Source organism: Flavobacterium sp. AG291 (genome assembly GCF_003350375.1).
Lineage (GTDB): Bacteria > Bacteroidota > Bacteroidia > Flavobacteriales > Flavobacteriaceae > Flavobacterium > Flavobacterium suzhouense.
On record NZ_QQAR01000001.1, the window covers coordinates 57,672 to 115,342 of the forward strand.

49 protein-coding genes and 4 tRNA genes (2 of these 53 cut by a window edge) are annotated in these 57,671 nt (G+C 39.9%); 37 read left to right on the forward strand and 16 right to left on the reverse strand.

The genetic code is table 11. The features are described 5' to 3' along the window. The 9 genes from DEU42_RS00290 to DEU42_RS00330 form a co-directional block, all read left to right on the forward strand. Window positions 1–809: the 3' portion of a TolC family protein gene (locus tag DEU42_RS00290; RefSeq protein ID WP_114756283.1), read on the forward strand. The gene continues 541 nt to the left of window position 1, outside the view; the window shows 809 of its 1,350 coding nt (coding positions 542–1,350); its start codon lies off the left edge, out of view; it ends in the stop codon at window positions 807–809. An 11-nt stretch (window positions 810–820) separates the two neighbouring features. Next, a complete protein-coding gene (locus DEU42_RS00295; RefSeq protein ID WP_114756284.1) occupies window positions 821–1,861 on the forward strand; it encodes an HlyD family secretion protein in 1,041 nt (346 codons plus the stop codon). Next, window positions 1,861–3,450, forward strand: coding sequence for an MFS transporter (locus DEU42_RS00300; RefSeq protein ID WP_114756285.1), 1,590 nt, complete (start codon window positions 1,861–1,863; stop codon window positions 3,448–3,450). The genes DEU42_RS00295 and DEU42_RS00300 overlap by 1 nt, the downstream gene beginning before the upstream one ends. A 130-nt stretch (window positions 3,451–3,580) precedes the next feature. Then, window positions 3,581–8,080, forward strand: coding sequence for a DNA polymerase III subunit alpha (gene dnaE / locus DEU42_RS00305; RefSeq protein WP_114756286.1), 4,500 nt, complete (start codon window positions 3,581–3,583; stop codon window positions 8,078–8,080). A 116-nt stretch (window positions 8,081–8,196) separates the two neighbouring features. Beyond that, on the forward strand, window positions 8,197–8,514 hold the full coding sequence (gene trxA, locus DEU42_RS00310) for a thioredoxin (protein ID WP_114756287.1): 318 nt from the start codon (window positions 8,197–8,199) through the stop codon (window positions 8,512–8,514). 234 nt (window positions 8,515–8,748) lie between these two features. Next, window positions 8,749–9,393: a TetR/AcrR family transcriptional regulator gene (locus DEU42_RS00315; protein WP_233506591.1), complete on the forward strand. Its 645-nt coding sequence runs from the start codon at window positions 8,749–8,751 to the stop codon at window positions 9,391–9,393. A gap of 117 nt (window positions 9,394–9,510) precedes the next feature. Further along, the gene (locus DEU42_RS00320) at window positions 9,511–10,068 is read left to right on the forward strand and encodes an RNA polymerase sigma factor (RefSeq protein ID WP_114756288.1); all 558 of its coding nucleotides are present in this window, start codon (window positions 9,511–9,513) and stop codon (window positions 10,066–10,068) included. After that, a complete protein-coding gene (locus DEU42_RS00325; protein WP_114756289.1) occupies window positions 10,058–10,744 on the forward strand; it encodes a hypothetical protein in 687 nt (228 codons plus the stop codon). Before DEU42_RS00320 ends, DEU42_RS00325 begins: the two co-directional genes overlap by 11 nt. Before the next feature lie 19 nt (window positions 10,745–10,763). Next, window positions 10,764–11,906 (forward strand): hypothetical protein, encoded by a 1,143-nt coding sequence (locus DEU42_RS00330; RefSeq protein WP_147278027.1) that lies wholly within the window; start codon window positions 10,764–10,766, stop codon window positions 11,904–11,906. Window positions 11,907–11,930: 24 nt separating this feature from the next. Here the strand turns inward: DEU42_RS00330 and DEU42_RS00335 are convergent, their stop codons facing one another. Next, window positions 11,931–12,287 (reverse strand): winged helix-turn-helix transcriptional regulator, encoded by a 357-nt coding sequence (locus tag DEU42_RS00335; protein ID WP_114756291.1) that lies wholly within the window; start codon window positions 12,285–12,287, stop codon window positions 11,931–11,933. 129 nt (window positions 12,288–12,416) lie between these two features. On the opposite strand from DEU42_RS00335, the gene DEU42_RS00340 reads away from it, so the two are divergent. The 4 genes from DEU42_RS00340 to DEU42_RS00355 all read left to right on the forward strand — a co-directional run bounded on the left by DEU42_RS00340 (window position 12,417) and on the right by DEU42_RS00355 (window position 15,380). Then, a complete protein-coding gene (locus DEU42_RS00340; RefSeq protein ID WP_114756292.1) occupies window positions 12,417–13,478 on the forward strand; it encodes an NADH:flavin oxidoreductase in 1,062 nt (353 codons plus the stop codon). 65 nt (window positions 13,479–13,543) lie between these two features. Then, window positions 13,544–14,470 (forward strand): DUF58 domain-containing protein, encoded by a 927-nt coding sequence (locus DEU42_RS00345; protein ID WP_114756293.1) that lies wholly within the window; start codon window positions 13,544–13,546, stop codon window positions 14,468–14,470. Window positions 14,471–14,591: 121 nt separating this feature from the next. Next, window positions 14,592–14,668, forward strand: a tRNA-Asp gene (locus DEU42_RS00350). A gap of 235 nt (window positions 14,669–14,903) precedes the next feature. Beyond that, window positions 14,904–15,380 (forward strand): hypothetical protein, encoded by a 477-nt coding sequence (locus DEU42_RS00355; protein ID WP_114756294.1) that lies wholly within the window; start codon window positions 14,904–14,906, stop codon window positions 15,378–15,380. On the opposite strand, the gene DEU42_RS00360 is transcribed toward DEU42_RS00355, so the two are convergent. Next, on the reverse strand, window positions 15,358–16,305 hold the full coding sequence (locus DEU42_RS00360; RefSeq protein WP_255418229.1) for a lysylphosphatidylglycerol synthase domain-containing protein: 948 nt from the start codon (window positions 16,303–16,305) through the stop codon (window positions 15,358–15,360). The two genes, DEU42_RS00355 and DEU42_RS00360, sit on opposite strands and share 23 nt — an antisense overlap. A 23-nt stretch (window positions 16,306–16,328) precedes the next feature. On the opposite strand from DEU42_RS00360, the gene ruvC reads away from it, so the two are divergent. From ruvC to hemW, 3 genes are all read left to right on the forward strand, one after another. Continuing rightward, window positions 16,329–16,883, forward strand: a complete 555-nt coding sequence (gene ruvC, locus DEU42_RS00365; protein WP_114756598.1) for a crossover junction endodeoxyribonuclease RuvC — start codon at window positions 16,329–16,331, stop codon at window positions 16,881–16,883. A gap of 41 nt (window positions 16,884–16,924) precedes the next feature. Then, entirely contained in the window at window positions 16,925–17,809 is an 885-nt protein-coding gene (locus DEU42_RS00370; RefSeq protein ID WP_114756296.1) for a DUF6252 family protein, read from the forward strand. Window positions 17,810–17,885: 76 nt separating this feature from the next. Continuing rightward, window positions 17,886–19,013 (forward strand): radical SAM family heme chaperone HemW, encoded by a 1,128-nt coding sequence (gene hemW, locus DEU42_RS00375; protein WP_114756297.1) that lies wholly within the window; start codon window positions 17,886–17,888, stop codon window positions 19,011–19,013. Here the strand turns inward: hemW and DEU42_RS00380 are convergent. Then, complete coding sequence (locus tag DEU42_RS00380) at window positions 19,010–19,909, reverse strand: hypothetical protein (protein WP_147278028.1); 900 nt, start codon at window positions 19,907–19,909, stop codon at window positions 19,010–19,012. The genes hemW and DEU42_RS00380 overlap by 4 nt on opposite strands. A gap of 78 nt (window positions 19,910–19,987) precedes the next feature. Here DEU42_RS00380 and DEU42_RS00385 point away from each other — a divergent pair, with 78 nt between their 5' ends. The 5 genes from DEU42_RS00385 (at window position 19,988) to DEU42_RS00405 (ending at window position 22,768) form a co-directional block, all read left to right on the forward strand. Next, the gene (locus DEU42_RS00385; protein WP_114756299.1) at window positions 19,988–20,740 is read left to right on the forward strand and encodes a cyclase family protein; all 753 of its coding nucleotides are present in this window, start codon (window positions 19,988–19,990) and stop codon (window positions 20,738–20,740) included. After that, window positions 20,737–21,087 carry a DUF4260 domain-containing protein gene (locus DEU42_RS00390; protein WP_114756300.1) on the forward strand — a complete coding sequence of 117 codons (351 nt, stop codon included), beginning with the start codon at window positions 20,737–20,739 and terminating at the stop codon, window positions 21,085–21,087. Before DEU42_RS00385 ends, DEU42_RS00390 begins: the two co-directional genes overlap by 4 nt. Window positions 21,088–21,159: 72 nt before the next feature. Next, a complete protein-coding gene (locus tag DEU42_RS00395) occupies window positions 21,160–21,528 on the forward strand; it encodes an MmcQ/YjbR family DNA-binding protein (protein WP_114756301.1) in 369 nt (122 codons plus the stop codon). A 61-nt stretch (window positions 21,529–21,589) separates the two neighbouring features. Further along, a complete protein-coding gene (locus tag DEU42_RS00400) occupies window positions 21,590–22,324 on the forward strand; it encodes a PH domain-containing protein (RefSeq protein WP_114756302.1) in 735 nt (244 codons plus the stop codon). A gap of 15 nt (window positions 22,325–22,339) precedes the next feature. Continuing rightward, a complete protein-coding gene (locus tag DEU42_RS00405; protein ID WP_114756303.1) occupies window positions 22,340–22,768 on the forward strand; it encodes a 3-hydroxyacyl-ACP dehydratase FabZ family protein in 429 nt (142 codons plus the stop codon). Window positions 22,769–22,811: 43 nt separating this feature from the next. Here DEU42_RS00405 and DEU42_RS00410 read toward each other — a convergent pair whose 3' ends face one another. The 5 genes from DEU42_RS00410 to DEU42_RS00430 form a co-directional block, all read right to left on the reverse strand. Then, window positions 22,812–23,912: a DUF4407 domain-containing protein gene (locus DEU42_RS00410; RefSeq protein WP_114756304.1), complete on the reverse strand. Its 1,101-nt coding sequence runs from the start codon at window positions 23,910–23,912 to the stop codon at window positions 22,812–22,814. 125 nt (window positions 23,913–24,037) lie between these two features. Beyond that, the gene (locus DEU42_RS00415; protein ID WP_114756305.1) at window positions 24,038–24,982 is read right to left on the reverse strand and encodes a M56 family metallopeptidase; all 945 of its coding nucleotides are present in this window, start codon (window positions 24,980–24,982) and stop codon (window positions 24,038–24,040) included. 184 nt (window positions 24,983–25,166) lie between these two features. Then, window positions 25,167–27,098, reverse strand: coding sequence for a M56 family metallopeptidase (locus tag DEU42_RS00420; RefSeq protein WP_114756306.1), 1,932 nt, complete (start codon window positions 27,096–27,098; stop codon window positions 25,167–25,169). Between the two features lie 34 nt (window positions 27,099–27,132). Further along, window positions 27,133–27,504, reverse strand: a complete 372-nt coding sequence (locus DEU42_RS00425) for a BlaI/MecI/CopY family transcriptional regulator (RefSeq protein ID WP_114756307.1) — start codon at window positions 27,502–27,504, stop codon at window positions 27,133–27,135. Window positions 27,505–27,730: 226 nt separating this feature from the next. After that, on the reverse strand, window positions 27,731–29,119 hold the full coding sequence (locus tag DEU42_RS00430; protein ID WP_114756308.1) for a dipeptidase: 1,389 nt from the start codon (window positions 29,117–29,119) through the stop codon (window positions 27,731–27,733). A 144-nt stretch (window positions 29,120–29,263) separates the two neighbouring features. Between DEU42_RS00430 and DEU42_RS00435 the strand changes: the two genes are divergently transcribed. The 3 genes from DEU42_RS00435 (at window position 29,264) to DEU42_RS00445 (ending at window position 30,331) form a co-directional block, all read left to right on the forward strand. Continuing rightward, window positions 29,264–29,345: transfer RNA gene (locus DEU42_RS00435), tRNA-Leu, on the forward strand. A gap of 157 nt (window positions 29,346–29,502) precedes the next feature. Then, window positions 29,503–29,584: transfer RNA gene (locus tag DEU42_RS00440), tRNA-Leu, on the forward strand. Between the two features lie 147 nt (window positions 29,585–29,731). Beyond that, the gene (locus tag DEU42_RS00445) at window positions 29,732–30,331 is read left to right on the forward strand and encodes a hypothetical protein (protein WP_114756309.1); all 600 of its coding nucleotides are present in this window, start codon (window positions 29,732–29,734) and stop codon (window positions 30,329–30,331) included. Between the two features lie 53 nt (window positions 30,332–30,384). On the opposite strand, the gene DEU42_RS00450 is transcribed toward DEU42_RS00445, so the two are convergent. Both DEU42_RS00450 and DEU42_RS00455 read right to left on the reverse strand, forming a co-directional pair. Next, complete coding sequence (locus tag DEU42_RS00450) at window positions 30,385–31,191, reverse strand: ferritin-like domain-containing protein (protein ID WP_114756310.1); 807 nt, start codon at window positions 31,189–31,191, stop codon at window positions 30,385–30,387. A 21-nt stretch (window positions 31,192–31,212) separates the two neighbouring features. Then, window positions 31,213–31,953: a ferritin-like domain-containing protein gene (locus DEU42_RS00455; RefSeq protein ID WP_199509027.1), complete on the reverse strand. Its 741-nt coding sequence runs from the start codon at window positions 31,951–31,953 to the stop codon at window positions 31,213–31,215. Between the two features lie 286 nt (window positions 31,954–32,239). On the opposite strand from DEU42_RS00455, the gene DEU42_RS00460 reads away from it, so the two are divergent. Continuing rightward, entirely contained in the window at window positions 32,240–33,265 is a 1,026-nt protein-coding gene (locus tag DEU42_RS00460; protein WP_114756312.1) for a LacI family DNA-binding transcriptional regulator, read from the forward strand. Window positions 33,266–33,298: 33 nt separating this feature from the next. Here DEU42_RS00460 and DEU42_RS00465 read toward each other — a convergent pair whose 3' ends face one another. Continuing rightward, window positions 33,299–34,621 (reverse strand): serine hydrolase domain-containing protein, encoded by a 1,323-nt coding sequence (locus tag DEU42_RS00465; protein ID WP_114756313.1) that lies wholly within the window; start codon window positions 34,619–34,621, stop codon window positions 33,299–33,301. 28 nt (window positions 34,622–34,649) lie between these two features. Beyond that, complete coding sequence (gene polA, locus DEU42_RS00470) at window positions 34,650–37,484, reverse strand: DNA polymerase I (protein ID WP_114756314.1); 2,835 nt, start codon at window positions 37,482–37,484, stop codon at window positions 34,650–34,652. Window positions 37,485–37,641: 157 nt separating this feature from the next. Here polA and DEU42_RS00475 point away from each other — a divergent pair, with 157 nt between their 5' ends. Together DEU42_RS00475 and DEU42_RS00480 are read left to right on the forward strand one after the other, a co-directional pair. Beyond that, window positions 37,642–38,859: a metallophosphoesterase gene (locus tag DEU42_RS00475; protein ID WP_114756315.1), complete on the forward strand. Its 1,218-nt coding sequence runs from the start codon at window positions 37,642–37,644 to the stop codon at window positions 38,857–38,859. 84 nt (window positions 38,860–38,943) lie between these two features. Then, window positions 38,944–39,240: a thioredoxin family protein gene (locus DEU42_RS00480; protein ID WP_114756316.1), complete on the forward strand. Its 297-nt coding sequence runs from the start codon at window positions 38,944–38,946 to the stop codon at window positions 39,238–39,240. Here DEU42_RS00480 and DEU42_RS00485 read toward each other — a convergent pair. Both DEU42_RS00485 and DEU42_RS00490 read right to left on the reverse strand, forming a co-directional pair. Then, the gene (locus tag DEU42_RS00485) at window positions 39,237–39,875 is read right to left on the reverse strand and encodes a polysaccharide deacetylase family protein (protein WP_114756317.1); all 639 of its coding nucleotides are present in this window, start codon (window positions 39,873–39,875) and stop codon (window positions 39,237–39,239) included. The two genes, DEU42_RS00480 and DEU42_RS00485, sit on opposite strands and share 4 nt — an antisense overlap. A 75-nt stretch (window positions 39,876–39,950) precedes the next feature. Beyond that, window positions 39,951–43,232, reverse strand: coding sequence for a DUF2723 domain-containing protein (locus DEU42_RS00490; protein WP_114756318.1), 3,282 nt, complete (start codon window positions 43,230–43,232; stop codon window positions 39,951–39,953). 345 nt (window positions 43,233–43,577) lie between these two features. Here DEU42_RS00490 and DEU42_RS00495 point away from each other — a divergent pair. Further along, window positions 43,578–43,648: transfer RNA gene (locus DEU42_RS00495), tRNA-Gln, on the forward strand. Window positions 43,649–43,765: 117 nt separating this feature from the next. On the opposite strand, the gene DEU42_RS00500 is transcribed toward DEU42_RS00495, so the two are convergent. Then, window positions 43,766–44,611, reverse strand: coding sequence for a universal stress protein (locus DEU42_RS00500; RefSeq protein ID WP_114756319.1), 846 nt, complete (start codon window positions 44,609–44,611; stop codon window positions 43,766–43,768). 175 nt (window positions 44,612–44,786) lie between these two features. Here DEU42_RS00500 and rimP point away from each other — a divergent pair, with 175 nt between their 5' ends. Genes rimP through infB form a run of 3 tightly spaced genes read left to right on the forward strand, consistent with a single transcriptional unit; the run spans window position 44,787 to window position 49,497 of the window. After that, window positions 44,787–45,251, forward strand: a complete 465-nt coding sequence (rimP, locus tag DEU42_RS00505; RefSeq protein ID WP_114756320.1) for a ribosome assembly cofactor RimP — start codon at window positions 44,787–44,789, stop codon at window positions 45,249–45,251. 18 nt (window positions 45,252–45,269) lie between these two features. After that, a complete protein-coding gene (gene nusA, locus DEU42_RS00510) occupies window positions 45,270–46,511 on the forward strand; it encodes a transcription termination factor NusA (RefSeq protein WP_114756321.1) in 1,242 nt (413 codons plus the stop codon). A gap of 55 nt (window positions 46,512–46,566) precedes the next feature. After that, window positions 46,567–49,497: a translation initiation factor IF-2 gene (gene infB, locus DEU42_RS00515; protein ID WP_114756322.1), complete on the forward strand. Its 2,931-nt coding sequence runs from the start codon at window positions 46,567–46,569 to the stop codon at window positions 49,495–49,497. Between the two features lie 111 nt (window positions 49,498–49,608). On the opposite strand, the gene DEU42_RS00520 is transcribed toward infB, so the two are convergent. After that, the gene (locus DEU42_RS00520) at window positions 49,609–49,998 is read right to left on the reverse strand and encodes an SPOR domain-containing protein (RefSeq protein WP_114756323.1); all 390 of its coding nucleotides are present in this window, start codon (window positions 49,996–49,998) and stop codon (window positions 49,609–49,611) included. 212 nt (window positions 49,999–50,210) lie between these two features. Between DEU42_RS00520 and DEU42_RS00525 the strand changes: the two genes are divergently transcribed. The 6 genes in view from DEU42_RS00525 to DEU42_RS00550 are tightly spaced (at most 37 nt apart) and all read left to right on the forward strand, a layout consistent with a single transcriptional unit that may run on beyond the window. After that, entirely contained in the window at window positions 50,211–51,551 is a 1,341-nt protein-coding gene (locus DEU42_RS00525; RefSeq protein ID WP_114756324.1) for a cytochrome c3 family protein, read from the forward strand. A 33-nt stretch (window positions 51,552–51,584) separates the two neighbouring features. After that, window positions 51,585–54,632, forward strand: coding sequence for a TAT-variant-translocated molybdopterin oxidoreductase (locus DEU42_RS00530; protein ID WP_114756325.1), 3,048 nt, complete (start codon window positions 51,585–51,587; stop codon window positions 54,630–54,632). 37 nt (window positions 54,633–54,669) lie between these two features. Beyond that, a complete protein-coding gene (nrfD, locus tag DEU42_RS00535; protein ID WP_114756326.1) occupies window positions 54,670–56,094 on the forward strand; it encodes an NrfD/PsrC family molybdoenzyme membrane anchor subunit in 1,425 nt (474 codons plus the stop codon). 4 nt (window positions 56,095–56,098) lie between these two features. Then, on the forward strand, window positions 56,099–56,623 hold the full coding sequence (locus DEU42_RS00540) for a DUF3341 domain-containing protein (protein WP_114756327.1): 525 nt from the start codon (window positions 56,099–56,101) through the stop codon (window positions 56,621–56,623). Window positions 56,624–56,631: 8 nt separating this feature from the next. After that, window positions 56,632–57,177 (forward strand): c-type cytochrome, encoded by a 546-nt coding sequence (locus tag DEU42_RS00545; RefSeq protein ID WP_114756328.1) that lies wholly within the window; start codon window positions 56,632–56,634, stop codon window positions 57,175–57,177. 26 nt (window positions 57,178–57,203) lie between these two features. Beyond that, on the forward strand, window positions 57,204–57,671 hold the start of the coding sequence (locus tag DEU42_RS00550; RefSeq protein WP_114756329.1) for a quinol:cytochrome C oxidoreductase. It continues 1,056 nt past the right edge of the window; 468 of the gene's 1,524 nt are visible here — the first part of the coding sequence; its start codon is at window positions 57,204–57,206; its stop codon lies off the right edge, out of view.

Here is a 57,671-nt window from a genome sequence, read left to right on the forward strand (position 1 = left end):
AAGAAGTTCAGTCACTATACAGAAACGGTGTTGTCACTAAAAATGAAATACTAAGGGCAGAACTTCAGATTGCCGAGCGCGAACAGGCTTTACTTGCTAATAAAAAGGAAACTGATATTATGTTGCACGAAATCAGGCTGATGCTTCAGCTTCCTGAAGAGGTGCATGTAGAAGTAGATACTACCCGCCTTTTAAGCAGGCTGATGTATAAAGAAAGAGATTATCAGGGTATTGCTGCTACAGGTAATGAAGAGCTTCTGCTTTCAAGGCAGGGCGAACAACTGCAGCATCTTAATGTAAGGGTCGCCCGGTCGGGATATTATCCGCAAATAAGATTATTTGGTAGTTACGCCTATAAATATCCTAACTATATGTTTTTTCCACCCGATCCTTATCCTTACACCTTTGGTCAGGTGGGTATAGATGCTGTGTTTAGTATTTCAGGACTTTATAAGAACAGGACAAAAGTTGCTACTGCTAAAAAAAGAGAAGAGGCAGCGAGGTCTGAAGTTCAGGTAAAAGAGAATGAAATAGAGGAAAAAGTATTTCGCAATTATACCCAGTACAATGAGTTGCTTGACAGGTTTTCTGTTGCAGATAAAGCCGAGGAACTTGCTGCTGAAAATTACAGGCTTGTAAGGTTGCAATACCTGAACCAACTTTCCCTTGTAACCGAAATGATAGATGCTGATAATGCGCTGCTTGAAGCACGCTATAATAAAGTGGCGCTTCGTATTGATGCTGCCATGAAATATTATGAGTTGCTGCATGCTTCGGGAATTTCTTTAACGCTTAATAACAACAATTAATAATCTGAAAAATGAGTAAAAAGGTTAAAGGTTATTTTCATAATCTTGTTACTGTTGCGGCATCGCTTTTGGTTGTAGCAGCCCTTTTAGTGGTGGCTTGGTTCTTTGTTTTTCATGAAAGCCATGAAGAAACCAATGATGCCCAGGTAGAACAATATGTGACTCCTGTAATGGCCAGAATTACCGGATATGTGCAGGAGGTTCGCTATGAAGAAAATCAGTTTGTACGCAAGGGCGATACACTTATTGTGATTGACAGAAGGGAGTATGGTGCATATCACGATCAGGCGCTGGCCGATGAATTCACAGCGCAAAATACTGTTGGGAGTACCAAAAATGCTGCTGTAACGACAGAAAGCATGAAGGAGGTTGAGGAAGCTAAGCTGCCCGGAGCGAAAGCCGATTTATTAAAAGCCCGACTTGAGTTTGAGAGATACTCGGCTTTGTATAAAGAGGAGGCTGCTACATTGCAGCAGCTCGAGCGTGTAAAGGCTGATTATGATGAGGCGAAGTCACATTATGATGAGTTGAAAAAAGCTGTGCAGTCTGCGAAACTGGCTGAAAAAGAAGCCTATTCAAAACTTCCGGTAATGCAGGCGCAGCTACAGGCCCGAAAGGCGGCAACTGAAAAATCTTCACTTTTCCTGTCATATACAGTAATTACAGCTCCTTATGATGGTTATGTGGGTAAAAGGGTAATCCAGCCGGGGCAGATGGTTAAGGAAGGGCAAACGCTGGTTTCGGTAGTTAGCAAAGAAAAATGGGTGATAGCTAATTTTAAGGAGACACAGATTGAATACCTGAAAGTAGGACAGGAGGTTGAACTTGACGTGGATGCTTTTCATGATAAAGTGTTTAAAGGAGTGATTCAGTCGTTGTCGCCGGCAAGTGGTGCCCGCTTTTCGCTATTGCCTCCGGATAATGCTACCGGTAACTTTGTGAAAATAGAACAGCGTATTCCGGTTAAGATAAAGCTTGTGGATTCTGAAAATGAATTGTCGCTACTAAGAGCGGGTATGAGTGTAATGGTTACTGCTGAACATCAGAACTGATGATAAAAGATAATGCCAGGATATTCAAATCCTGGGTGCCGGGCTGGCTTATAGTGTTTGTATTGGTGTTTTGTATGCTGCATTCCATGGTGTTGTTAGGGGTGTATACTTCAAACATAACCTATTCGGCAAGTTTTCTGGATATAGAACCAGAGGATCTTCAGTTTTCGCTGTGCGTAACTTACGGGACTTTTCTTGCCACATTATTGGTGGAAAGCAGGCTGTTTAAATATTTTCCGACCAAAAGCTATTTTCTGGTTATTTACAGTCTTGCTTCGTTGGTATTTGTATTTTCGGGTTATACTGAGAATTACATTCTTTTTCTTGTGCTCAGGATGGTTGAAGGTGTGCTTATGGCGTTGCCGTGGCTACCTATGAGGCAATTGCTTTTTACACGATTTACATCGCGGAATGCTACTATAGTTGTTTTTTCGCTCAATTATGCAGCATTATTATTGGCTTCTCCATTTATTATGAACATAGCGGTATGGCTGCTTGATAATTATGACTGGAAATATATGGTGTATGGATCGGCAGTGTTTCAGTTATTATGCGTAGGGTTGATACTTGTGACTTTTACCAACAACCGCTTTCATAGAAAGTTACCACTGTATCAGATAGACTGGGTCAGTTTTGTTTTGGTGCTGATTGCGATTTTGAGTGGAACTTTTGTGTTTATCTATGGAGAAAAGAAATACTGGTTCGATTCCGGACAGGTAGATGCGGCTTTGGTGTTTTGCTTATTGAGTACAGCGTTGTTTGTTATGAGGCAACTGTGGGCAAAAAGACCTGTGTTTGACTTTAAGGTCTTTAGCTATGCAAACCTCAGAATAGGTTTTCTGCTTTTTATATTCTTCTATATTTCCCGTGCCACATTGAATATCTGTCACAGTACTATGCTTACTGTGTGGAACTGGGAGCCTGCCAGGGTTGCAGGTGTTCAGTATTTTAATGTATTAGGCAATGGTATAGGGATGGTTTTGGCGGGACTGTTTTTAATGAAAAAGGTACCTCACCGTTATATTTTTTCAATGGGATTTGCGCTAATGGCAGTCTATCATATATGGTTCACTTTTTTATTTGTGCCGGATGTTGCTCTTTCGGATATTGTGGTTCCGTATGTAATGCAGGGAATTAGTGTCGGGGTGCTGTTTGTGCCTATGGTACTTTTTACGGTTTCGTCGGTGCCGGCAGAGTTGGCTCCTTATTCCGGTACTACTGGTGTTGCCGGACGTTTTTGGGGTAGTACGATTGGCTTTTGTATTATGCAGAATGCACAGGTGTATTTAATGCGCTTTCATGTTTTTCAGCTAAATCGTAATGTATTGCCGGAGACAGCACAGGCTCAGGAGCGGATTAGCCAGCTAACAGCAAATTTTGCTGCCAAAGGATATGCTCAGGATGATGCCTATAGACTTGCTATAAAAAGCATTACAGCTGCTGTTAGCAAACAATCGCTTCTGTTGGCTAATATGGAAATATTTACGGTTATAGGCTATGCGTTAATCGCTGTTTCTGTTTTATTGCTATGCAACAGGCATTTGCGCATGACTGTAGATATCTTTAAAAATAAGGTGTGGGGCAGTTAATAACCGTTTGTTGAAAACATAATGCGGTGTAGCTTGTTCAGTGTTTGTAGTTGAGCGTTAAAAATCATAATTTTGGAAATCGGCGTTAATATGCTGTGTGATTTTCTAACCTTCAAATCCTAAACCGGTTATGTACCTGATTTTTGACACCGAAACCACCGGATTACCCAAACGATGGGATGCTCCCATTAGCGATACCGACAACTGGCCGCGCTGTATTCAGATAGCATGGCAGCTGCATGATGAAATGGGACAGCTTATAGAGCATCAGGATTATATGGTAAGGCCCGATGGCTTTAATATTCCCTATGATGCAGAGCGTATCCACGGTATTTCTACCGAATTGGCTACCGAGCAGGGGATAAGCCTTGCTGAAGTATTGGAAAAATTCAATATAGCGCTTTCCAAATCGAAATTCATAGTTGGTCAGAATGTTGGCTTTGACGTGAATATTATGGGCTCGGAATTTTACCGAATGGGTGTAGAGAATAGTATGGCATCGATGAAAGTACTCGATACCTGTACCGAAGTTACTGCTGAACTGCTAAGGCTTCCCGGAGGTCGTGGTGGTAAATTTAAGTTGCCTACACTAACCGAGTTACACGAATATCTCTTTGGTGAGCCGTTTGCGGAAGCACACAACGCCACTGCCGACGTTGAAGCAACTACCCGTTGTTTCCTTGAGCTTGTAAAACGCCAGATATTCACTAAAGAAGAGCTTGATGTTCCTGCTTCTTATTTTGGTGAATTTACCGCTAAGAATCCTCAGCCGATACAACTTATCGGTTTAAAACATATCAACCTTAAAAAAGCTTCTGATGAGGTACGCCAGCGCCTTGAGAAACTAAGGTCTGCAGAAAATGTTGAGGTTCATACATCAGGTGAAACCCATGATATTGCAGATGTCGATTTTGTTCACCTGCACAACCATACGCAGTTTTCGGTACTACAGTCTACCATAGCGGTTCCCGATCTGGTTAAGGCTGCTGCCAAATATAAAATGCCTGCCGTTGCCATGACCGATCACGGTAATATGATGGGGGCATTTCACTTTGTGAGTAATGTGCTGAATCACAATAAAGCTGCTGAAGCTAAAAACAAGGCTGCGGTGGAAAATGGCGAAGAACCAACCGAGGTGTTAATGAAACCCATTGTTGGGGTTGAGTTCTTTGTTTGTGAAGACCATAAAGATAAAACCCGTAAAGACAACGGTTATCAGGTTGTTTTGATGGCTAAAAATAAGAAAGGCTACCATAACCTGGCAAAAATGTCGTCTATTGCCTTTACTGCAGGATTTTACTATGTGCCAAGGATCGATAAAAAAGTTATTGAGCAGTATAAAGAAGATATCATTGTACTCTCGGGTAACTTGTATGGTGAGATTCCTAACAAGGTACTAAACATTGGTGAAAATCAGGCTGAAGAAGCATTGCTGTGGTGGAAAGAAATGTTTGGCGACGACTTCTATATGGAGCTGATGCGCCACGGACAGGAAGATGAGAACCGCGTGAATCAGTCGCTGATAAGCCTAGCCAGAAAACACAACGTTAAGCTGGTTGCTACCAATAATACTTACTATGTAAATAAAGAAGACTCGCATGCGCACGATATTTTGTTGTGTGTAAAAGACGGGGAAAAACAGGCAACGCCTATTGGCCGTGGCCGTGGATTCCGTTATGGTCTTCCTAATAGCGAATACTATTTCAAGTCGGGCGATGAGATGAAGCAGCTCTTTAAAGACCTGCCGGAAGCCATTGCCAATATTCAGGAAATAGTTGATAAAATTGAAATTTACTCCCTGTACAGGGATGTACTCCTTCCAAAGTTTGATATTCCGGAAGAATTCCTTGTTGCGGAGGATAATGAAGATGGAGGAAAGCGAGGTGAGAATAAATATTTACGACATCTTACATATAAGGGGGCAGAAAAAAGATATGCCGAAATAACAGACGATATCCGTGAACGTCTGGATTTCGAGCTTAAGACGATTGAGAATAGTGGATATCCGGGTTATTTCCTTATTGTACAGGATTTCATTGCCGAAGCCCGAAATATGGGAGTATCGGTAGGGCCGGGAAGGGGATCGGCAGCGGGTAGTGCGGTAGCCTATTGTTTAGGGATTACCAATATTGACCCAATTAAATATGACCTCCTTTTTGAGCGTTTCCTGAATCCTGACCGTGTATCCATGCCCGATATTGATATCGACTTTGATGATGAGGGTCGTGGCCGGGTAATGGATTATGTAATCAATAAATATGGAGCCAGTCAGGTAGCACAGATTATTACTTATGGTACCATGGCGGCAAAATCGTCTATCCGGGATACTGCAAGGGTACTTGACCTTCCGCTATTTGAAGCTGATAAGATAGCCAAGCTTATCCCGAACCTTAAGCTTGCAAAAATATTCTCTCTTGACGCCAATGCGCTTAAAGGTGCGCTGCGTGCCGAGGAATATGAAAAAGTTGTGGAGCTTATTGCCATGGCTGATGGTGGCGACCTTACCGGTGAGACCATACAGCAGGCAAAAGTGCTTGAGGGATCGCTGCGTAATACCGGTATTCATGCCTGTGGGGTGATTATTACGCCTGATGATATTACCAATTTCGTTCCGGTTTCAGTAGCGAAAGACTCCGACCTGTATGTTACCCAGTTTGATAACTCGGTGGTAGAAAGTGCCGGACTGCTAAAGATGGACTTCCTGGGGCTGAAGACCCTTACGCTGATTAAGGATACCGTTAAACTGGTAAAATACAAGCACGGCATTGAGCTTGATCCTGAATCGTTTCCTATAGATGATGTAAAGACTTATGAACTGTTTCAACGCGGTGAGACCGTAGGGGTGTTCCAGTACGAGTCGCCCGGGATGCAGAAATACATGAAGGATCTGAAACCTACTGTATTTGCCGACCTTATTGCCATGAATGCCTTGTACCGTCCGGGACCTCTGGAGTATATTCCGAGTTTCGTTAGAAGGAAAAACGGAGAGGAAGAAATAAAATATGACCTTGATGCCTGTGAAGAGTACCTGAAAGAAACTTATGGTATTACGGTATACCAGGAGCAGGTGATGCTACTGTCGCAAAAGCTGGCCGGCTTTACTAAAGGTGAGGCCGACGTACTGCGTAAAGCGATGGGTAAAAAGCAAAAGGACGTACTGGATAAAATGAAACCTAAGTTCGTTGCGCAGGCTGCCGAAAAAGGGCACGATGCCACCGTACTTGAAAAAATATGGAAAGACTGGGAGGCATTTGCGAGTTATGCCTTCAATAAGTCGCACTCTACCTGTTATGCCTGGGTAGCCTATCAAACAGCCTACCTTAAAGCGCACTATCCGGCAGAATATATGGCGGCAGTACTTTCTAACAACATGAACGATATTAAACAGGTTACCTTCTTTATGGAAGAATGTAAGCGAATGGGCTTACAGGTACTAGGGCCTGATGTAAATGAATCATATTATAAATTTACCGTAAATGATAGTGGAGCTGTACGTTTTGGTATGGGGGCTATTAAAGGTGTTGGAGCTGGTGCGGTAGATACTATTGTAGAGAACCGAAAAGGCGGAGCCTATAAATCGATATTTGATTTGGCTAAACGTATTGATCTTCGAGCAGCCAATAAAAAAGCTTTTGAGAATCTTGCGCTTGCAGGAGGTTTTGATTGTTTCAACACCACACACAGGGCACAGTATTTTCATATGGATGCCAGTGAGAATATCTCATTTCTGGAAAAGGCAATGCGTTACGGTTCGAAATTCCAGGAGAATGAAAACTCGTCGCAGGTGAGTCTTTTTGGGGAGGCTAGTGAGGTGCAGATACCTGAACCTGTAGTGCCACCATGCGAAGAATGGAGCACTATGGAAAAGCTTGCTAAAGAAAAGGAAGTTGTGGGTATTTATATCTCAGGACATCCGCTGGATGACTATAAGTTTGAGATGAAATATTTCTGTAATTCCAAACTGGAAGCATTAAAGAATCTGGAGCAGCATGTTACCAAGAACCTGAGTTTTGGAGGAATTATTTCTAACGTACAGCACAGGGTTGCCAAAAACGGTAAAGGCTGGGCATCGTTTGTTCTGGAGGGCTATGATGAGAGTTACGAATTCAGGATATATGGAGAGGAATACTTAAAATTCAGGCATTTCCTGATAGGGAATAACTTTACCTTTATGAAAGTGCTTGTTAAAGAGGGCTGGACCAATGCTGAAGGTAAAAAAGGTGAGCCAAGACTTCAGTTTATAGCTATTCAATACCTGCAGGATGTATTGACAACATTTGCAAAGAAGCTTGTTATCATGTTTAATATTGCTGAATTGCAGGAACAACTGATTGCTACACTTAATGAGCTGTTTAGAGTTAACTCCGGTGATAACTCAGTTACTTTTGAAGTGATGGAACTGAAAAAAGTGCTTAAAAAAGTAGAGATAAACAATGCAGCACCAGTTAAGGAAGTGCAGGAAGAAGGCGATGAGCTGGATGCAGAGGTGTCAGAGCCTGTAATGGCTGATGTTGAGGATATTCAGGTAGTAACTAAACTGAGTATGCCAAGCAGAAAACTTAAAGTTAAGATTAGTAATGAGTTATTGCACGAATTAGAAAAGCTTCAAGTAAATTTTAAACTGAATTAAATTTGCTAATAAGCTGAATCTATGCATAGATAGGTAAAACTAATATATGTTTAACAGAATTATTGATATTAATATGTAAATTTGTTACCTAAATTTAATCTAAAAGAAAAAATATAATGGCACAAGCAATAACAGATGCTACTTTTGATGAAGTAGTACTTAAATCAGATAAACCGGTATTAGTAGATTTTTGGGCAGCATGGTGTGGACCATGTCGTATGGTAGGCCCTATCATCGATGAGATCAGCTCAGAATACGAAGGTAAAGCTGTAGTTGGTAAAGTTGATGTAGATGCTAATCAGGAATTTGCAGCTAAATACGGAGTAAGAAACATCCCTACAGTACTAGTTTTCCAAAACGGAGAAGTAGTAGGTCGTCAGGTAGGTGTTGCTCCTAAAAAGACATATACTGATGCTATCGACGCTTTAATATAAGCAGCAGATAAAACTCATAAAAAAAGCCCACAGTAATGTGGGCTTTTTCATTGGAGGTTGGTTTTGTGCTAAAAAAATAACTAACCCTCTTTAATTTATGAACCAGGAATTATAAATAAACATCAGGATTAATGTTTTTTAATTTCTGTTCTTTTTGGATTGATGATGTGCAAATATAAAATAAGTCACTTAATAGTGACTTATTTTATATTATTTTTATTCAAAATTTTTTACGTGGAAGATAAAGCCGGAAATACTCCTGTCAGGGATAAGGAAAAAAGCAAACAAAAGTTTCTGAATGCTGTAGGGAAGCTTTTGAGGACAAAAGGGTTTTCTGCCCTCAAGGTAAATGATATTGCTGCTGTGGCAGGACTTGATAAAAAACTGATCTATAAGTATTTTGGAGGCAGGGATCAGCTGGTAGACCAGTATCTGGTTTCTATTGACTTTTGGAGTAACGTAAAACAGGATGATGCGCAGCCTGCAATTACTGATGGAGGTAGGGAGTTCACGAAACAAATGGTACTGCAGCAATATGATTATGTGGCTTCTAACAAAGAATTTCAAAAGATTCTCTTATGGGGATTATCTGAAAAGAGAAAATCTTTGCAAAATCTGGCCGATGAACGTGAAGTAGTTGGTGAAGTATTGCTTAAAAATATAACAGATCCTTTTTTTAAAGATAAAGCAGAGAATTTCAGGGCATCGATGGCTATTATTATTTCGGGTGCTTATTATTTAAATATGTATTCCGGAGCCAGTAACAGTACCTTTTGCGGTATTGATCCTGCTAAGGAACAGGGAGAAAAGGCGATTAAAAAAGCCATAGTCAATCTGGTAGACATGCTTTATGAAGATGGAAAAAAACAAAATGGATAACAGCCGGCTTTATAGCCGGTTTTTTGTTTTTGTATATTTTTATAAAAAAAAAGAAACCTTCAGGCAACTTCTTAAAAATATTTTCCGTCTTACAGATATAAACCAACCTAAACCAATTTGAAAATTATCCGATTATATGCTTCTGATGAGGCAGTCGTTAAAAAGATACTCCAGGGAGATGCCCGGGCAGAAAAGCAGCTATATGATCGATATGCTGCAAAAATGCTGGGTGTTTGCAGGATGTACATTAAAGACCTTCACTATGCCGAAGATGTAATGATAAGAGGATTTATGCGTGCGCTTGATAACTTAGGGAAATTTAGGTTTGAGGGTAGTTTTGAGGGCTGGCTCAGAAAGATAATGGTAAGGGAGTCGATTGACTTTTTGAGGGAACGCACCCAGATTTACTTTGAAGATATTGAAACTGCGGAAGTTCCACCTTTGGCAACAGTTGAAGTAGATCTGGATGTGGAGCTTTTACAGTTATTGATTGACAAACTGCCCGAAGGTTATCGTACAGTGCTGGTTATGTTTGCTGTTGAAGGCTATAACCATAAGGAGATAGCAAAAATGCTAGGGATTAGCGAGAGTACATCAAAGTCACAATTGTTTAAGGCAAGAAAGCAATTGCAGGAACAATTGAGCTTATTAAAGAGATTAGAAAATGAAAGATAAGAACCTGGAACAACAACTGGCAGAGAAGCTTGGTAACCGAAGTATAGCACCTTCGGATCAGGCATGGGAGCGCATTGCCCGAAACAGACAGCAGGGAAAGCAAAAGCAAAAAAATAATAAAAGGCTGTTTATGTATTATGCAGCAGCAGTTTTAGTGTTTCTTTTTGCGGGTTATTGGTTTGTGGCTAATACTCCGGATACAGCACCACAACAACAGGTAGTGGATGCAAATAAAACTGAACAGGCAACGGTTAAAGATAGTCCGGTGGTAGCAGTTTCAGAATCAGTTACTGAGCCTCAACAAAGTTTGCCCAAAGAAACATATAATGAAAATAGTAAACAGGGAGTGATTATTCCGGTTTATAAACAGGAGGCAGCAGTAGTTCAGGAAGCTGATAGACAATCGCAAGTGATTGAAAAAACGCCGCAGTTAAATTCAATTGTGCTTACTGAAGCTAGAGCTGTTACTAAAGACAAGCATTATGATGCAGAGGTGGATTATCTGCTAAAAAATGCCATTAAAGAGGTAGCTGCTGATAAACAATTTTCTAAAAAAACTGATAATACTGCTCTGCTTAAAGAAGTAGAGTCTGAAATGGACGAATATTACCGCGATAAGGCGATGAGTATTTTTGCACTTAAGAACAAAAAAATACGCTTCGCTGTAAAAGAATAATAACAATCAACTCTTAATTATGAAACGCATCTTATTATGCATCGCCTTTGTGGCGACAGGAATTTCTTTGCCTAAAGCCAACGCTCAGACTGAGAACGACACTCTTAAGCAGCAAACTGCAGAAAAGAAATCATGGTGGAATGAAACCGATCAGGATTATTATGAAGAGCTTAAAAAGCGCAAGTTAGAAGCTTTTGAAGCCGAAAAACAGAATATTGTTGAAACCGAAAAGTTTGAGCTTAAAAAATTGCTGGAAAAAATAGACAAAAGACTTGAGAATGGTGAGATAACAGCTGAAAAAGCAAAGGCCCTTAAGGAGGAGGCAGCTAAAAAATCGGCACAGAATATCGATAATAAAACAGCTATAGTAGAGAGTCAGATAGAGTTGACTAAAAGAGATGTGTTCTACAATTATCAGCCTAATACAACCGGTTATGTTGAGGCAGGTGTTGGAAATGCAACTGATGACAGAGGGAGTTTTTTGTTAGGTATACGATATAAAGCAGCTGATAAAAAACCTAAATATGATAAGCGTACCTATACGGATATGGTTTTTGCTGTTGGTTTTGGTGGGACTGTAGGTGATGGTGTTGGTATAGGTGATGTCTATAAATTTGGGAAGAGTGGTTTTGCCGAGATAGGCTTTACTTTTCGAACACGGCTGTTAAAGGACTCTAATTACTGGCGACTTGCCTATGGACTTTCCTATCAGGAAAATACGCTTAGTCCTAAGGATAACAAGTATTTCGTTAACGATAATGGCTATACGAGCCTTGTGGTTTCTCCAAATCAGATTAAACGAAACATGATGGTGTTTGAGAATTTGGTTGTTCCGGTTTTATTAGAGTTTGGTCCATCGAAGAAGAAAGAATACAAAGATCATTTCAGGTATGATACTTCTACCAGTTTTAAAGTGGGAATAGGTGGTTTTGCTGGGATGAATCTAGGTACCATGCAATGGATGAAATATGTTGAAAATGGAGAGAATGTAAAAGTAAAATTGCGTCGTGACTACAATACCGAAAAATTTGTGTATGGTTTAAAAGGTTATGTAGGGTTTGGCAGCCTAAGCCTTTTTGCTCACTATGAGCTCAACTCTGTGTTCAGTAAATCGGAGTATAAGGATCATGCCTTGTTTTTCGGTTTCAGGGTCGACCTTTAATTATATATGTCAGAAGCCGCAGTTTTATTCTGTGGCTTCTCTTTCTTTTGTGTCAGCCTTGCTTTCATAATGTTTGTTATCCCATCGGGCAAGGTCTATTATAATAGGGATAAGACTCTGTCCTTTTTCTGTCAGGGTATATTCTACTCTTGGTGGAAGCTCTTTAAATTCTTCTCTGATAAGTATGTCGTCAGCCTCAAGGTCTTTTAATACTGATGTTAGTACTTTTTTTGATATTGTGCCTATAGTTGCATGAATTTGTCCGAAACGGGCTGTACGGTTTCGCAAAGCGTAAATAATAATGGGTTTCCATTTGTTGCCTAATATTGCCATGGAGCGGTGCATTGGGCAATGACTATATCTGAATATGTCTTTTTTCATTTTCTGGTTACTTAGTGGTTACCACTATATACTTTTAATGGTTACAAAAGTAAACTATTATTGTTTACTTTGTATAAAATGCTGAAATCACGACATAAGTCGTTAGTGTTAACTTTAAAAATATCTAAAATGAATCTGGAATCGTTATTCACCTCCTTTCAATACAAAAAACTAAATCTAAAGAACAGGTTTGTAATGGCACCTATGACTCGGGCGCAGTCTCCCGATGGCGTGCCTACACAACAGGTGGCAGATTATTATTCAAGAAGGGCTGCTGCAGGTGTTGGCCTGATCCTGACTGAAGGTACAGTAATAGGGCGTCCTTCTTCCAAGAACCTGAAAGACATCCCTGATTTTTATGGGACAGAAGCTCTAAATTCGTGGAGCAACGTGGTTAAGGGAGTACATGCTGAAGGAGGTGCTATTGCTCCGCAAATATGGCATGTGGGTAATACACCTTACGGGTGGGAAGCTCCGGCTCCCTTTGAGAGTCCCGACAGCATGACGGTAAAAGATATCGAAGATACCATTACAGCTTTTGCAAATGCAGCTAAGGCGGCAAAAGAGCTCGGTTTTGATGCGTTGGAGATACATGGCGCACATGGTTACCTGATAGATCAGTTCTTTTGGGAAGGAATGAACCACCGTACAGACGAGTATGGTGGAAAGACTATTAAAGAAAGAGCCCGTTTTGGTGTTGAGGTTGTAAAGGCCATCCGTAAAGCTGTAGGTGATGACTTTACAGTTATCATGAGATTGTCGCAATGGAAACAACAGGACTATGCAGTAAAATTGGCTAATGATCCTAAGGAACTTGAGGATTGGGTATTACCATTGGCGGAAGCCGGAGTGGATATCTTTCACGGATCGCAGCGCAGGTATTGGGAAAATGAATTTGAAGGCAGTGACCTGAATTTTGCCGGATGGCTTAAAAAAGTAACTGGTCAGCCAACTATTACAGTAGGTTCGGTTGGACTAAGCGGCGATTTTATGGAGTTCTTTGGCGAAGGCAAAGGAGCGGACACTACCGATTTTAGCGAGTTACTTCGCAGGTATGAGCGAGGTGATTTCGATTTGGTAGCTGTTGGACGTTCACTGCTTCAGGATCCGGAATGGGTACAAAAACTTAAAGAAGGGCGTTTGGATGAGTTGAAATCCTTTAACCCTGCCAGCGCTGGTACATTGTACTAATCAGGCTATAGCAAATACTAAAACCGCACAATGCTTTGTGCGGTTTTTTGTTTACATTTGGAATTATGAAGTTAGAAGGCCAATTAGAAAAAATATCGAGTTTTTCACATCTGGAGCTGTTAGCTAACCAGATTGTGGAGGGTTTTATTTCAGGAATGCACAAGAGTCCGTTTCACGGGTTTTCCTCAGAGTTTGCAGAGCACAAAGTATATAACCCCGGTGAAAGTACCAGGCATATTGACTGGAAGCTGTTTGCCCGTACCGACAGGTTATATACTAAGCGCTATGAAGAGGAAACAAATCTGAGGTGTCATATCATCATAGACAATTCCTCATCGATGCATTATCCTAAGTTAAAAGCAGGGCAACAGTTCTATGAAAATAAGATAGGCTTTTCCGTATTGGCGTCTGCCGTGCTTATGGAGTTATTAAAACATCAGCGTGATGCAGTAGGACTGAGTGTTTATTCGGACTCCTATGAGTATTATGCTCCGGAAAAGGGAAGCGGAAGGCATCACAGGATGCTTTTAAATAAGCTTGAGGGAATACTGGAATCTCCCGGAAGGAGCAAAGCGACAGATACGACAACTTTTTTGCACCAGATAGCACAAAAGATGCATCGTCGTTCGATGATCATTTTATTTACCGATATGTTTCAGCCTGGAAATGACGAAGCGCTGTTTAATGCGCTGCAACATTTAAAGCACAATAAACATAAAGTGGTGCTTTTTCATGTAATCGACAAAAAAACGGAGTTCAATTTTGACTTTGATAATGCTCCAAGGAAATTTATTGACCTTGAATCTGGGGAAGAAGTGAACCTTTTTGCAGAAAATGTAAAGGAAGAATACGAAAAATTGGCCGATGCCTACTTTAAAAAGGTAGCCGAAACCTGCATGATGTATAAAATTAAGTACGTTCCGGTTTCGGTGGATGAAAAATTTGAAAAAATTTTAACCACGTACCTTGTTGAGAAACAAAAGTTTGGATAATTCTCAAAAAAATAATCGAAAAATTATTGCAAAAACACTTGCAGATATCAAAAACAGCCGTATATTTGCACTCGTAATAATGAAACAAACAACACGAGTTGCGAGGGACATTTGAAACGCTGGTTTGGTAGTTCAGTTGGTTAGAATACATGCCTGTCACGCATGGGGTCGCGGGTTCGAGTCCCGTCCAGACCGCCAGTTAAAAAGGAAAAAAAGCCTCGCAGATTTGCGGGGCTTTTTTCGCCTAAAGTATTTAAGATAGTTGTGTTGTTTACGTCACGCTCCGCGTGACACGGTTTAGTAGTTAGACCGAATGAGAAGCTTTCCATTAAATTGGAGGGCTTTTTTGATTTTTGGATACTTCGTTTTTCTGATTCGTCTCCTTAAGAAATTTTCCTTATTTTTGGCTTAACCAATATCTCTTATCTGCCGGATGAAAAAAATTGCAGCCTTGTCTTTTCTTATTTTGCTTTGTTCCTGTCGCTTCTTTGACGGTCAGGTGCCTAATGAGGAAGAACTGCTGCAAAAACGTCTTAAAGAGATTAACTGGAAGGAGGTAAGTAGTTATCCTACCATAGCCGAATGTGATGCCATAACGGATAAGGAAATGCGAAAAGATTGTTTTTTTGCGCAGATGACACTACTGATTCAAAAAAAGCTGGATATCGATACGCTTGCTCTTATGTACCCTGAAGTTGATACAATACAGGTAAAGGTGACAGTGTTTTCTAACGCTACATTAAGGTTTGAGCCACAGCTTCCACCTAATCCAAATTATAACATGGCGCAGATTGACAGTCTTATCAAAAAAAGGCTGGTTAATTTTCCTCCGGTAGTGCCGGCACAAAAAGAAGGGGTTCCGGTTACAACCCAGTTTGTGCTTCCTGTTATTCTGAGTGTTCAGAAATAGGTTTAAATGTAAATACATAATAACTTCCTGCAATAACTGGCAGAACTGTATTTAACAGCCATATCAATGTTGCGGAAAATACCACAATCCATTCATTTACGCCTAAAGCTCCAAAAAAGAAGATGGATACACTACCCTTTACCGCAAAGTCAAGAAACTGCAGGTTAGGTATAGATGATCCTAAAAAATAGGTAGCGGCAATGGTTGCCATCAATATGGGGTAAGGCAATGTTATTCCGAATAGCAAAAACAATAAATAATACTGATGCATAATGGTAAGGTAACGCAATACTGCCAAAACAATATTTTTTTGGTGTACCTTATGTGGCATGGTGTTTATTTTTTCGACTAGTCTTTGTAGCGAGTAGCCTTTAATAATGATCTTACGGGAAGAGAAAAATATAAGAAGAATTAAAACTACTGCGCCTAATATGCCAAAGGCAAGACTTCCTGATAGTGCCGGATAGCTGTAGTTGAAATAAAAAAGGCCTGTTATTCCCACTATAACAGCAATTATCAATTGTATGCCATTGCATATCAGGTTCAGGAAAACGATCTCTCCTGCTTCATCTTTTTTATAATACATGGCTTTAGCGGCATATTCGCCTATGCCGTTTGGTGTAAAAAGAGCGACGGTAACAGCGGCAAGGACTTCTTTAGCGGAACGACCCAGTGAAATAGGGAGTATTACTGATGCCAGATTCTGCCATTTGATGATTTCCAGAAACCTGTTTAAAAAGGTTAGGATTAATAGTAAACCGACTATCAAAAACGAATCTTTCTGTTTTAGTGTTTCTAAAAGTAGGCTCCAGTCAAGGTTATTGTTTTGGGATAGTTTATCGTAGATAAAATAAAATACTCCGCTCACGATCAAAAGTTTGACTATGGCAACGAGGAATTGTTTAGCTTTGCGTGTGGCAGACATGCTGCAAAAGTAAAGAAAATACATTGGCAAACGAACGCATTATATTAGGTATAGATCCGGGGACAACCATTATGGGTTTCGGCCTTATAAAGGTTATTAATAAGAAAATGGAATTCCTTCAGCTGAACGAACTCCAACTGCATAAGTATGAAGATCATTATATAAAACTCAGGGTCATTTTTGAGCGCACCATAGAGCTTATAGAAACTCATCATCCGGATGAAATTGCTATTGAAGCGCCCTTCTTCGGAAAGAACGTACAATCTATGCTAAAGCTTGGCAGGGCGCAGGGGGTTGCTATGGCTGCCGGACTTTCACGTCAGATACCTATTACCGAATATGAACCTAAAAAGATAAAAATGGCTATTACCGGTAATGGTAATGCCAGTAAGGAACAGGTAGCAAAAATGCTGCAACAACTTTTGGGTTTAAAAGAGCTTCCAAAAAACCTTGATAGTACCGACGGGCTTGCTGCGGCTGTGTGTCATTTCTTTAACTCCGGAAAAATTGTAGCCGGAAAAAGTTATAGTGGTTGGGACGCTTTTGTGAAACAAAATGAAAATCGTGTTAAAAAATAAATATATTTGTGTTAAATTGACCAAATACCAATTTATTTTTTATGAAAAAACTTAAACATGCGGCATTAGTGCTGTTTTTGTCTGCTTTCGCTGTATCGTGTTCGTCTGATGACAGTAATCCTGTAAACAATCCTTCCGGTGAAGAATTTTTTGAATACACCATCGACGGGGAGGAACAAAATGTTACAACCTGGATAGCTGCAAGAAGTGAAAGCAGCTTTGAGGTTCAGGGAACTGCCGCAAATGGAAGAGTAATACATTTTACCTTTAACCAGTGGGGTAATCTGGGTGATGCTTCTACTATGGCGAATGATTTTGAAATTCCGTGGAGGACAAGCTACCACTATTTCAAATCAAATTATTTTACTTTTGAATTAGTAGCTATTGATGAGGCTAACAAAACCGTTGAGGTTAATTTCTCAGGAAAAGTATTTGATGAAGAATACGATATAACCTCTGCTTTTTCTACTGTAGAAGGAAGTTTTAAAGTTGCTTATACTCAGGTGACGCCACAGATCTCAGGCTTAGGAGTTTCAGCAACTGTAAATGGAGCGGAATGGCATGATAGTGACGGTGATCAGGAAGGTGGTTTCTTTTCAGGTGAAAACCTTACACTTAACGCTTCTAACGATACTAAATACACTATCGGAATCGTAACTAATCATCAGGATACTACTACTGGAGCTCATACATTTGGAACAGCTGATTCACCAAATAAAATGAAACTATTTGTGTATGATACTCAGGAAAATGTAGATGTTGAATACATTACTACGACAGGAACGATGAACATCACTGAAAAAACTGTAGGTTCTCAGTTAACGATTATATCAGGAACATTCAGCTTTACTGCCGAACATCCTGAAACAGGAGCTACGATAATAGTTCAGAATGGGACATTTAAACAAGCTTATATAAATTATTAATAGTCTTATATAGATTTATGAGGCCTGCGAAAGCAGGCCTTTGTTATTTTCTGTAAAATCGTTGTAGCTTTGCAGTATGGCGGGTATATACATACACATTCCTTTTTGCAGGCAGGCGTGTCATTATTGTGATTTTCATTTTTCAACATCTATGAAAAAGAAAGACGATATGATCTTGGCTTTGGCCAAAGAAATCGTCATGCGCAAAAATGAGTTTGCCGCCGACATAGTTGAAACTATTTATTTTGGTGGAGGAACACCATCGGTACTTACCAACGCAGAAATAGAGATATTAATTGACGCTGTTTACCAAAACTATCAGGTTACCGGTAACCCCGAAATAACGCTTGAAGCCAATCCTGATGATTTGTCCAATGACCGAATCATTGAACTGTCCAGAAGTCCGATTAATCGTTTGAGTATCGGGATACAGTCTTTTTTTGAGGATGATCTTAAAATGATGAACCGTGCCCACAATGCAGCCGAAGCCGAAGCTTGCCTTGCCGAAGCAGTAAAGTATTTTGATAATATTTCTATCGACCTCATTTATGGTGTTCCGGGTATGACCAACGAACGCTGGTTGCATAATATAAACAAAGCGTTGTCTTTTGGCGTGCCTCATATTTCCAGTTATGCGCTCACAGTTGAACCTAAGACCGCGTTGGATAAATTCGTGAAAAAAGGTGAGATTGCCGCTCCAAGCGAAGAGGTTTCGCACGAGCACTTTTTGTTATTGGTTGATGTACTTCAGGCGAATGGTTTTGTGCATTATGAGTTGTCTAACTTTGGCAAGGAAGGGTATTTCTCAAGGAACAATACGGCATACTGGCTTGGGAAAAAGTATATCGGTATTGGGCCTTCCGCGCATAGTTATGACGGAACACACCGAAGGTGGAACATAGCAAATAATTCACTATACCTGAAAGGGATTGAAGGAAATAAACTTCCTACCGAAACCGAAAAACTAAGTCCTGCCGACAGGTATAATGAATATGTAATGACCGGTCTGCGCACCATTTGGGGCGTGTCGCTACAAAGGGTACACGATGAATTGGGTAAACTATTTAGTGATCATCTAATCCTCGAAGCAACGAAGTTTATAGTGCAGGGACTATTGGTAAACGACAATGGAATCATTAAAACTACCCGTGAAGGAAAGTTTTTGGCTGATGGTATTGCGTCTGATCTGTTTTATGTGGCTTAGAGCCTGTTACCGACCATAAACCCCCAATTTAATTTTTTGATAATTATCCAGGCGATATAACTTACCATTACGGCAAGTGTTATTTGGGCAACAATCTCAAAGTATGGCTCAGGATAAATTCTGTGTAGTATAGGGAACAGAAATACAATGATAGGAGAATGATATAAATGTAGTAAATAAGTATAGCCCCCTGTTTTTACAAAAGTAAATTTAAGGGTAATAAAATTCAGGAAAAACAGCACGGCAATAATGTACCTAAAGCTGTTTTCTTTTAAGAAGAATATCCCAATAGCCAAAGCTATTGCTCCTATTGAATTAATAATCAGTTTGTTTTGATTTTCGATATTGAATTTACGTATCAGAAACCCGGCCAGGAATAAAAAAGCAATATCCCAACGTAACAGCAGCATACCGAACGCTAGGAGAGGCACGATAAAAAGTAGCGCCAGGAAATTTTTCCGCGTAATGGATATAAGGCAAAAAATAATGAACAAATCCCTGATAAAATAGGTAGGAGGGTTTACCGGAGGAGAGTGTAAAGAGAATAGCCCTTCAGTTAATAATGTATAATCGAAACTAAGCCTGTTCAGGTAATCGAAACCAAAACTTTTAGCTAATAAAACAGGAAGGATTACTGCCAGATTGGCTATCAGGTATGGTATAAGCAGGCTTTTTATTTTTTTCGTCAATAAATTTCCCTGTAGCGGATTCATGCAAAAAAGATAGCCTGAAATTATAGAGAGAAGTAATGTTCCGTAGCGTGGTAATGTTTCCAGTATGAAAAAAGTAGTTCCCTCTGTAAAATCATGTCTTATGTGGGTAAATGTGATAAGTATTACACCGGCTATCCTCATAAATTCTATGGGGTAAATGGTGCCGTCCTGGCTTTTTTGCATGTTAGGGAAATTTTTCAGCAATAATACATACATTTCGGAATTATATGAATCTATTTCTTTATTTTGTAAATAAAAAATATGCTGGCAACCATTGAAGGTTTTACTGTAAACTTTTCTCAACCTATAGATATTTCAATTCCGCTTACTAACGATGAAAAGAACCCAATAGCCTGGTATATCGATAAGCCGGTTATTGAGCCTGTAAAAATGGGCGATTGGGTAGGGAAGGTAAGCGAAGGCTCTTCGACCAATTTCAATAACATCTTTTTCAATCCACACGGGCATGGTACACATACCGAATGCCTGGGGCATATTACGCGTGATTTCTATAGCGTGAACCAAGCACTGAAACAGTTCTTTTTTAGGGCAGAACTGGTATCTGTTCAGCCGGAAGCACAGGGAGAAGATTTTGTAATTACCAAAGCCCAGGTCGAAAAAGCTCTTAGTGGCAAAACTCCTGAAGCGATAGTTATACGTACGCTTCCTAATGATAGCAGCAAAACATCAAAGAATTATAGTAATACCAATCCGCCTTATCTGGAAGAAGCGGCAGCAACATTTATCCGCGAATGCGGTATAAAGCACCTGCTGATAGATATGCCAAGTGTAGACAGGGAAAGTGATGAAGGGAGACTGGTTTCTCATAAAGCCTTCTGGGATGTAAAAGACATCAACAACCTGAATGCTGATGCCAGACATGATGCTACCATTACCGAAATGGTATATGTAAATGACGAAGTTAAAGACGGCAGTTATCTACTAAACCTTCAGATCGCTTCTTTTGAGAACGATGCGAGTCCGAGTAAACCAGTTTTATACAAACTCTCATGAAAAAACTGATACAATTGGAAGAAGCCTTATTGTTTGGCTTAGGAATATACCTTTTCAGCCAGCTTGGTTATGCATGGTGGTGGTTTGCTGCTTTGCTTTTGGTTCCCGATCTTTCCATGATAGGGTATGTTTTCGGTAATAAAGTGGGAGCGTGGTGTTATAATATTGCGCATCACAGGGCGTTAGCTATTGGTGTATATCTTTTGGGGATATACCTGAGTAATGAGGTAGTTCAGTTAGCGGGAGTGATACTGTTTGCACATTCCAGCATGGACAGGATGTTTGGATATGGACTCAAATTAGAACAAGGATTTAAGTTTACGCATTTGGGAGAGATAGGGAAATAGAATTGAGTAGCGAGATAATAGATGCGAGACGTAAGATATAAGGATCTAAGCTCCTCAGTAACTTTTTAAAAAATGAATATACAAGCTTTTTACGATTACTGCCTTGCCAAAAAAGGCGTTACTGAACATTTTCCGTTTGATGAGGATACATTGGTATTTAAGGTAGGAGGTAAAATGTTTGCACTTTCTTCATTATCACAATGGGAAAAGGGGGAGGCATCGGTTAACCTTAAATGCGATCCCGACAGGGCGCTGGAACTTCGTGCGCAATATGAAGCTATCGAACCGGGTTATCATATGAGCAAGGTACACTGGAATACCGTTACCGTTGAGGGTGATGTTCCTGAAAAAATGTTCAGAGAACTGATAGATCATTCTTACGATTTGGTTTTTAAAAGCCTTACGAAAAAGCTTCAGGCAGAAATTGCTGAACAGCAATAATTTATTAGTAAATTAATATTCGGCTTTGTAACTTTGAGCCCGTAATTACTTTGTAAACAATATGAAAGAGCATATAAAAAACTTCCTGAACGAAGAGCAGGATCCTAAAGCAGTTGAGAAAATCACATCTAAACTTAACGACATCCTTATGAGGGGTGAGGAGATAGGTTATATCGGGGTTCAGAAGAAGCCTGCTATTACTGTTTTTCCTGACAGTATAGTGCTTACCAACAAAAGGATCATCCTGTGTAAGCCAAAGAATCTTGGCCTGTCTATGGATTTTACTGATTTTAGCTGGAGTATTATCACTGCTACTTTCGTAAAAGAAAATATACTTGGTTCTGAATTCTCATTCAATACTAATACTGACCTGACCGTTTCAATTGATTATATACCAAAGATTCAGGCAAGAAAGATCAATACTTTTGCTAAGGAACAGTTGGAGGATCTTAAAGAAGCAGCTGCACCGGCAAAACCTGAAACTTTCTTTGCTGAGCTTTCTGCGGAGCAACACCCACCTGTTGCTGAGGAAGTAGAAGAGGTTGAAGAAGTTGAAACCGAAGAAGTAAACGATTATGCTGAAATCATCAGTCCGCTGCCGCAGCCTGTAGCTCCGGCTTACAGCGAGCCTGCACCCGTAGCTGAAGAAAAAAGCAGCAAAGACAAAGCACTTAGCGAACTAAGTAAAGAAGAACTGTTTGATAAACTTCAAAACTATAAAAAACTATTGGATAACGGCCTTATCCTTCAGGGTGAATATGATGCCTTTAAAAAAGAGATACTGGCGTACCTGTAATTTAAAATAATCATTATGAGCAAAGCAATTGAAGATCTTATTCCGCATCGTGCTCCTTTCCTGTTTGTTGAGGAGATACTTTCCATCAGCAACGAAGAGATAGTAGGAGTTATGACATTTAATGATAAGGATAACGCTTTGCTGAAAGGCAGTTTTCCGGGCTTTGATTTTATTCCGGGGACTATAATTTTAGAATCGATGGCGCAGTGTGGTGGTGCCGGAGTACGTCTGCTTGGTGTAGCCGAAGGTGTTTTTGCCCTTGCCCATATCGAAACAGCGCAGTTTTATAAAGGTGTGCATTACAACGAACAGATAAAGTACGTTATAAAAAATGTAAGGCTTAGCGCTAAAATGGTAAAACAGGAAGGCAGGGCTTATGTAAACGATGAACTGATACTCGAAGCCGCCTGGCTTAGCATAAAGATAGATACATCTGCAATGTAGCAGATTTAAAATAGAAAGTCCCCGCACAGCGGGGACTTTCTATTTACATCACATTCTTTTGTTTGTTTGAAAAACTGTCGGCCTGCATTTCGAGCAGTTCCAGAGCTTTTTTCTTCTTGTAGGTATAAAGGCCGCGGTCATCCCTTATTTCGGCATATACATCGTCATAAATGCCGGCATCGGTAGTGCGCATCAGTTCACGCTGATAATTGTTTTGTGCCAGATTAGTGGCAAGGGCCATTTCGGTATCTTCCAGTTTGAGATCATATTCTCCTTTTGGCGAAAGCAGCTTGGCAATAATAGGCGAGGTCTCAATCGCGAGGAACAATAACATAATAAAGAACGAAGGCAGCCACGGTAATTTATTCAGCGCATTGATACGTGCCATGAGTCCGTCAAAGCTATCAATGATAGGCTGCGTTTCTGTTACCTTCTTATCTTGATTGTTTTTTAGGGTAGAAGCATCTTTTTCCAGAGTAGAAATTTTCGCCTGATTGGTTTTTCTCAGGGTGTCAAGCTCTGCTAAGGCAGCATCGTGTTTGTCCCGTTTTTCTTTATACACCGGACCTTTGCCCAACTTCATCGTGCCTTTTGTTCCTTCAGCTTCAGTAATATAAGTGCTGTAAAGGTCGTTTACCTCTTTTTCCTTTTTGGTAATCGCGTTTTTAAGGTTATCAATCTCTGCCTTGTTCTTGTCCAGGTCACCTTTGAAGTAATTGGCAACCTGTTTTTTATTGGCCATAGCCAGTTCGTTCTTCTCTTTAAGCAGAACGGTATCAATCTCTTTCTGGAAGATCTTTATCTCAAGGGGTTTGGAGATTACAATGGCAATAATCATGGCAAGCACGATACGTGGTGTAGCCTGCAGGAATTCCTGCCCGAACTTATTTCGCTTACGTATGGTAGAAACTATAAACCTGTCGAGGTTGAAGATGAGTAAGCCCCATACAAATCCAAAAAAGGTTGCTGTGTATACATTGTCAAAAACAGTGTAAAGGGCATAAGAAGAGGCCAGCCATGCCATGAGTGCAGTAAAGAAAACGGTGGCGCCTATTCCGGCATATTTGTTCTGCTCGCCGTTAGAGCAGGTGTACACGAGGTCTTTGTCGACCCCTGAACAGGTGATAAAAAAACGCTTTAACATATTGATTTTGTTTTTTGATGATGATGATGTTTACAAAGGTAACGTGTTTTTTGATACTATGGTATAAACGGCTGATGTGTTTAACTTTAGGAGTAAGAAAAATCCGCCTCTTGGGCGGATTGAGTTTAGCTTTTTACGTTGATTGTTATAGGGAGGTTAAAAGAAGCTCTTACAGGTTTTCCATTAAGTATGCCCGGTTTCCATTTTGTGTCGTCCAGTTCCAGTACACGCTTGGCTTCATCTCCTAAACCATAACCGGGGTCTCTCAGTATTTTTATATCTGTTATTGCCCCATCTTTCTCAACAACAAAGGATACATATATCTTAGCTGTAAGGTCATGGTCAATCTCAGGTATCTGAAAGTTCTTCATAACCTGTGCATAAAACGCCTGCATTCCGCCGGGATATTCGGGTTGAGTGTTCAGTGCCGCTGCATTGTAAGTGTCTTCATTGGATTGAACTACCGTTCTGGATTTTGATTTGGGCAGGTGCAGGCTTTCTTTCTTCTCTTCAGGAGTATCTACGCAGGATACTAAAAGAAGTCCTGCAATTACAGGTAAGATAACAGCTTGTTTAAATGTTGCAAGAAATCGGTTGGTGGTTTTAGTCATCATAACAAATCTTTTTTTGGTTAGAGAAAAGTTTAGGCTACTGGCAAGGGTAATAGGTTGTTTGCCGGAAGCTTTGCTTAGAAGTAAATTTTGATAGGTAATTACCTGTTTATGGTTTTTCAGGACATTTTCGTCGGCTAAAAATTCATGGTTGAGCTGAATGGCTTTCTTGTAAAAATAAATTAGCGGATTAAACCAGTAAAAAGCTTTGATCAGTTCAACAAAAATAACATCAAGAGTATGCAGTTGATTTACATGAGCCAGTTCGTGTGTAAAGAATTCTTTTTCCAGTTCCCTGTTTTCATATTCATCTTTATTTACAAAAATATATTTCATAAATGTATGAGGGAGAATCTTAGCATCAACTAGTACAAGGCTGGCGTTTTTAAGCGATAGTCTTTTGTTGCTGTTGACAGATGAACGGATGGCCTTTATGTTCTTTACAAAACGAAAGAGCATCAGTAAGTTCCCGGTTGCATACAAACAGCATAATATGGTTGTTGTACTATTATTTCCTGTTTGAAGTCTGTCATAATTTTACATTTTAATCATTCATTAGGGAGGGTAACCCGCCCTTTCAGGCGGATCGGTAGTCTCCCAAAAACTAATCGAATTAAAGAATATGAATTGGTAGGTTGGTTTATTATTTAACAGGGTAGTCGGCCGAAAATCCAACTCTTAGTGCCTGTCCATCCTTTTGTGACGGAATCCATGCCGGAGAGTTCTCTATTACTCTTTTTACTTCGTTGAGGAATTGTTCGTCTTTTTCGCCCGGAATCCATACGTCTGACAGTTTACCATCTGTATTTACCGTAAAGTGAATTGAAAGTTCCTTGTCTTTATATCTTTCAGGAAGCTCTAAATTTTTAGTCAGGTATTGGTCAAATTCTTCTTTACCTCCGGAGAAGCGGGGGTAGAAATAACGTTGCTGATTTTTTCTGTCTTCAACCGTGTTATAGGTATCAGCCTCAAGTTCTTTCTTTTCCCTTTCTTCGCTTATTTGCAATTCTGTTTTTCCTGTTGCTTTGGCTTCATCGGCAAAATCCGATTTATAAGGTTCTGCTTTTGCGGTAAGATTGATCTTAAGGCTTTTATCGGGGTAATGATCGTTAATATTTTTCAGGTTTTTTTCGTAAAAAGGATAGGTGTAGAAGAAACTTTTGTGATTACCTTCAGGTTTTCCGTTTACAATTTTCATCCCAGAAGATTTAGCAGCAAAAGTTGCAAAATCTTCCTTTTTATATTTCAGAACCTCCTCACGGGTTACTTTTTTGTCATCAATAAAATACTGAACGTTCTGCTTTTCTTCATAAAGCTTGTACAGGGAATAGTTGTAATCCGCTTCCTGAATACCCTTTGCTTTTCCTTTTTTATCAGGTGCTTCAGGCAGGTAATATTTTCTGTCTTCGGCAGTAAGTCTCTCGTAAGGCAGGTCTATATACTTCCCTCTTTGTGCATCTTCAATAATTATACGGACACCTTTATAGTACTCGTTTTTTCGTGACTCAGGGTCTGATGTAGATGGTTTTATTGTTTCAGATTGTTGTTTTACGCTATCAGCCTGTGGGATTGTAGCTGTATCGGATGCCGGAATTACAGTTTCAGGAACAGGTGCTAGTTCAGGTATTCTGTTGTCTGCCGGTTTTGCAAGAACAACAGTTTCGGTGCTTAAAAAATAAATAAGTCCCGCAAGTATTGGCAATGATGTCAGTTTCAGTATCATCGACCTGGTGTGGTTGGTGGTTTTGGTCATCATAATGAATCTTTTTTTAGTTAATGAAAAATTCAGGTTGCTTGCTAACGAAAAGGCCTTGCCAACATTGGCTCTTTCCAGTAGCAGGTTTTGGTAATAGGTGGTGTTGGCTGTAGCATCTATTACTTTTTCGTCGGCCAGGAACTCATGGTTGAGCTGTATGGCTTTTTTATAAAAATATAGTAGCGGATTGAACCAGAATATGGTTTTCAATGCTTCTATAAATAAAATATCTAGGGTATGGAACTGTTTTACATGAACAAGCTCATGCGTAAAAAGTTCGGTAGCAATAAGCTTATTGTCATATTCCTCTTTGCCTACATAAATGTTACCTAAAAAGGTGTGCGGCATTACATTGTAATTCAATAAAACAAGGCTGGTGCCTTTGTAACTTACTGTGAGATTTTTTCGTTTGGTATTATAAAAATGTAAAATATTCAGTAAAAACCTTATGGTGAGTATAAGGACAATGGTTATGTATAATCCCCAGCCTAAATAAGGCCAATAATCGATTTGAGGTTCTGTTGCTGTTTTGATATCAACAGGGGAAGGTGGTACTGTCGCAGTTTTTGTGTCGAATGTATTATCGGGCATTTGTTGCTCCCTGAATTCCATAGCCTGTTCCATCGGTAAAGGCTGAATGGGAGCTTCTCCTTCAACATAAACAGGAATTGTGACAAACGGCAGTACTAAAGAAAAAACCAATGCGCTAAGCAGGTAAAACCTGTTGAAACAGTGCATTTTTTCCCTTTCAAATAAAATATAGTAGAGGCCAAGCAATACTCCCATTGCAACGGTCGATTTTATAAGGAAGTCTGTCATAATTAGTTGGTTTGGTTGGTTTATTATGATGCTATCACTGTTGCTTTTTGGCAATCTCCTTATCGATGATCTTTCTCAGTTCTTCCAGCTCATCAGCACTCATGTCGGTTTCTTTTGTAAAGAAAGAAGCAAACTGTGCTGCCGAGTTATTGAAGAAACTCTTTATCATTCCGTTTACCTGTTTTGAAAAGTATTCGGACTTTTTTACCAACGGATAATATTCTCTCAATTTCCCATATTCCTTATATCCTACAAAGCCTTTTTCAGACATTCGCTTTAATAAGGTGGCAACTGTTGTTGTGGCCGGTTTGGGGTCAGGAAACATTTCCAGTAAATCTTTCATAAAGGCTTTTTCCTGTGTCCAGAGAAATTCCATTAACTGTTCTTCTGTTTTTGTTAACTGCATTGCTCTACAAGTTTAGAGTTGTTTCTACAAATGTAGAATAAAAAATAACACCTGCAACTTTTTTTAACTAAAAATGTATGGTAAGTTGATGTTTTTCAGTTTGTTGTTAAATAGTTGGTTTTTATAACACCAATAAATAAAGAGCTTTTGGGATAAATAAGGGTATAAAAAAATCCGCCACAATGGGCGGATTTTTGACTGTAAACAGTAAACTTATAACTGTCAACTATTTCGACATTTCAGTAAAATGCTTGTAGAATAACGGAATGGTTTCAATACCTTTCATGTAGTTAAAGATACCGTAGTGCTCGTTAGGCGAGTGGATGGCATCACTGTCAAGGCCAAAGCCCATCATGATGGTTTTGCTCTTAAGTTCTTTTTCGAAAAGGGCAACGATAGGAATACTTCCTCCTGAACGTACCGGAATTGGCTTAATGCCAAAGCTTTCTTCATAAGCAGCAGCTGCGGCTTTGTAACCTATGCTGTCAATAGGAGTAACATAAGCCTGACCACCGTGGTGAGGTGTAACTTTTACTTTTATTCCTTTAGGCGCAAGGCTTATGAAGTGTTTTGTGAAAAGTTCTGTGATTTCATTCCAGTCCTGATCCGGAACCAAACGCATCGATATTTTAGCAAATGCTTTACTTGCAATAACGGTTTTGGCACCTTCTCCGGTATAACCACCCCAAATACCGTTTACGTCAAGCGTAGGACGGATAGAGTTTCTTTCGTTAGTTGTGTAGGTAGCTTCGCCATATACATCTTCTATATCAAGAGCTTTTTTGTAAGCGTCAAGAGAGAAAGGTGCTTTAGCCATCTCATCTCTTTCTTCGCGTGAAAGTTCTTCAACCCTGTCGTAGAAGCCCGGTATAGTGATGTGGTTGTTCTCATCATGAAGCTGAGCGATCATCTTAGCCAGAATGTTGATAGGGTTAGCTACGGCGCCACCATAAAGACCTGAGTGTAGGTCGCGGTTAGGGCCTGTAACTTCAACCTCTACATAACTAAGTCCGCGAAGGCCTGTAGTGATTGATGGTTGTTGGTTAGAGATCATTCCTGTATCAGAGATAAGAATAACATCATTCTTCAGTTTCTCCTGGTTGCGCTCTACGAACCAGCTAAGGCTTGGTGATCCTACTTCTTCCTCTCCTTCGATCATGAATTTCACGTTACAAGGCAGGCAGTTGTTTGCAATCATATATTCAAATGCCTTAACATGCATATACATTTGACCTTTATCGTCACATGCGCCACGTGCAAATATGGCTCCCTCAGGGTGAAGTTCTGTTGTTTTGATAACCGGTTCAAATGGAGGAGAAGTCCATAATTCGATTGGGTCTGCCGGCTGAACGTCATAATGTCCGTATACTAATACGGTAGGAAGTGCAGGGTCAATTGTTTTTTCTGCATAAACAATAGGGTAACCCGGAGTTTCGCAAAGTTCAACTTTGTCGCAACCTGCTTTTTCAAGGCTTGCTTTTACAGCTTCGGCAGTATTTATTACATCTTGCGAATAAGCGCTGTCAGCACTTACCGATGGTATTTTTAGTAACTCAATAAGTTCATTCAAAAATCTTTCTTTATTTTCCTGAACGTAATTTTTTATGTTATCCATTATAAATTAGTGATATACGATTTACAGGCAAAAATAAGGAAAAAATAATTTTAAATTTTCCCTGAATTTACTTTGAAAGTTTAAAAACAGTCGTATATTTGCACCCGTAATAATGAAACACAATATCAGTTTTATTATCTGCCTGCGGGTGTGGTGAAATTGGTAGACACGCCAGACTTAGGATCTGGTGCCTCACGGTGTGAAGGTTCGAGTCCTTTCACCCGCACATCTCAAAAGCCTCTGTTGTCTCAGAGGCTTTTTTTATGACCTGATTTTTGCTTTGCGAAAAAATATCTTTCTTTCCTTCTTTTTTCTTTGAAGTTTAAAAACTAATCGTATATTTGCACCCTCTTAATGAAACAATATCTGTTTTATTACAGCCTGCGGGTGTGGTGAAATTGGTAGACACGCCAGACTTAGGATCTGGTGCCTCACGGTGTGAAGGTTCGAGTCCTTTCACCCGCACAGCTTAAAAGCCTCTGTTGTCTCAGAGGCTTTTTTTATGCCTGCTTCCATTTTATTTTAGGGCTTACTGATTGTAATTCAGGAAATAACCATAACTTTAGGTTTGATTTAAGTTCTTTAATCAGTACCAACCTAATCTAAAATCGTATGTCTGTATTCGGAAAAACTACACAATCAGTTGTTGTTGGAGGGCTTTTTCTTTTAATTCCGTTAGTCATTCTTATCATTGTGGCTAAGCATGCCCTGGGTTTACTTGCTCCTTTAGGGGAGAATATCGGAAATGTCTTTGGTATCAGTACGTTGTTTGGAAAAGCTACAGTTACAATAATTTGCCTTGTTATATTACTTTTATTCTGTTATCTGGCGGGCTTAATGCTTAAGTTGGGCTTTGTAAGTAACTGGGGGAGTAAAGTAGAAGAGAAAATATATCTTTTTATGCCTCAGTTACAGATTATGAAGTACAAGCTGACAGGTGAAAGCGATTTTATAAAAAGCGCATGGACACCCATACTGCTTAAGGACGATTGTCATTATGATCTGGTATTTGTTACCAATAGCATGGACGAACCTATATTAAGCATATATATAGCAGGTGCTCCAAGGCTTGATTCAGGAGAGGTGAGGTATCTTATAAAAGCTGAAGCAGAATACCATGTAATAACCATGAAACAGGCTATGGATGCCATTATGAGCTTTGGTAAAGAGGGTGGAATACACGAGGAATTGAAAAATCTTATCCCGAAATAAACACAAAAGCAGCCCATAATCGGGCTGCTTTTGTTTTAATACAAAAACTATAATTATACAATGAACAAGCTGGCTATATTTGTAGCGACTGCTCCTGTCATAGGTTCGTCAAATGATTCTGAAGCCGATCCTGAGCCAAAATTACCAACCATTGAGGTGTCAAATCCTGCCTGCATTACATTTTCTTCACCAGTGTAAACAGCCTGGGCTGCATCGGGCAGTCCTCCACGGTCGCTACCTATAATCCATCCTTTCTGGCCTCTCAGTCTTCTTATTTGTGAGGCATGCATTGCTTCTACAGAGTGTATCTGCAGGGCAGCTGTTAGTAAGTCTCCGTTAGAGATTAAATTACCGGCTTGTCCTTTGTAGGCACGAACTCCTGTGTCTTCAAATGCCTGAGCTAAGGCAAGCAGGGTAGGGTAGTCATTAAAAGGATCAAAATTTCCTCCTGCGGTAAAATCAAAAGTTGGTTTTTCAGGAGCTGCATCAGCCAGTGCAGATTTCAGGAAATTCACGTGTGCATTCTCATGTTTGGCAATCTGGGCAATTATAGCCTGATCGGCAGAAGGGATAATGCCTGAGTCTAATGCCATTGCATAAAATTCATCCTCAAGATATTCAAGTATAAGAGCTAATTGCAAAGCTTCGGTAGGAGTTTCTGTCGGTCCAAAAAATGTTGTTGTGGTATTTGCTTTAGCTGGTGCTAAGAATGCTGACAATCCAAATGGTATAGCTGCCATCGCAGCAACCGATCCCATTTTTTGTAATTGTGTAAAGCTATCTCTTCTTGAGCCTTTAGTGTTAAGGCTGTTTATCATACCTTCGTTAGTAAACGACTCTAAAAATTTTATGATATTCATGATGTATCGGTTTTAAGTTGATTATGGTAAGAATTGTGCTGTAAATGGTGTCTGAATCACATCGAGTGCCGATACAGCTGCGATAATACCCGATGGTTTGATGGCTTGTCCTAAACCATTAGAAGCGGTTACAACATCGTCTCCGGCAAAATCTGTCGATCCGGGATTGATAAGGCTTCTGATGGCCGATGCATGCCTGGCTTCTACGGATACAATTTTACCGGCAAGTACTAAATAGTCCGGTGTAGTAATATATCTTCCGGCTCCATTATAGGCAGCAACTCCGGTATCTTCAAGAGTTTTGGCGGTAGCCAAAACCTGTGTTCTGTTGCTAAAGCTTAATGATCCATAATCAAATTCCAATGCAGGTAATAGCTGATTCTCGTTTGTGATAACTCCTGAAATTGCAGCTTTAAAGAATTCTCTGTGTATTACTTCATGGCGGTAAAGGTCGGTAAGTACTGACTGCTCTTCGCTATTAAAAGTGCTTCCGAAGGTGTTGCTGTTTACTACTCGCGTGTAAAAGTCAGCCTCAAGTTGTTCCAGTGCATAAGCATAGGTCAGGATACCAAGGTCGCCTCCTCCAAGGTCGAAAACACCGTTTCTAACTCCCGGGGCCTGATTGTCTGCAGGAGCTTTGTCATCATCGCTACTACAGCCGGCAACTACAAGTCCTGCGCCTGCAAGGGCAATTCCGCTAATTCTAAGAAAGCTTCTTCTGCTATGCAGTGGTTTTACTTCCTCAACTTGTACTTTTTTCATAATCTTAAAGATTTAAAGGTTAATAGTATGGCAGGTGTGGTGGGTTTTTAAGATATCTACGGAAGTTTGCTTAAAATGGTTTTGATCTGATATCTGTATAGGGGTATTTAACTTTAATTTGGCAAAAACGGTAGGTGCTTATGCGGAATTGTTAAGATAAAACCTATATATTTGTTTAATAAAACGTTTTCGCAAAGAATTTTTGTAAATTGTGAGTAATATCGAGCGAGAGACAAAAAAATCATCAATTTTTTGTTTCTTTACACTATAAAACTATTTCGAGGCCATGAAACAAAAAGCTACATTAAAACAAATTGCCAAAGAGTTGAACGTATCGGTGTCTACCGTTTCTAAGGCATTGAGTAACAGTCCTGAAATCAGTGAGCCTACAAAAATCAAAGTGCAGGAGTTTGCCAAGCTTAAAAATTACAAGCCGAACAATATTGCTGTCAACCTGAAAAATAAAAGAACAAAAACTATTGGGGTTATCATTCCGAATATCCTGAATCCATTTTTTGCCAAAGTATTTAGTGGAATAGAACAGGCTGCTAATGACAGGGGCTATAATGTAATTACGTGTATTTCGAATGAGTCTCTGGAAAAAGAAATACATGCTATGGATATCCTTAGTAACGGTACTATAGATGGTTTTATACTTTCAATTTCGGAAGAAACCCAGAAAGAACAGGAATTCAAGCATTTTAAAGAAGCTATAGCCGATGATCTGCCTATTGTGATGTTCGACAGGATATCAGATGAGGTGAATTGTGATAAGGTTATTGTGGATGATTTTGATTCGGCTGTAGATGGTACTACACATCTTATAAAACTAAAATGTAAAAATATAGCTTTGCTTTCTACCATAGACAACCTAAGTGTTGGAAAGCTTCGTATGCAGGGTTATGAAAAGGCATTAAAAGATAATGGCTACTCACTGAATCCTGAAATAATGATCCACACAGATAATACAGATGAGTTTGATGAAAAACTTAAGGTACTGTTCGATACAAAATCTATTGATGGCATATTCGCTCTTGATGAGCATGCTTCGGTAATGGCAATGAAATTTGCTATTAAAAAAGGATTGAAAATTCCTGAGGATGTTCAGATAATAGGTTTTGCAGACGGGGTTTGGTCGAAACGACTTACGCCAAGTCTTTCTACCGTTAGTCAGCACGCACCGGAAATTGGTCAGGCTGCTGCCGAAATGCTTATTGATAGGTTAGAAGATAAATCTGAAGAAGCACCGGAATATGTAACTAAGGTTATTAAAACCGAGTTGCGACAAAGAGAGTCAACAAAGAAATTATAAAAAAAGCTCCGCTATGCGGAGCTTTTTTTAGGTCTATTCTTTTGTAAATTGCGACGTACTGCCATCGGCCTGTTTCAGGGTAAATCCTTTTGGATTAAAGGTAATGGTTATTCCTGCAGGGTCAAAGTTGAATTCGGTTTCGCTAAGCGGATTCAACGGAAAAGAACCCTGGTCGGTAGCATGAGCAGTAAGTACTCCGTTAACCAGCTTTATATCTACTTTAAAAGGTAATGAAGGGTTGCTGTAAAAACCTTCGTACTTCTTTAAAATATTTTCGTCAATTTTTGCAGTTTTAAAATTCGGAAAAATATACGGCAGCTTGTAATAGCAGCTTAATATCCCAATCATTATTTCATTGGTATTGTAGTCAACGCCATTCATAAGTAATGCGATGCCCATGTCGTCTTTTGGATAATAACCTAAAATTGATGTGAATGATTCTATACCGCCATTGTGTCCAAAGAACTTCCTTTCAATAAAAGGGTAGGCAAAGATACCCTTGCCAAAGCCCATGTCTAATGTTGTCATCTCTGTCAACGATTCTTTTTTGATAAGCTTGCCGTCAAAAAGGGCTTTTGCGAATTTTGTCAGGTCGGCGGGGGTAGACTGCAGCGCTCCGGCAGCTCCGGCTATAGATTCGTTCCATTCTTCAGTTTTTGTCCATTTCCCGTCAACAAAAGCATAAGAGTAGGCTTCATTCTTTTTAGGATTGATCTTGCCATAATAATACGTCTCTTTAAGGCCTGCCTTGTTCACAATTCGTGACATTACATTTTCCTTATACGGCTTTTTAGTAATATCCTGAATAATATAACCCAACAATAAATAATTTGAGTTACTGTATTCGGCTTTAGTGCCCGGTTCAAAAGCGGCAGCAGCCGATTCAATTCGGTTCAGCATATCTCTTCTGTTTTGCAGTTTGGTTTTGTAACTGTCAAAATCAGGGCCGTCAGTATAGTTGTATATACCACTTTTGTGGCTCAGCATGTCGCCAATAGTAATTTTATCGGCGTTCTTTACTTTTGGGAAAAACTCTGACAGCTTAGTGTCGAGTTTTAGTTTCTTCTCTTCAATAAGCTGGAAGATGATTACCGAAGTAAACATTTTTGTTATAGAACCTATTTTGTATTTACTTTTCGGTGTAGCCTTAGTTTTCGATTCCACTTCGGCATAACCATAGGCTTTTTGAAAAACAATATTGCCTTTTTCCTGTATGGCAACCGAACCCATAAACTTATTGTTGTTATACAGGTAGTTTAGCAAGCTGTCTATTTTTGCAAATTTGGCTCCGTCATGTTGTGCAAACAATGGTGCAGCAAGCATAAATGCTACTACGCTTAAAAACGTTCTTTTCATAAATAGTAAATTGACTTATGAACCGAAATTAATGTGCTTCTAACCAGTTTTTTCCGGTACCCATATCTACTTCAAGAGGAACATCCAGCTTAAATGCGCTTTCCATTTCCTGCTTGATCATAGGCTTAATTTTTTCGAGTTCACTATTATGAACGTCAAAAACAAGCTCATCGTGTACTTGTAGTAACATTTTACTCTTCCATCCTTCATCAACAAGCCTTTTCTGGATGTTAATCATCGCAATTTTAATAATATCGGCTGCGCTTCCCTGTATAGGGGCGTTTACGGCATTTCGTTCGGCACCGCCACGCACTACCATATTTTGGGAGTTTATATCTTTCAGGTACCTTCTTCTTCCTGATATGGTTTGTACATAGCCCTGTTCGCGTGCAATTTCAACCTGCTCACTTATGTATTGCTTAAGTCTAGGGTAGGTTTTGTAGTAAGCGTCAATAAGCTCTTTTGATTCAGAACGGCTTAATGATGTCTGGTTGCTCAATCCGAAAGCTGAAACACCATATACAATACCAAAGTTTACGGTTTTGGCATGGCTACGTTGTTCGCGGGTAACTTCGTTAAGGGCTACATTAAATACTTTAGCTGCGGTAGAAGCGTGAATGTCTTCTCCTTTCTGAAAAGCGCTAACCATTTCCGGATCACCACTCAGCGCAGCAATAATACGAAGTTCTATTTGAGAGTAATCGGCAGAAAGGATGGTATAATCCTCATTTCTGGCAATAAATGCTTTACGTATTTGTCTTCCTCTTTCTGTTCTTACAGGAATGTTCTGAAGATTTGGATTGTTGGAGCTTAAACGTCCGGTTGCGGCAACAGTTTGCATATAGTCAGTATGTACACGCCCAGTTGAAGGTTCAACCTGTAAAGGAAGTGCTTCCACATAAGTATTAAGTAGCTTTACAAGTTGTCTCCATTCCAGAATGTCGGCAACAATAGGGTTCTCGGCTGCCAGGTAAGAAAGTACTTCTTCGCCTGTCGCATATTGTCCTGTCTTAGTTTTCTTTTGTTTGGCTCCGCCTATTTTTAATTTATCAAACAGAATGTCTCCTAATTGTTTTGGAGATGCAAGGTTGAATGATTCCCCTGCAGTTTCATATATCTGCTGTTCCAGTTTTTTGATATCAGCCGAAAGTTCTGCTGCGAGTTCCTTTAGGTAAGGAACATCCAGATTAATACCTTCCTGTTCCATAGCTGCCAGTACCGGCATAAGCGGAATTTCGATTTCATCGAAAAGTTTGCGGGTATCGGTGCTTTCCAGCATAGGGGCAAACACCTCTTTTAACTGAAGTGTAATATCGGCATCTTCTACTGCATATTCTTTTATCAGATCTAACTCTACATCGCGCATTGATTTCTGTCCTTTTCCTTTTTTGCCGATAAGTGTTTCGATAGAAACTGGCGAATACTTAAGGTAGGTTTCAGAAAGTATGTCCATTCCGTGACGCATATCCGGATTGATAAGGTAATGCGCAATCATAGTGTCAAATATCTTACCTTTTACGGTAACGCCATATTGTGCAAGTACTTCAAGGTCGTATTTTAAATTCTGGCCTACTTTTTCGATGTTTTCATCCTCAAAAAATGGCAGGAACAGGTTTATTACCTGTTGCGCTTCTTCACGGTTGGCAGGAACCGGAACATAGAATCCTTTTCCTTTTTCCCAAGAGAATGACATACCTACTAATTCTGCAATCAGAGGATTTACCCCTGTTGTTTCAGTGTCAAAGCTCACACTGGTTTGCTTCATCAGGTCACGCATCAGGAAATTGATGGCCATAGTGCCCTGAACTGCCTGATAAAAGTGGTCCGTGTTTGCTATAGTGTTGTAAAAACCTGTTGTTGTTGTTTCAGCTGTTTCGCTGTCGGGCTCGCCTCCTCCAAACAAAGAGAACTGTTGGTCGTTCTTCGAAGAAGCTTTAGGGGTTGCCGCTTTAGGAGCTCCTGACTCAGGTTGTGTGCTGTCATCAAAAAGCTTTTGGAATTGCTCTGCCATACGGCGGAACTCAAGCTCATTAAAAATAGCTTCAACTTTTTCTATATCGGGAGTGCTAAGTTCAAAATCTTCTTCATGGAAAGTTACATCACAATCGGTTATAATGGTAGCGAGTACCTTTGACATCAAACCTTTTTCTTTATTGGCTTCGATGTTCTCTTTCATTTTTCCTTTCAGTTCATGGGTGTTTGCCAAAAGGTTTTCCATCGTTCCATAGTCTTTCAGGAATTTTTTAGCTGTCTTTTCGCCAACACCAGGCAATCCAGGAATATTATCCACTGCATCACCCATCATGCCTAAAAAGTCTATTACCTGTTCCGGTCTTTCAATCTCGAAACGTTCCAATACTTCCGGAACACCCCAAATTTCTATACCGTTCCCCATACGTGCAGGGCGGTACATAAAAATGTTTTCGCTTACAAGCTGTGCAAAATCCTTATCGGGAGTTACCATAAATACCTGGTAGTTTTGCTTTTCGGCCTGTTTTGCAAGTGTGCCGATAAGATCATCGGCTTCACAGCCTTCTAATTCAATAACAGGTATGTGCATTGCTTTTAGCAGTTCCTGAATGTATGGTACCGCAACCTTTATTGCTTCAGGTGTTTCGTCACGGTTTGCCTTATATTCTGTAAACATCTCGGTACGTACATGGCTTCCGCCTTTGTCGAATGCAACAGCCAGATGGTCGGGCTTTTCACGCTTTATTACATCGAGCAGGGAATTCATGAAACCCATAATGGCAGAGGTATCCATGCCTTTGGAATTAATCCTGGGATTCTTAATAAAAGCGTAGTAACCACGGAATATCAGCGCATAAGCGTCTAACAGGAAAAGGCGTTTTTGTTGTGACATGTAAAAATCAATTTGCCGTAAAAATAAGCAAACCGATGCACAATAGGAAGCGCCTGCTAAATGAACTTTGAACAAAAGAGGTTTCGATGTATTATAATACTCGTATAAGCTTGTAACAAATCAGCCCTTTATTCGTTAATTTGTAAAAACAAATTAAATGATTCGCTGGATATTATTCTTTGTCTTTGTCGCATTAATTGAAATTTATGCTTTTCAGACGGTAAAGACAGTTTTTAGGGTACGATGGGTGCAGTATGCATACATTGCCATTTCACTATTTATTCTTCTATACATTGTTTATCAGTTTACCCAGTTTGACCGCAGCATTGGCCAAAATAAAACCACCTTATTCACTTTAGGATTGTTGCTGATTACTTACCTGCCAAAAATGGTAATAACAGTTGTAATGTTTGGTGAAGATGTGGTAAGGGTTATTGATGGGCTAATGAAAGAGTTTTTGGGCAACAGTAATGAGTCCTTTCTTCCTGAAAGACGAAAGTTTGTCAGTCAGCTGGCGTTGGGTCTGGCGGCAGTTCCATTTCTTTCATTATTGTACGGAATGACTAAGGGTAAATACAATTTTAAGGTTATTAAACAGACTATTCTTTTTCCGGATCTTCCGGAGGCCTTTGACGGGATGACGATAACTCAGATATCAGATATACATAGCGGAAGCTTTGATAATCCTGAAGAAATTGAACATGCTATTGACCTTATCAATCAGCAGAATTCTGACCTGATTCTATTTACGGGTGATATCGTGAATACCCATGCTACAGAAATGCATCCGTGGATCGATACATTTAAGCGTATTAAGTCGGCTCCTATGGGTAAATATTCTGTTTTGGGTAACCACGATTATGGAGAGTATGTTACCTGGCCTTCACAGGCAGATAAACAAAAGAATTTTGAAGATATAAAAGATCTGCACCGTCAGATAGGTTTTAATCTTATGCTTAATGAGAATGTAAAGCTCGAAAAAGACGGGCAACAGATTACCCTGATAGGAGTAGAGAACTGGGGTGAAGGCTTTAAACAGGCAGGAGATTTAGGTAAAGCAGCCATTGGAACATCGGCTAAAGACTTTAAGATCCTTATGAGCCATGATCCATCACATTGGGAGTACGAAGTTAAGGACAGTCCGAACCATTATCAGCTTACATTAAGCGGACATACTCACGGCTTGCAGTTTGGTGTTGAAATTCCGGGAGTAATTAAGTGGAGTCCAGTACAATACAGGTATAAACAATGGGCTGGGTTATATGAAAATTTAGGCAGGTATGTGTATGTAAACCGTGGCTTTGGTTTTCATGCTTACCCTGGCCGTGTGGGCATTTGGCCTGAAATTACAGTGCTGGAACTAAAAAAAGCTTAAAAAGTAGGCTCGTTTGGTAAAAATGCTATATTTGTATAATATTTATTTATAAAAAGTTTTAAAGTCAGTTTAAAATTTCATTATATGTCAAAATTTGGAGAACTAATAAACTCCCAGGTACCTGTACTGATTGATTTTTATACAGAGTGGAATGAGCCTTCAGTATCTATGCATCCTGTAATAAGGGATGTTGCGGCTGCACTTGGCGACAGGGCTAAAGTGATAAAAATTGATGTAGACAAAAATCAGGAACTGGCTGACGCGCTTAGGATTAAAGGTCTTCCGACACTTATGATCTATAAAGACGGACAAATGGTGTGGAGGCAATCAGGAGAGCTTGATGCTAATACAATCATTGGTCTTGTTCAGGAACAGATCTAAGATAAGGTTCCAAAGCTAAATCCCTTTTCTTTAAGATATTCAATAACTTTCGGCAGTGCATATTCCAGATTTGGAAATGCCTTTATACTGTCATGAAAAATAATAACGCTGCCATTGGCGGCGTTTTTTATTACATTGTCCAGGCATTTTTGCGGAGTGATAGTAGTATCAAAATCGGCGCTGAGAACATCCCACATTATTATTTGATATCCGAGGTTTTTTACTTCTTTTGCTTGTTCACGGCTTATCTTTCCATAGGGTGGGCGAAATAGTTTTGTGTCAATACCGCTTTTATCTATAATAGATTGTCTGCAGGTTTCCATATTCTTCAGATAAGCTGCAGTATCAGTATTCCAGCCATTGATATGGTTATAGGTGTGATTGCCTATAGTATGTCCTTCTTTTATTACTTTTTGGAATACTTCAGGGTTCTTGTCGATGTTATTTCCAATACAGAAAAAAGTAACTTTAATAGAGTGCTGTTTAAGTAGATCGAGTACCCATTCTGTTACTTGTGGTATTGGCCCGTCGTCAAATGTCAGGTATACTGTTTTTTGGGCAGCAGGAATGTCCCAAACATATCCGGAGAATATTTTTTTGATAAGCCATCCTGTTTTTACCCAATACGGTTTCATAAAGCTATTGTTTTTTAAAAAAAAAGATGCAGCACTAATAGTACTGCATCTCAAAGTTAGTAATAGTTGTGTTAACTATTCTTTATCTCTCTTATATCTTCCTGCTTTTTCGTTGAATTCATTGAATTTAATTTTTGCAGTGTTATAGTATTGCTCATCACCATTATCTTTCATAACCCATAGCAGACTTCTGTAACGCTCAATTGCGGTAATAATGTCTATGGCTACAAGGTTTTGGTCACTTACTGAAAGGCCTCTATAAAAGGTTAGGTTCTCCTGATACTTTTTAATCAGAGTGTCAAGTAGTTCATGCGCTTCTTTTTGGTAGCCTAACTGATAGTAGCCTGATGCAAAAGGTTCAAGCAGGGTGTAATACTCATAGAAGTCTACCGGCATTTTAGTCATGGCAAGATCGATGATCTTTTTAGCCTTGTCTTTTTTACCTTCCTTAATAAGCGCCTCCATCAATCGGGCAAGATTGGTTCGGTAGGTAATACTGTTTTTACGTGTCTCCGGGTCATGGTAAATTTTAGGGCTGTCGCTATTACCCCAATCCCAGGACATAACAATGTCATACATTTTATCAGTATCTATGTAGCCCATATCAAGAGGGCTACCATCTTTAGGGATGGCTGTTCTTACTGGAACAAGTTTAAATACCATGCCATCAAGCTGAAGGTAATCCTTCATCCATAGATAATCATCATCACCAAAGCTTCCTCCGGTAAAATATACCGGTCGCTTCCAGTTATTATTATTGATGATGTCAAGCATCATAAGACGGTTTTTGTAAAGTGCATCACCTTTGATAGTAATATCAATATATGGTGCGATAGAATCGAATTGCTTAGGTGCAACGATTTTGTTCTTGATTATTTCTTCTTTGTTAACCGGTATTCTTACCTTGTTAGTAGGGTAGTAGTTTACAAAGTGACCATTGTTAAGTTCTTTTTTAACCCTTTCATCATCTGATTTAAGAAAATCGATAAAGTTGCTAAGAGGCCATCTGTTTTCTGTTTCAGGTACATAAAGGCTGTAGTCACGTGTTCCCTGTTTGTACTGACTTGTCTGGAAGCTAATTGGCATTGGCTCACTCTCATAGGCTTTGGCCTTCATTTGGTCAATATACCAGTCAGTCATTAGTAAACTTGTGTTTACGATCCTCACATCGGTACGGAAGCCCTCGATCTCCTGCGCATACCATAACGGGAAGGTATCGTTATCACCAATGGTAAATAGTATTGCATTCTGGTCACATGACGAGAGATAAGCTTTTGCCATTGCTATAGCAGTATATTTTCCTGAACGGTCATGGTCGTCCCAGTTTTGAGAAGCCATAAGTACTGGTGCGGCAAGTAAGCTAACTACAAGAATAACCGGTCCTGCTACTTTAGGCTGAACATATTTTTTAAGTCCGTCATAGATGGCATAAATACCAAAGGCAATCCACATGGCAAATACATAGAATGAACCTACAAGGGCATAATCCCTTTCACGTGGTTCAAAAGGTCTTTCGTTAAGGTATATCTTTAAGGCAATACCTGTAAATAGGAATAGTGTGAGTAATACATAAAAGCTCTTAGGGTCTTTTTTAGCGTGGAACGCAATCCCTACAAGCGCAAGAATGAATGGAAGGAAGTAATAAGTATTACGTCCTTTGTTTTCTTTCATATCTGTAGAAAGGTTTTGCTGCGAGCCAAGATGAATTTCATCAATTGGGGTTACACCGCTTAACCAGTTCCCTTCGATAATGTCCCAACGTCCCTGAAGGTCATTTTGGCGCCCAGTGAAGTTCCACATCAGGTATCTCCAGTACATATAGCCAAACTGGTATTCGAACATGTATTTCATGTTGTCTCCAAATGATGGCTTTTCAATGATAAGGTAATCACCGTAGGTTTTAAGGAATTTCTCGTAATCTTCATAATCAGCCTGTCCTGACTTATACGAAGCTTTAAAATCGTTAACGATGTTTTCTATTTCACCTCTGATCTGACCCATGGCGGCATTATAATCCTCGTCGCTCATCTGTTCTACAGGTAAACCGTATTTTCTTAATTCATTTTCATAATCGTATGATGGATTAAGTCTGAATTCAAGCGGTTTTGTATAACGCATGTAGTTAGCAGCATGCTCAGTACTCCACATCCTTGGCATAAATCCTTTGTGATTATCGTCGGTGTTTTGCTTGGCATTTTTGAAATTGTTTACAATAACATATTTGCCGGTTTTGTAATCCCTTTGATAGTTAGGTTTTTCGTCCTCATATGGGTTATTTTTGTCAAGACCCGCAAAAGCATCAGAATACATAGGGCCATAGAATAGCTTTTGCTCTCCATACTGCTCACGATTATAGTAGGCAAGTACCTCGGCAGCATCCGATGGCCTGTTTTCGTTGATTACTACATTAGCGTTAGCACGGATAGGTAGCATCATCCATGTAGAGAATCCTATAAAGATGAATAGTACACAAAGTAGTATAGTATTGTAGAAAGGAAGTTCTTTCTTTTTAGTGTATTGCAAACCAAAGTAAAAGAAAGCAATAATAACAAGGGCCATGAAGATGGTTCCTGAGTTAAAAGGAAGTCCGAAGGAGTTTACCATGAAGATTTCAGTTTTACCGAAAAGCGCCATGGTATATGGTAATAACAGTTTGAATATGAAAAGAAGTATCGCTACAATTACAATATTAGCGATGATAAAGCTCTTTACAGTTATCTTTTGGTAGTTTTTAAAGTAGTAGATAAAACCGATGCTTGGAATCGTAAGCAAAGCCATAAAGTGTACACCAAATGATAAACCTACAACCAATGAAATGATAAGAAGCCATTTGTTGCCTCTTGGGGTATTCATTTCCTCCTCCCATCGAAGGCCTAGCCATAATAGTAGAGCAATAAATAGCGATGCCATGGCATATACTTCTGCCTCAACTGCGTTAAACCAAAAGCTGTCTGTAAAAGTATAGGCTAAGCTGGCTACTGCAGAGGCTCCTAATATAACAAGGGCGTTATTGTTGTTTAGTTCTGATACTTTACTAATAAGATTCTTTAATAATATAGTAAGCGACCAAAACATAAATAGTATGGTAAAGGCGCTTGAAAACACCGACATCATATTTACCATCAGGGCTACCTTATCAGGCCCGGTGGCAAACATCGCAAAGAACGCGCCGATCATCTGGAAAAGTGGGGCTCCCGGGGGGTGGCCTACTTCAAGTTTTGCAGAGGTGGCAATGTACTCACCGCAATCCCAAAAACTAAGGGTGGGTTCAACTGTTAGGGAATAAACAAGTAAGGCAATGGCAAAAACTGACCATCCCAGGATGGTATTCCATTTTTTGAAATTGAATGTTATCATGTAATGATTGTTGTTCGGTGATATCTAATATGCAAAGAAACTATTTTTTTCGTTAAGCAAAACTCAATTTTGTATATAATATGTGTTTTAGAAAGAAAAATCCATCTTTTTTCGAAGTGCACTTATTTTGTATTTAGTGTAGCTAACGGGGTTGAGGGGAATAAATTGCTGAGACGGATTATGAGTGTAAATTTTTTTAAATTTTTATTTCTGTCTATCTGTTTGTTTATGTTTGGGTTACGGATATGTAAGGGGAAAAGCAGAAAAAAAATTAATTTTTTTCAGTTTAAAAGTTTGCAAAAATGGAATTATGTACTACATTTGCACCCGCAATAAGGAACTAATTGGTCTATGGTGTAATGGTAACACTACTGATTTTGGTTCAGTCATTCTAGGTTCGAGTCCTAGTAGACCAACAGAAAAAGCCTCTCAGAAATGAGAGGCTTTCCTTTTTTTGGTTCAATTGTAAATTAAAGGATTGTGGGGATAAAAAAAGCGGCTAAGAGCCGCTTTATTTATAATATCAGGGTTTATCATATTCTGAAAGTGATAACCGGGCGAACAGCGTGGTTAACCAGGTCTTCGCTTACGCTTCCGTTAAAGAAGTGGGCAAGGCCTTGTCTTCCGTGTGTGCTCATGCCTATAAGGTCGGCATTGATGTTGTTTGCGAAATGAAGTACACCTTTCTCGATGTTTACGTCGTTATAGATGTGTGATGTGTATCCGTTCTTGATGTCAAACTGAGAAGCGAAGTTTTGTATTGTTTTTTCTGCAGCGTGAGTTGATTTGAAATTGTTAGGTGTGTTTATTGATACCAGGTGAAGTTCTGTTTCGAAGCTGTTGGCAAATTCAACCACTTTGGCGAATGGTTTTTTGATCTCGTCTGAAAAGTCTGAAGCGAATACAAATTTCTGAGGATTGAAGTTGTCTTCTTCTTTTTTGATAACCAGTACAGGTACGTCTGATGTTCTTACAACTTTTTCAGTGTTTGATCCGATGAACATTTCCTGGAAGCCGCTTGCTCCGTGAGATCCCATTACTATAAGGTCTATGTTGTGTTTTTTGCTGTGTCCTATGATGCCTTCAAAAGTTTTTTCAAACTGAATGGCTTCTACTACATTAATGCCGGCTAAATAAGGTTTGTTTACAAACTCCTCGAAGCGCTCTCTGGTCTTTTGCATAAAGAACATAACTTCAGGCAGGTCTGTGCTGCTTCCTACTGCGTTACTTTCGCCTATTCCGTCGCTGGCAAGAGCAGGTAGCTCCAGCATGTGTAGAAGGAATATCTCGCCGTTATTTTTGCGTGCTATCTGAGCGGCAACTTTAAGGGCGTATTCTGCATGGGCTGAAAAGTCGGTAGGGACTAAAATTTTCTTCATAATTTATGATGTATAGTTAACAAAAATTTGGGTGGAAATTTAATATCATAAAGGTAAGAATTAAAATTGCATTATCCAATGATTTTCAAGATATAAAAAAAAATACTATATTTGCATCGTTATTTACTAAATACTAAATAATGAGGGGACGGGAGTCCCCTCTTTTTATACAGATATGACATTTAAGGAAAAAGTTGCAGACTTGCTTAAAACAGCTCTTGAGGAGCGTCCTTCGTTGTTTTTAATCGAATTTTCCATTACCGGTGCAAACAAGATAATGGTAACGCTTGATGGTGATAACGGAGTAAATCTTCAGGATTGTATTGATATCAGTAGGGCAATTGAGCATAATCTTGACAGGGAAGAAGAAGATTTTTCACTGGAGGTTGCTTCAGGTGGGGCGGCAAGCCCGCTTAAAATGCCAAGGCAGTTCAGAAAAAACATTGGCAGAACATTAAGTGTAAAAACCGCTACAGAACAGATTGAGGCTGAAATTACCGATGCTAATGATGAATTTATAGTGTTGGAGTGGGAAGCCCGCGAACCTAAAAAAATAGGTAAAGGAAAAGAAACTGTCCAGAAAAGGCTTGAACTGCCTTATCAGGATATTAAAGAAGCAGTTGTTGTAATAAAATTTTAAAAAAATAAGAAAGTTGGCATGGAAAATCTCGCGTTAATAGATTCGTTTTCAGAGTTTAAGGACGATAAGCTTATAGACAGAGTAACGCTTATGGCTATCCTGGAAGATGTGTTCAGGAATGCACTGAAAAAGAAATATGGTTCGGATGATAATTTTGATATCATCATAAACCCGGATAAAGGGGATATGGAGATATGGAGAAACCGTGTGGTGGTAGCTGATGGTGAGGTTGAAGATCCTAACCAGGAGATATCGCTTTCTGAAGCAAGAAAAATTGAGCCGGATTTTGAGGTTGGTGAAGATGTGTCGGAAGAGGTAAAGCTTATCCAGTTAGGAAGAAGAGCGATACTTGCGCTGCGTCAAAACCTTATTTCTAAGATCCATGAGCATGATAATACTAACCTTTATAAGCAGTTTAAAGACATTATAGGTGATATTTATACTGCAGAAGTGCACCATGTTAGACCAAAAGCTGTAATTTTGGTGGATGATGAAGGAAATGAGATTGTGCTTCCTAAAGAAAAACAGATTCCTTCTGACTTTTTCAGAAAAGGAGATAACGTTCGTGGTATTATAGAAAGCGTTGAGCTTAAAGGTAATAAGCCACAGATCATCATGTCAAGAACATCTGAACTTTTCCTTGAGAAATTATTCGAACAGGAAATTCCGGAAGTATTCGATGGTCTTATCATGGTTAAGAAAGTGGTAAGGATTCCTGGAGAGAAAGCAAAAGTTGCTGTAGACTCTTATGATGACAGGATTGACCCTGTGGGAGCTTGTGTTGGTATGAAAGGATCGCGTATCCATGGTATCGTTCGCGAGCTTGGTAACGAGAATATTGATGTTATCAATTACACAACCAATACACAGCTTTATATTTCAAGGGCACTTAGCCCGGCAAAAGTATCGTCGATTAAAATTGATGAGTCTAATAACAGAGCAGAAGTTTTCCTTAAACTAGAGGAAGTTTCTAAAGCAATCGGACGTGGCGGACACAATATTAAGCTTGCAGGTCTTTTAACAGGTTATGAGCTTGATGTTATTCGTGAAGGAAATGCTGCAGAAGATGAAGATGTTGAATTAACTGAGTTCTCTGACGAAATCGAAGGATGGGTGATAGAAGAATTCGCAAAAATAGGTCTGGATACCGCAAGAAGCGTATTGAACCAGGATGTACAGGATCTTGTAAGAAGGACCGATCTTGAAGAGGAAACAATACTTGAGGTAATGAGAATCCTTAAAGAAGAGTTTGAAGATTAAGAAGGTTTAAATTTACAAGCCAGTACAACACCGAAGATAAAATTAAAAAGATTGTATGTCTGAAGAAAGAGCAATAAGAATAAACAAAGTATTAAGGGAATTAAATATTTCGCTGGACAGAGCCGTGGAATATCTTAAGGACAAAGGGCACGTGATTGAGTCGAGTCCTAATGCTAAGATATCCAATGAGGAATATAATGCCCTTTTCAATCAGTTTTCTGCCGATAAAGGTAAGAAGGCGGCTTCTCTTGAAGTAAGCGAAGAAAAACGCAAAGAGAAAGAAGCACTTCGTATCGAAAGAGAAAAAGAGATTGAGGATAAAAGGAAGCAGGATGAAGAAAGGCAAAGACAGGAAGTGATCAAGGCGAGAGCTACACTATCCGGTCCGGTTGCTGTGGGCAAAATTGACCTTGGTACTAAAAAAGCAGAAACTTCTTCAGCCACTCCTGCAAAAGAGGAGCCTAAAGCACCAGTTGAGGAGCCTAAGGTACAACCTGAAGCGCCAAAAGTGGAAACTCCAAAAGAAGAAGCTCCGAAAGTGGAGGCTCCTAAAGCCGAGCCTGCTCCTGTAGCTGAAGTGAAAGAGGAGAAGCCGGCAGCGCCTGTTCAGAAACAAGAAGCTCCTGTAGCACCTAAAGAGGTTGTTGAGAAGCCTGCTGTTGCTGAAACAAAACCACAACCCCAGGTACAGGCACAAACTCCTCAGAGTGCGCCTGCAACCCAGGAGGATGAAAAGATTAAAACGCAATACCAAAAATTAAGCGGTACTACTTTTACAGGGCAGACAATTGACCTTTCGCAGTTCAATAAGCCTAAGAAGAAAAAAGAGGACTTCAAGAAAGATGGTGGCAAACCGGGTACACCTGGTGCTAACCAGCAAGGTGGTGGTGCGAACCATGATAAGAAAAAAAGAAACAGGATTGCTCCTAAGCCGCAAGGACAGGGAGGTGGCCAGCAGGGTCAGGGTAATAATAATGGCCCAAGACCAGGCGGAACAGGACAAACTATCCGTCCGAACAACCAACAAGGTGGTAATAAATTCGGTCAAAAGCGTCCGGCTATTGTTTCTAAGGTTGAGCCTACCGAAGAAGAGGTTAAAAACCAAATCCGTGAGACTCTTGAAAAACTTCAGGGTAAAGGAAATAAGTCAAAAGCGGCTAAATATAGAAGAGATAAGCGTGATAGCCACCGTCAGAAATCTGATGATGAGCAAAGAATGCTTGAAGAAGGAAGCAAAGTACTTAAAGTTACAGAGTTTGTAACTGTAGGTGAGGTTGCAACCATGATGGATGTGCCAATTACTAAAGTGATTGGAGTATGTATGTCGCTTGGAATCATGGTAACCATGAATCAGCGTCTTGACGCGGAGACTCTTAGTATTGTTGCTGATGAGTTTGGTTTTGAAGTAGAATTCATTACTACGGATATTGAAGAGGCAATGGAGGTTATTGAGGATAAGGAAGAAGATCTTGTTCACAGGGCTCCTATTGTTACCGTAATGGGTCACGTTGACCATGGTAAAACGTCCCTTCTGGATTATATACGTAAAGAGAACGTAATTGCAGGTGAATCGGGTGGTATTACACAGCACATTGGTGCTTACGGTGTAACCCTTGATAATGGCCAGAAAATTACATTCCTTGATACACCGGGTCACGAGGCGTTTACAGCGATGCGTGCACGTGGTGCTCAGGTTACCGATATTGCGATTATCGTGATTGCGGCTGACGACGATATCATGCCTCAGACAAAAGAGGCGATCAACCACGCTCAGGCAGCTGGTGTTCCAATGATATTTGCAATCAATAAAATTGATAAGCCAACGGCGAATCCTGAAAAGATTAAAGAAAAACTTGCCGGTATGAACCTTCTTGTTGAAGACTGGGGTGGTAAATACCAATCACAGGATATTTCGGCAAAACAAGGTATAGGTGTTAAGGATCTACTTGAAAAAGTACTACTTGAGGCAGAGATATTAGATCTTAAAGCTAATCCGGATAAAGCCGCTGTTGGAGCTGTAGTGGAGGCTTTCCTTGATAAAGGTAGAGGGTATGTTTCTACAGTGCTTGTTCAGGGTGGTACACTAAGGGTAGGTGATTATGTTCTTGCCGGAAAAAACCATGGTAAAATTAAAGCGATGCACGATGAGCGTGGTAACAATGTAAAAGTTGCCGGTCCGTCTACGCCAATATCAATACTGGGTCTTGACGGTGCGCCTACTGCGGGTGATAAATTCAGTGTATACGAAGATGAGAAAGAGGCTAAGCAAATTGCTGCTAAACGTACTCAGCTTATCCGTGAGCAGTCTGCACGTACTAAGAAACATACTACGCTTGCAGAACTTGGAAGACGTATCGCTCTTGGTCAGTTCAAAGAACTTAATATTATCATCAAAGGAGACGTGGATGGTTCGGTTGAAGCTCTTGCAGACTCATTCTCTAAACTAAGTACTGAAGAGATCGAAATCAAGATTATTCACAAAGGTGTTGGAGCAATTACAGAATCTGACGTATTGCTGGCATCTGCTTCAGATGCGATCATTATCGGATTTAACGTTCGCCCTTCGGCAAGTGCGAGAACTCTTGCTGATAAAGAGGAAATCGATATCAGGAACTACTCTATCATCTATGATGCTATTGATGATCTTAAGGATGCCATGGAAGGTATGCTTTCTCCGGAACTTAAAGAAGAAGTTACAGGTACTGCTGAAATCCGTGAGACGTTCAAAATATCTAAAGTGGGTACTATTGCAGGATGTATGGTTACCGATGGTAAGATATTCAGAAGTTCTAAAATCAGACTTATCCGTGAAGGTGTGGTTATCTATACCGGAGAACTTACAACACTTAAACGTTTCAAAGATGACGTTAAGGAAGTTTCAAAAGGATATGACTGTGGTATGCAGATAAAGAATTACAACGATATTCAGGAGTATGATGTTATCGAAGCTTACCAGGAAGTTGAAGTTAAGAAAAAGCTTAAGTAATTAGGTTTTTAGAATATAAAGCCCCGATTGTGAAAACAGTCGGGGTTTTAATTTTCTGTTACATGAATAAAAAAAGCACGCATTTGCGTGCTTTTTTTATATGTTTCAAGTTTACTTGTTTGGTTTTATCAGCAATGCGTGAGGATATTTTTTCTTTATATCTACCATTGTTCTTTCGGCGTCTATTTTTGATTTAAAGTTACCAACCCATACTTTGTATGTTGGACTTTCAAAAACTATTGTGCCATCAATATTTTTGAAGTCTCTTTTGAAGTCAGAAAGCGCTTTTCTGGCTTTGTCATTGTCTCCGTAAAAAATCTGGACTTTATAGCGGTCATTTACAGTTATTGAAGGGTTTATTTTACGTTTTTCCTTTAATAGCTGTTCAAATCTGGTATCCTGATTCACAGAAACATTGCTCTCTTGAGCATGTGTGTTTATGCTCCAGAATGTGAGGAAAATTAGGCTGATGTAATAGGGTTTTAGTTTTAAAATTCTCATAATGAACTGTATTTAACGCAAAAGTACAACATATTATTTTACGGGGAAAGGCGGTATTTATTTAGAATCTTTATAAATTAACCATTAAGATTTATTTAAGGTTTGAGAATAATACATAAGTCGTATTTTTGTGGGAGTTTTTAAAAAAGCATAGTGTTTCTAAGCTTGGGCTTAAAAAACTATACCAATTTAAGTCGATAATCATTTTTAATATGAAAAAAGTGGGTAACCATACTTCGTTTTCAAGAATTTTATTGTTCTGTCTGGCGTTCTCGCTATCATTTTCCATTACGTCTTATGCACAGGATGCTGCGGCACCTGCAGCAGCTCCAGCGGCCGATGCGGCTGCAGCGGCACCTGCTGAAGGAGCTGGTGATCCTGTAAAAGGTAAAGAGTTGTTTAATACTCTTTGTGCTGCATGTCACAAACTTGATGCCAAGTCTACAGGGCCTGCATTGAGGGGTGTTGCGGACAAGCATGATCGTGCGTGGATCTACAAGTGGGTAGCGAACAGTAGTGCAATGATAAAAGCAGGTGATCCTGCTGCAGTTAAGCTTTTTGCTGAAAATAACAATGCTGTCATGACTGCTTTCCCGCAGTTGTCTACCGGGGATATTGATAATATCCTTGCGTATACCTCGCTTCCAATTGAGAAACCTGCTGGTGGTGCTGTTGCTTCTGTTGGCGGAGGTGCTTCTCAGGATGGTGGGATGTCTAACAATTTAGTGCTTGGTTTGCTTGTGCTTGTGCTTGCGGTTCTTATCGTAATGCTTGTTATGGTGACTAAAACGCTTAAGAAAGTAGCGGAGGTAAAAGGTTTAGAGCTTCCTGAAACTTCTTCAGTTTCTTTTTGGAAAGCTTATGCTAAAAACCAGTTCCTTGTATTGGTTACGGTTATTCTTCTTATGTTGGCTTCGTCATACTTCCTGTATGGTTATTTAATGCAGGTTGGTGTTGATAAAGATTATCAGCCAATCCAGCCAATCCACTTCTCGCATAAAATTCACGCTGGTGATAATGGTATTGATTGTAAGTACTGTCACTCTTCTGCAAGGGTGAGTAAGACTTCTGGTATACCGTCACTTAATGTGTGTATGAACTGTCATAAAAATATTTCTGAATTCCAGGGAGATAAAGATTCTACTTATGTTGAGCATTCAAAAGAGTTCTACTCTGGTGAAATTAAAAAATTATACGATGCTGTTGGTTGGGATGCTACAGCTCAAAAATATACCGGAAAACAAAAGCCAGTTAAATGGGTGAGAATTCATAATCTTCCGGATTTCGTTTACTTCAACCACTCACAGCACGTTTCTGTTGCAGGTGTTGAGTGTCAGACTTGTCACGGTCCTGTTGAGACTTTTGAAGTTATGAAGCAGCATTCTCCATTAACAATGGGCTGGTGTATTAACTGTCACCGTGAGACGGATGTTAAGGTCGAAGGTAACGACTACTACAAGAAAATCCACGACGAGCTTGCCAAAAAATATGGCGTAGTTAAGCTTACTGCTGCAAACATGGGTGGTACTGAGTGTGGTAAATGTCACTATTAATCAATTTTTAAGAAGCTAATATCTATATACAACATGGCATCAAACAAAAAATACTGGCAAAGTGTTGAGGAGCTAAATGAAAATAGCTCTATTGTTGAGACGCTAAGAAACAATGAGTTTGTTGAGGAAATTCCTACGGATGAATTTCTTGGTGACAAGGAAGCCCTTGAATCTTCATCAACAAGCCGTCGTGACTTTTTGAAATATGTTGGGTTCAGTACAGCGGCTGCATCGTTAGCTGCTTGTGAGGGCCCGGTTATCAAGTCTATTCCTTACGTAGTTCAGCCGGAAGAAATCATCCCGGGAGTTGCTGATTATTATGCAACAACAATGAATGATGGTTTTGATTTCGCTAATATATTAATCAAGACGCGTGAAGGCCGTCCTATTAAAGTGGAGAATAATGTGCTTGCGGGTGCTAAGTTTTCTGCTAACGCAAGGGTTCATGCTTCTGTGCTGTCTTTATATGACAGTATGCGTCTTAAGCAGCCGGTGATTGCGGGTAAGCCTGCTTCGTGGGAAGAAGTAAATGCTAAAGTTAAAGCTGGTCTTGCTTCTGCCGGAGCTGGTCAGGTTGTAGTTCTTACAGGTACTACTGCTAGTCCTTCAACAGATAAGCTTATTGCTGAATTTGGTGCTAAATATCCAGGATTCAAACACGTTGTTTATGATGCGGTTTCGTCATCTGAGGCATTGGATGCGTTTCAGGCTGTATATGGTGACAGGGCTCTTGCTGATTATGACTTTGGTAAAGCTGATGTTATCCTTTCAGTAGGCGCTGATTTCCTTGGCGACTGGCAAGGTGGCGGATTTGATAAAGGTTATGCAGCTGGACGTGTTCCTAAGCAAGGAAAAATGTCTAAGCATATCCAAATCGAGGCTAATATGTCGCTTTCAGGTGCTAGCGCTGACAAACGTATTCCATTGACAGTTACTGAGCAGAAATATGCTCTTGTTGCTATATACAATGCTATTACAGGTGCTGGAGTTTCTGTTCCAGCAATTGCAAACAAGGCTTATGCTGAAGCTGTTGCTAAAGCAGCACAACAGGTTAAAGCTGCCGGATCGGCAGGTGTTGTTGTGACAGGTCTTGATGATGTAAATGCTCAACTACTTGTTATTGCTATCAATAACGCACTTCAGTCTGCTGCATTTAACCCTGCGGGAGCTCGTCTTGTTCGTAAAGGTAATGCTAAAGCGGTTGCTCAGCTTGTTGCTGATATGAAGGCGGGTAGCGTTCATACATTAATTATGAACGGTGTTAACCCGGTTTATACACTTCCAAACAGTGCTGACTTCGTTGAAGGTCTTAAAAAAGTAAAACTTTCAGTTTCTTTCTCTCTTAAAGAAGATGAAACTGCTTCTATCACTACAATAGCTGCTGCTGCACCTCATTATCTTGAGTCTTGGGGGGATGTTAGCGTTGCTAAGGGATATTATGCTGTAACTCAGCCTACGATTCGTCCGTTATTTAATACAAAACAATTCCAGGATGCATTACTTGCTTGGTCAGGTAACGCTCAGGACTATTATACTTACCTTAAAGCTTCTGCTGTTGCTACAGGTAAAACTTGGAACCAACTTGTTCATGATGGTGTAGCGATATCTGAAGTTGCTCCGGTTTCTGCTGGTGCTGCTGATTTCGCTGGTGCAGCTGCTAATCTTGCTGCTTCGAAAGCATCAGGGAAATTAGAGCTTGTGCTTTATACTAAAACAGGTATGGGTGATGGCCAGCAGGCTAACAACCCTTGGTTGCAAGAATTCCCGGATCCAATTACAAGAGTGTCTTGGGATAACTACGTAACTGTTGCTAAAGCCGATGCTGAAAAGCTTGGACTTGAGAACTGGAACGTTGCCAATGGTGGTCTTAACGGTAGCTATGTTTCTATCGATGTTAACGGTAAGAAACTTGAAAACGTACCGGTAATCATCCAGCCAGGCCAGGCTGTAGGTACTATAGGTCTTGCTTTAGGTTACGGCCGTAAAGAAGGCATGAAAAAAGAAATGACTGTAGGTGTTAACGCTTACACGTTATATAATGGCCTTAACTCATTCCAGTCAGCTACGTTGACTAAAGAAGCCGGAGAGCATGAGTTTGCTTGTGTTCAGCTTCAAAAAACTCTAATGGGTAGAGGAGATATCGTTAAAGAAACAACACTTAAAGATTTCAATGAGAAGGATGCTTCTGAATGGAATATAATGCCGGTTGTGTCTTACGATCACAAAGAGGTTCCTGCTGCTTCAATCGACCTTTGGGAGTCGTTTGACAGAACTACAGGTCACCACTTTAATCTTTCAATCGATCTTAATGCCTGTACAGGTTGTGGTGCTTGTGTTATCGCATGTCACGCAGAAAACAACGTTCCTGTAGTTGGTAAATCAGAAATAAGAAGAAGCCGTGATATGCACTGGTTACGTATCGATAGATACTATTCTCACGAAGAGACTTTTGCAGGTGACGTAACGCTTAAAGAGGGAACTTCAGGTTTGATGAATTCTATCAGCACTTTTAATGCGATGGAAGATCCTTCAGAAAACCCTCAGGTTGTATTCCAGCCGGTAATGTGTCAGCACTGTAATCACGCTCCATGTGAGACTGTATGTCCGGTTGCTGCTACATCACACGGTCGTCAGGGACAAAACCACATGGCTTATAACCGTTGTGTTGGTACTCGTTACTGTGCAAACAACTGTCCTTATAAAGTACGTCGTTTCAACTGGTTCCTGTACAACAAGAACAGTGAGTTTGATTACCACATGAATGATGATCTTGGTCGTATGGTTCTTAACCCGGATGTAAACGTTCGTTCAAGAGGTGTAATGGAAAAATGTTCTTTCTGTATTCAAATGACACAGGCTACTATACTAAAAGCTAAGCGTGAAGGTCGTACGGTAAACAAAGATGAATTCCAGTCAGCTTGTTCAGAGGCTTGTAGCAGTGGTGCAATGGTATTTGGTGATGTAAATTCGAAAGAAGATCCAATCGTTGCTCTTAAAGAGGATGATAGAGCTTACCACCTACTTAGCCAGATAGGAACACAGCCAAATGTATTCTATCATGTTAAAGTTAGAAATACATAATAAGAAGTAATATTAATAAGAAACACTATAAAGGATTATGTCGTCTCATTACGAAGCACCCATTAGAAAACCTTTAATTATAGGTGACAAAAATTACCATGATGTTACCGTTGATGTTGCTGCGCCTGTTGAAGGAAGAGCAAATAAACAATGGTGGATCGCATTTTCAATTGCACTTGCTGCATTCCTTTGGGGAGTTGCGTGTGTAAGTTATACAGTTGGAACTGGTATCGGTACATGGGGTTCAAATAAAACAATTGGCTGGGCCTGGGATATCACCAACTTCGTTTGGTGGGTAGGTATCGGTCACGCAGGAACTCTTATCTCTGCGGTACTATTATTATTCCGTCAAAAATGGAGAATGGCGATTAACCGTTCTGCAGAAGCGATGACGATCTTCTCGGTAATTCAGGCGGCAATGTTCCCTGTATTCCACATGGGGCGTCCGTGGTTAGCTTACTGGGTAATGCCAATCCCGAACCAGTTTGGTTCACTTTGGGTAAACTTTAACTCACCACTACTTTGGGACGTATTTGCGATCTCTACGTACCTTTCGGTATCATTAGTATTCTGGTGGACAGGTCTACTTCCTGACTTTGCAATGCTTCGTGATAGAGCAATTACTCCTTTCACTAAAAAAGTATATTCTATACTAAGTTTCGGTTGGAGCGGTAGAGCAAAAGACTGGCAACGTTTTGAAGAGGTTTCTCTTGTACTTGCAGGTCTTGCAACGCCACTTGTACTTTCTGTACACACTATCGTATCCTTCGACTTTGCTACTTCAGTTATCCCTGGATGGCATACAACTATCCTTCCGCCATACTTCGTTGCGGGAGCTATCTTCTCAGGATTTGCAATGGTAAACACCCTTCTTATCATCATGAGAAAACTTTCTAACCTTGAAGCATATATTACTATACAACATATCGAGTTGATGAACATCATCATCATGATTACAGGTTCAATCGTTGGTATAGCATATATCACTGAGCTTTTCGTAGCATGGTATTCTGGTGTTGAATATGAGCAATATGCTTTCCTTAACAGGGCAACTGGTCCTTATTGGTGGTCTTATGCTCTGATGATGACTTGTAACGTTATCTCTCCGCAGGTTATGTGGTTTAAAAAGATCAGAACAAGCATCTACGTTTCTTTCGTAATTTCAATCGTGGTAAACATAGGTATGTGGTTTGAGCGTTTCGTAATTATCGTTACTTCACTTCACAGAGATTACCTTCCATCTTCTTGGACAATGTTCCAGCCTACTTTTGTAGATGCAGGTTTTTTCATCGGTACAATTGGTTTCTTCTTCGTATTATTCCTTCTTTATTCAAGAAGCTTCCCTGTAATTGCGCAGGCAGAGGTTAAATCAATCATGAAGACGTCAAGCGAAACTTACAAAAAGTTAAGAGAGCAGGGTGGTCACGATAATCATTCACATTCAGAAAATAATCATCACTAAGATCATGAGTAATAAAGTTATACACGTATTGTACAATGATGATGATATCCTAATGGATGCAGTTAAAAAAACTCGCGCTGCTCATCATCACATTGAAGAAGTTTATACGCCTTTCCCGGTTCACGGCCTAGACAAAGCAATGGGTCTTGCTACAACCAGAATCGCTATTTGCTCATTCTTATATGGTTTAGTAGGTTTGTCAGTTGCTACGGCTATGATGAATTTCATCATGATTCAAGACTGGCCTCAGGATATCGGTGGTAAGCCAAGCTTTAGCTATATTCAGAACATGCCTGCATTTGTTCCTGTAATGTTTGAGATGACAGTATTTTTTGCAGCTCACTTAATGGTTATCACTTTTTATATGAGAAGTAAATTATGGCCATTTAAAAGCGCTGAAAACCCGGATGTAAGAACAACAGATGACCATTTCCTTATGGAAGTTGCTGTTCACGGGGATGAGAACCAACTTGTTTCGTTCTTTGAGAACACAGGTGCTGTGGAAGTAAAAGTAATTGAAAAGCATTAAGAAGAAGTATGAAAGCGTTATCTAAAATAGCATTACTGGCAGTAGCATCAGCTTCGCTGACTGCCTGCTTCAATAAATCAGAGCCTAATTACCAGTACATGCCAAATATGTATGAGCCAGTTCCTTATGAAACTTATCAGGAATCAGCTGCATTTCCTGGCGGTAAAGAAGGTCAGCTTCCTGCCAAAGGATCTATTCCAAGGGGTTTTACACCTTATGAATATGAAAATTCTACAGAAGGTTTAGAACTTGCAAAAGCAAATTTGAAATCTCCTCTTGCTCCTGAAGCTATCGACCTTGAGAGAGGTAAACAGCTTTTCACTATCTATTGTGCAATCTGTCACGGTGATAAAGGAGACGGAAAAGGAAACCTGGTTAAAAGGGAAAAATTCCTTGGGGTGCCTAACTATAAAGACAGAGCTGTTACAGAAGGAAGTATATTCCATGTAATAACTTACGGATTAAACTCGATGGGCTCTCACGCTAACCAGCTTTCTCAGGAAGAGCGTTGGCAGGTTACTCACTACGTGATGAAACTTAGGAGTGAATTATAATTGTAGAACACTGAAAGCATAAATATATGTACACATTTTCAAGTAGATTAAAAACGATTGCTTTAGTCCTGATGGTATTAGGTATCCTTGGGATAGGCTATAGTTTTTTCACTGCACCAAAAACCGTTGAAGACGTAGAGAAAATATTAGCGGCTGACAGCCACCACGGTGGGGGACATGCCGACGCAGCTCACCACGAGCCTGCTGCACATGATGCTCATGCTGCTACAACTGAAGAAACTCATGCCCCTGCTGCTGAGGCTGCACACGATACTGCTCATGCTCATGCAGTAGCTGCAACTGAAACTGCACATGGAGAACATGACACTGTTCATACAGAAGCTGCTGTTGCTGCTCATGATGATCATGGTACTGCTGAAGCAGCTCACGCTGATGCTCATGCAGCTCATGGCGAAGAAGCACATGATGCTCACGCTGAACACCAACACCATTTAGAACACGTACTTGGCCAGTTACAAAACAAGCCTTGGTCT

Coding starts and splice junctions, on each gene's coding strand:
- DEU42_RS00335 (WP_114756291.1), bottom strand. CDS start 12,287: ATGAAAAAAGACATATTCAGATATAGTCATTGCCCAATGCACCGCTCC.
- DEU42_RS00410 (WP_114756304.1), bottom strand. CDS start 23,912: ATGTTAAAGCGTTTTTTTATCACCTGTTCAGGGGTCGACAAAGACCTC.
- rimP (WP_114756320.1), top strand. CDS start 44,787: ATGACATTTAAGGAAAAAGTTGCAGACTTGCTTAAAACAGCTCTTGAG.
- DEU42_RS00465 (WP_114756313.1), bottom strand. CDS start 34,621: ATGAAAAGAACGTTTTTAAGCGTAGTAGCATTTATGCTTGCTGCACCA.
- DEU42_RS00370 (WP_114756296.1), top strand. CDS start 16,925: ATGAAAAAACTTAAACATGCGGCATTAGTGCTGTTTTTGTCTGCTTTC.
- DEU42_RS00295 (WP_114756284.1), top strand. CDS start 821: ATGAGTAAAAAGGTTAAAGGTTATTTTCATAATCTTGTTACTGTTGCG.
- DEU42_RS00300 (WP_114756285.1), top strand. CDS start 1,861: ATGATAAAAGATAATGCCAGGATATTCAAATCCTGGGTGCCGGGCTGG.
- trxA (WP_114756287.1), top strand. CDS start 8,197: ATGGCACAAGCAATAACAGATGCTACTTTTGATGAAGTAGTACTTAAA.
- DEU42_RS00540 (WP_114756327.1), top strand. CDS start 56,099: ATGAGTAATAAAGTTATACACGTATTGTACAATGATGATGATATCCTA.
- DEU42_RS00385 (WP_114756299.1), top strand. CDS start 19,988: ATGCTGGCAACCATTGAAGGTTTTACTGTAAACTTTTCTCAACCTATA.
- infB (WP_114756322.1), top strand. CDS start 46,567: ATGTCTGAAGAAAGAGCAATAAGAATAAACAAAGTATTAAGGGAATTA.
- DEU42_RS00340 (WP_114756292.1), top strand. CDS start 12,417: ATGAATCTGGAATCGTTATTCACCTCCTTTCAATACAAAAAACTAAAT.
- DEU42_RS00500 (WP_114756319.1), bottom strand. CDS start 44,611: ATGAAGAAAATTTTAGTCCCTACCGACTTTTCAGCCCATGCAGAATAC.
- DEU42_RS00420 (WP_114756306.1), bottom strand. CDS start 27,098: ATGACAGACTTCCTTATAAAATCGACCGTTGCAATGGGAGTATTGCTT.
- DEU42_RS00485 (WP_114756317.1), bottom strand. CDS start 39,875: ATGAAACCGTATTGGGTAAAAACAGGATGGCTTATCAAAAAAATATTC.
- DEU42_RS00390 (WP_114756300.1), top strand. CDS start 20,737: ATGAAAAAACTGATACAATTGGAAGAAGCCTTATTGTTTGGCTTAGGA.
- DEU42_RS00360 (WP_255418229.1), bottom strand. CDS start 16,305: ATGTCTGCCACACGCAAAGCTAAACAATTCCTCGTTGCCATAGTCAAA.
- DEU42_RS00405 (WP_114756303.1), top strand. CDS start 22,340: ATGAGCAAAGCAATTGAAGATCTTATTCCGCATCGTGCTCCTTTCCTG.
- DEU42_RS00450 (WP_114756310.1), bottom strand. CDS start 31,191: ATGAATATCATAAAATTTTTAGAGTCGTTTACTAACGAAGGTATGATA.
- DEU42_RS00345 (WP_114756293.1), top strand. CDS start 13,544: ATGAAGTTAGAAGGCCAATTAGAAAAAATATCGAGTTTTTCACATCTG.
- DEU42_RS00445 (WP_114756309.1), top strand. CDS start 29,732: ATGTCTGTATTCGGAAAAACTACACAATCAGTTGTTGTTGGAGGGCTT.
- DEU42_RS00330 (WP_147278027.1), top strand. CDS start 10,764: ATGAAACGCATCTTATTATGCATCGCCTTTGTGGCGACAGGAATTTCT.
- DEU42_RS00425 (WP_114756307.1), bottom strand. CDS start 27,504: ATGCAGTTAACAAAAACAGAAGAACAGTTAATGGAATTTCTCTGGACA.
- DEU42_RS00355 (WP_114756294.1), top strand. CDS start 14,904: ATGAAAAAAATTGCAGCCTTGTCTTTTCTTATTTTGCTTTGTTCCTGT.
- hemW (WP_114756297.1), top strand. CDS start 17,886: ATGGCGGGTATATACATACACATTCCTTTTTGCAGGCAGGCGTGTCAT.
- DEU42_RS00525 (WP_114756324.1), top strand. CDS start 50,211: ATGAAAAAAGTGGGTAACCATACTTCGTTTTCAAGAATTTTATTGTTC.
- DEU42_RS00380 (WP_147278028.1), bottom strand. CDS start 19,909: ATGCAAAAAAGCCAGGACGGCACCATTTACCCCATAGAATTTATGAGG.
- DEU42_RS00520 (WP_114756323.1), bottom strand. CDS start 49,998: ATGAGAATTTTAAAACTAAAACCCTATTACATCAGCCTAATTTTCCTC.
- DEU42_RS00395 (WP_114756301.1), top strand. CDS start 21,160: ATGAATATACAAGCTTTTTACGATTACTGCCTTGCCAAAAAAGGCGTT.
- nusA (WP_114756321.1), top strand. CDS start 45,270: ATGGAAAATCTCGCGTTAATAGATTCGTTTTCAGAGTTTAAGGACGAT.
- DEU42_RS00490 (WP_114756318.1), bottom strand. CDS start 43,232: ATGATAACATTCAATTTCAAAAAATGGAATACCATCCTGGGATGGTCA.
- DEU42_RS00430 (WP_114756308.1), bottom strand. CDS start 29,119: ATGGATAACATAAAAAATTACGTTCAGGAAAATAAAGAAAGATTTTTG.
- dnaE (WP_114756286.1), top strand. CDS start 3,581: ATGTACCTGATTTTTGACACCGAAACCACCGGATTACCCAAACGATGG.
- DEU42_RS00455 (WP_199509027.1), bottom strand. CDS start 31,953: ATGAAAAAAGTACAAGTTGAGGAAGTAAAACCACTGCATAGCAGAAGA.
- polA (WP_114756314.1), bottom strand. CDS start 37,484: ATGTCACAACAAAAACGCCTTTTCCTGTTAGACGCTTATGCGCTGATA.
- DEU42_RS00460 (WP_114756312.1), top strand. CDS start 32,240: ATGAAACAAAAAGCTACATTAAAACAAATTGCCAAAGAGTTGAACGTA.
- DEU42_RS00480 (WP_114756316.1), top strand. CDS start 38,944: ATGTCAAAATTTGGAGAACTAATAAACTCCCAGGTACCTGTACTGATT.
- DEU42_RS00545 (WP_114756328.1), top strand. CDS start 56,632: ATGAAAGCGTTATCTAAAATAGCATTACTGGCAGTAGCATCAGCTTCG.
- DEU42_RS00400 (WP_114756302.1), top strand. CDS start 21,590: ATGAAAGAGCATATAAAAAACTTCCTGAACGAAGAGCAGGATCCTAAA.
- DEU42_RS00415 (WP_114756305.1), bottom strand. CDS start 24,982: ATGCTCTTTCGTTTTGTAAAGAACATAAAGGCCATCCGTTCATCTGTC.
- DEU42_RS00475 (WP_114756315.1), top strand. CDS start 37,642: ATGATTCGCTGGATATTATTCTTTGTCTTTGTCGCATTAATTGAAATT.
- DEU42_RS00325 (WP_114756289.1), top strand. CDS start 10,058: ATGAAAGATAAGAACCTGGAACAACAACTGGCAGAGAAGCTTGGTAAC.
- nrfD (WP_114756326.1), top strand. CDS start 54,670: ATGTCGTCTCATTACGAAGCACCCATTAGAAAACCTTTAATTATAGGT.
- DEU42_RS00530 (WP_114756325.1), top strand. CDS start 51,585: ATGGCATCAAACAAAAAATACTGGCAAAGTGTTGAGGAGCTAAATGAA.